This window comes from uncultured Granulicatella sp. (genome assembly GCF_963515095.1).
GTDB lineage: Bacteria > Bacillota > Bacilli > Lactobacillales > Aerococcaceae > Granulicatella.
Window position 1 is genome coordinate 1 of the sequence record NZ_CAUPXD010000008.1, and the last position, 55,252, is coordinate 55,252.

Here is a 55,252-nt window from a genome sequence, read left to right on the forward strand (position 1 = left end):
AGTTTTCCTGTACTAGAAGCCAAAGGGATGGCTTCTAGTACTTGCGCTACTGCGGGAAGTCTATGTGTTGTGCCATTCTTTAATGATAGTACGTTAAATTATTATATGACTTCCCTTAAAGTGGAACTAACTGTGCTACTTTGAGGGAGTTTTTTTATTTTTCCACGATACAGAGACACTTTATTAGAAATTTATGCGATTATGAGTAAATAAAGTGAAAAAGATTAAAAAAATTTGCTTTTATTTTAATTTATGATAGAATGATTTCGACATAAGGAGATGAGAGCTTTATGTGAAATAAGAAATATTTGGAGGAATGAGATGAAGAAAAAGAATTGGTTATATGTAACAACAGCAGCAACAGTATTAGCTTTAGCAGCATGTAGTTCTAATAAAGAAACAATAGCTACTAAAACACCATTAGGGACACAAACAAAGTTCGCAACTGAAGCAGTCAATGATGCAGAAGCTATCAAAGGCGGAACATTAAAATATGCTTTAGTAGCATCTTCAGGCTTTAAAGGTGTATTTATTGATGAATTAGCACAAGACTCACTAGACTCTACGATTAGTGCTCAAATTGATGCAAGTATTTTTGAATATGATGAGAATAGACAGTTAACAAATACTGGTTTAGCAAGTATTGATTATGATGTTGAAGGCAAAACAGTAACTGTTACATTAAATTCTAAAGATTATAAATGGTCAGACGGTCAACCTGTAACAATTGATGACTATATCTTCACTTATCAATCAATTGGTCATAAAGATTACACAGGTTCTCGTTATAATAGTAAATATGAAAATGTAGAAGGAATGAAAGAATTCCATGCAGGGAAAGCAGATTCAGTATCAGGTTTAGAAAAAATTGATGATTATTCTGTGAAAATTCACTTCAAAGAAATGCGTCCTTCTATGAAATTGGCAGGTGGAGCATTAAGTGCGTATATTATGCCAAAACATATTTTCTCTACAATTCCAGTTGCAGAATGGGATAAGAGTGAATATGTTCGTGGAACTAAATTTGTTGGTTTAGGAGCATTTAAGTTAGAATCCATTATTCCAGGTGAATCTGTAACTTTAGTTCCAAATGAACATTACTACAAAGGCCGTGCAAAATTAGATAAAGTAGTGATGGAAATTGTATCTCCAGATAATATTGTTTCAGAAATGAAAGCAGGTAAATATGATATTGCTGAGATGCCAAATGCTCAATATGAATCTTATAAAGATTTAACAAATGTGAACTTAGTAAGTACGTTTAAATCTTCATTTGAATATGTAGCTTTCCATTTAGGAAAATTTGACAAAGCAAGTGGTAAAAACATCACTGATCCAAATGCAAAAATGAGTGACCCAGTATTACGTCAAGCAATTGCTTATGCATTAGATATGGATACAGTAGGTGAAACACTTTACCATGGCTTACAACGTGGAACAAATTCGATTATTATTCCATTCTTCAAAGATGTATATAATGCAGAACAAGAAGGATTTAAATATAATCCAGAAAAAGCAAAACAAATGTTAGAAGAAGCTGGATATAAAGATGTTGATGGTGATGGAATTCGTGAGAATAAAGATGGTTCTCCATTAAGTATTACATTTGCGGCACGTACTCGTGATGATGCAAATGAATCATTAATTCAACAATACTTATTATGGTGGAAAGAAATTGGATTAGATGTTCAATTATATACTGGACGTACCATTGAATCGAATAACTTCTATGAAAAAGTTCAAACAGATGATCCAGAAATTGATATGTTTGCAGCTGGTTGGGGAACAGGTTTCGATCCAAACCCGGCAAACTTATTCGGCGAAACAGCTAAATTTAACTTTGCTCGTTTTGTAAGCGAAAAAGGAAATAGCATCATTAATAACATTAGTTCAACAGAAGCATTTGACGATGCAAAAAATGTTGAATTCTACAAAGAATGGCAACAATACGTTCATGATGAAGCATTTATTTTCCCAACATTAGTAGGGGATTTAGTAACAGCTGTTAATAAGCGTGTGAAATATTATGATACGAAGATTGGAACAAGCAATTCAAAATCAGCATTGTATCAATTAGAAGTAGTATCAGATACTCAAGTTAAATAGTTCAATATAAAGACTTTTCTTATGGATATGCCCGTGAGAAAGGTCTTTTTTTAGTTTAAAATGAGATAAAGTGAAAATAAATTAAAAAAAGATTAAAAATACACTTGCAAAAATTAAAAATTGTGTTATTATAATAACATCTTAAACAAAAAATGAATTTTTGAAGAAGATTTTATTAAGGAGAGATGAAAAATGATGAAGAAAAAATGGTTATGGTTACCAACAGCAGCAGTAGCATTGACGATGGCAGCATGTGGTTCAAAAACAACGACAACAACAACTGCGACAACAGAGGGAGCAGATAAATCAAAATTTGTTTCTGAAATTACTCACGATGGTGAACCAATTAAAGGTGGTACATTAAAATATGCGATTGTTTCATCTTCACCATTAAATGGCGTGTTTATTGATGAATTATCACAAGATAGTACAGACTCAACAGTGGCTGGTATGATTGATGAATCAATGTTTGAATATGATGACAACCGTAAATTAGTTAATTCAGGTTTAGCTTCTATTTCATTTGATGTAGAAGGCAAAACAGCAACGGTTAAATTAAACTCTCAAGACTATAAATGGTCAGATGGAGAAAAAGTAACAATTGATGACTATATCTTTGCTTATGAAGGAGTTGGTCATAAAGATTACACAGGTGTACGTTATGATGGAGATTATAAAAATATTGAAGGAATGGAAGAGTACCACAAAGGTTCAGCTTCAACAATTTCTGGTTTAGAAAAATTAGATGACTACACTGTGAAAATTCATTACAAAGAAATGACACCTTCAATGCAATTAGCTGGTGGTTCAGTAAGTAGTTATATTATGCCTAAACATGTATTCTCTAAAATTCCTGTAGCAGATTGGGAACAAAGTGATGCTGTACGTGGTAAATCTAACGTTGGTCTAGGGGCGTTTACAATTGAATCAATGGTACCAGGTGAATCTGTAACATTAGTAGCAAATCCACACCACTTTAAAGGACGTCCAAATCTTGATAAAGTCGTAATGGAAGTAGTATCTCCTGATAGTATCGTATCAGAGATGAAAGCTGGTAAATATGATATTGCAAGTATGCCATCAGCTCAGTACGATTCATTTAAAGATTTAACAAATGTTACTTTTGTAAGTTCTTTAGAATCAGCTTATGAATATATTGGATTTAAATTAGGTAAATGGGATAAAGATCAAGGTAAAAACGTATTGGCTTCAAATCCAAAAATGGGTGATGTAGCTTTACGTCAAGCGATTGCCTATGCGATTGACCCTGATACAGCAGGTAAAAACTTGTATAATGGATTACAACATGGTACAAACTCAATTATCATCCCATTCTTCAAAGATATTTACAACAAAGATCAAGAAGGTTTCGCTTATAATCCAGAAAAAGCTAAGAAATTATTAGATGATGCTGGCTATAAAGATGTAGATGGCGATGGATTACGTGAAAATAAAGATGGTTCTAAACTTAAAATCAACTTTGCAGCTCGTACTCGTGATGATGCGAATGAATCATTAATTCAACAATATCTATTATGGTGGAAAGAAGTTGGATTGGATGTTCAATTATATACAGGACGTACAATTGAATTGAACAGCTTCTATGATAAAGTTCAAGCGGATGATCCTGAAATTGATATGTTTGCTGCTGGTTGGTCAACTGGTTACGATCCAAATCCAGAAGGATTATTTGGAGAAGCAGCTAAATTCAACTTCGAACGTTATTCAAGTGCTGAAGGAAATGCGATTATTGAGAAAATTTCTTCTAACGAAGCATTCGATAATTCTAAGAATATTCAATTCTATAAAGAATGGCAAAAATATGTACACGATCAAGCGTTCATTTTCCCAACTATTACAGGTGAGAAAGTTACTGCTGTTAACAAACGTGTGAAATACTTCGATACAAAACTTGGATCAAATAATGAAAAATCGTCAATGGTTAAATTGCAATTAACTGCAAACGAACCTGCAAAATAAGCCCACTTTTTTCTCGACTCAGTGAAATACATTGAGTCGAGTTTTTTGTTTAGGGGCGAGCCATGATACTATCTGTTGTAGCTGACGACGCTAGCAGCCTCGCTTTGCGAGTCTCATAGCTAAAATTCGAGCCTTAGGTCTCGAATTTTCGTGCAACTAAAGCCAATATTTGGCTTTGGTTGCTTGAGCTACAACGGATAGTATCATGGCTCTTTTTGTGTTGAGGAATGGGAGTGCGTAGAATTTTTCAAAAGTAGCAAAGGACGCCAGCAAATCTGCGGTTTCATGGCTAAAATTTGAGCCTGAGGTCTCAAATTTTCCTTTTGATAATTGCCAATTCTTGGCTATTACTAATCATGCTACGGGAAAAATTCATGGCTCTTTTTGTGTAGAGGGATGGGGGGCGTAAGATGATACTATCTGTTGTAGTTGACGACGCTAGCAGCCTCGCTTTGCGAGTGTCATATTTGAGCTACAACGGAAAAATTCATTGCTCTTTTTATAAGAGGATTTTGTATGAGATTTTCATAGGAATTAATGAGGAGTTTATTAAAGTTTGGGAAGAAATAATTGTAAGCGGTTGAAACGATGGTTCAGTGTGCTAAAATAATAGTGATAAAAATAAACCAAAAAGGGTGGAAAATCATGAAAAAACAAAGCAAGGCAATCTTATCCTCACTTGCAATAGTTGCTGTTTTAGGAGCTTGTTCTCCGAAAAACTCTACAGATGGGGCGAATGACTCAAACGCAAAGGATAGAACATTTGCAAAGGAAGTTACTCATGAAGGAACACCAATAAAAGGTGGAACATTAAAATATGCCATCGTAAGTGCATCTCCTTTTAATGGACTTTTTATTGATGAATTAGCTTCAGATTCAACAGATTCTGCATTAGCAGGTTATGTTGATGGAACAATGTTTGAATATGACGAAAATCGTAAGCTAGTGAACTCTGGTTTAGCGTCACTTGAATTTGATGTTCCTGGAAAAACAGTGAAGGTAACATTAAATTCAAAAGATTATAAATGGTCTGATGGACAACCAGTTACCATTGATGACTATATCTTTACTTATGAAGGAATTGGAGATAAAGATTATACAGGTATTCGTTATGATGCGAATTATAAAAATATCGAAGGAATGGAAGAGTTTCATAATGGTGAATCGTCTAGTATTTCTGGACTAGAAAAAATTGATGATTATTCAATAAAAATTCATTATAAAGAAATGACTCCATCCATGAAGTTAGCAGGGGGACCAATTAGTCCTTACATTATGCCTAAACATATTTTTTCAACAATTCCTGTAAAAGATTGGGAACAAAGCGATTATGTTCGTGGAACAAAAGTAGTAGGGTTAGGCGCCTTTACCATTGAATCGATTGTTCCTGGGGAATCAGTGACTTATAAAGCAAATGAGTACTATTATAAAGGAAGACCAAAATTAGATAAGGTAGTAGCAGAACTTGTCTCTCCAGATAGTATTGTTTCTGAAATGAAAGCAGGGAAATATGATATTGCTTCAATGCCAAGAGCTCAATTTGATACTTATAAAGATTTAACGAATGTCACTTTATTAGGTAGCGAGGACTCTGCTTATGAATATATAGCATTCCAATTAGGAAAATGGGATGAATCAATTAGTAAAAATGTGATGAATCCAAATGCCAAAATGTCTGATCCAGTTTTACGTCAAGCAATTGCATATGCATTAGATATCGATCAAGCTGGAAAGAGTTTATACAACGGATTACAACGTGGAACGAATTCATTAATTATTCCATTCTTTAAAGATGTATATAATAAAGACCAAGAAGGATTTACTTATAATCCAGAAAAAGCTAAGAAAATGTTAGATGATGCCGGTTATAAAGATGTAGATGGGGATGGATTACGAGAAAATAAAGATGGTTCTAAATTAACGATTAATTTTATTGCTCGTACTCGTGATGATGCAAATGAATCTTTAATTCAACAATATTTATTATGGTGGAAAGAAATTGGATTAAATATTCAATTAGTAAACGGACGTACAATGGAAGTGAATAGTTTCTATGATAAAGTAGAAGCAAACGATCCAGAAATTGATATGTATACTGCAGGATGGAATACAGGATTTGACCCAGATCCAACAGGGTTATATGGGGAAGATGCGAAGTTTAACTTTACACGTTTTGTAAGTAAGGAACAAACAGATATTTTCAATAAAATTAATTCTGAAAGTGCATTCGATGATGCTAAAAATATTGAGTATTATAAAGAATGGCAAAAATATGTGCATGATCAAGCGTATGTATTCCCAACTTTAATTGGGGATCAAATTACTGCTGTAAATAAACGAGTGAAATATTATAGTACGGATATCGCTTCGAATAATCCAAAAAATGCGATTAATGAAATGGAATTAGTTGCAGATACTCCAGTAAAATAGGATATAGAATAGGACTTTTAATAAAGTAGTAAAGGATGCTTGCTACTTTAAGAGTCCTTTTTCTTTTTATCATTATACGAAATAACTATAACTAGAAATAAGAAAAAATTAATTGATGTAAAGTTTCATCAAACAGACTCTTTTTGAAAACATTTTTATGGGAAATATGAGGAAATTATTAAAAATTTCTGTAGAAAATCATAGGAATTTCCAAAGAATCGTGGTAGAATAAACATACGTTATTTTAAAAATGGAATTGTCATACAATTTGCATTTTCAGTTGAAAATACGTATAATATCAATAATGTTTAAAGAATATTATTCATTTGAATGCTGTAGGACAAACATACGATTCAGACAAAGGAGGAATAGAATTTGGCTATCGATAAACCATTATTAGAAATCAACGATTTACATGTTGGATTTCGTATTAAAGATGATTTTTATGATGCAGTTGATGGTGTTTCATTAACATTAGAAAAAAATGAAATTTTAGCAATTGTAGGGGAATCTGGATGTGGTAAATCTACATTAGCAACTACAATTATGGGCTTGCATAATAAATTAAATACAAAAATTACAGGGGACATTATTTATAATGATGTTAACTTAGTGAATTTAAATGAGACTTTATATAATAAAATTCGTGGAAATGACATTGGAATGATTTTCCAAGATCCATTGGCTTCATTAAACCCATTAATGACCATTGGTGCTCAAATTGACGAAGCATTATTATATCATACAGATTTAGATGAAAAACAACGTACAGAACGTGTATTGGAATTACTTGCACAAGTAGGGATTCCAAATCCACAACGTACATTTAAACAATACCCACATGAATTATCAGGTGGGATGCGTCAACGTGTTGTTATTGCGATTGCATTATCATGTAAACCACCAATCATTATCGCTGATGAACCAACAACTGCGCTTGACGTAACGATTCAAGCACAAATCTTAGATTTATTAAATGAAATTCAAGCAGAAACACAATCAGGAATTATTTTAATTACGCACGACCTTGGGGTAGTTGCGGAAACTGCTGACCGTGTAGCTGTGATGTATGCTGGACAATTCGTAGAGATTGCTCCTGTAGAGGAATTATTTACAAATCCTAAACATCCATATACTCGTTCATTATTACAATCAATTCCTCAAGCTGGTTCAGAAGGACAAGAGTTACACGTAATTGAAGGTACAGTTCCTCCATTACCAAGCTTACCACGTACAGGATGCCGTTTTGCTCCTCGTATTCCATGGATTTCTGCAGAAGAACATGAAGAAAATCCAACATTACACGAAGTTGGTCAAGGCCATTTTGTTCGTTGTACATGTTATAAAAATTTCCATTTTGAAGGGGAGGAAGCATAATGGGTTTTGTAAGAATTGAAGATTTAAAAGTTCACTATCCAATTAGAAGTGGCTTCTTCAACCGAGTAACGGATCACGTTTATGCCGTTGATGGTGTTACATTGGAAATTGAAGAAGGAAAAACATATGGACTTGTAGGTGAATCAGGTTCTGGTAAATCAACAATCGGTAAAGCAATTATCGGTTTAGAGCCAGTTACAAGCGGTAAAGTATTATATGAAGGACAAGATGTGACAAATAAAGCACGTCGTCGTACTTCTGATTACAATCGTAATGTACAAATGATTTTCCAAGATTCATTATCAAGTTTTAATCCTAAAAAACGTATTTTAGATATCGTGGCTGAGCCATTACGTAACTTCGACCGTTTATCTCCAGAAGAAGAACGTCGCAAAGTTATCGAATTAATGGAAATCATTGGTTTATCTGAAGAAGCATTATTAAAATACCCTCACCAATTCTCTGGTGGACAACGTCAACGTATTGGGGTAGCTCGTGCATTAGCAAGTAATCCACGTTTAATTATTGCCGATGAACCAGTATCTGCTTTGGACTTATCAGTACAAGCGCAAGTATTAAACTACATGAAACGTATTCAAGATGAATTTAACTTAAGTTATTTATTCATCTCTCATGACCTTGGGGTTGTAAAACACATGTGTGATGAATTATTCATTATGTATCGTGGACGTTTTGTTGAAACAGGAAAAGCAAATGATATTTATGCAGACCCTCAACATATTTATACAAAACGTTTATTATCAGCCATTCCAGTTATTGACCCAGTAAACCGTGAAGCGAACAAACTACGTCGTATTGAAGCTGAGAAATTCTATCAAGAAAATCAAACAATGTACTATGACGAAAATGGTCGTGTATTCGATTTACAACAATTGTCAGATTCGCATTTTGTTGCGTTGAATCCGTCAGCAAAGGGAGGTAACTAGACTATGTGGAAAACTATATTACGTCGTGTGCTACTAATGTTGCCACAAATTTTAATTTTAAGTTTATTAGCATTCTTAATTGCTAAGATGATGCCAGGGGATCCATTTACAGGTTTAATTACTCCTGAAACAGATCCGAACACAATTGAAGCTTTACGTGTGAAAGCTGGTTTCTATGATCCATGGTATATTCAATATGTTCGTTGGATGGGAAAAGCTTTCCAAGGAGACTTTGGACAAAGTTATACTTATAAATATGCTGTTACAAAATTAATTGGTGAACGTATTGGTAATACAGTATGGTTATCATTATTAACATTAATTTTAACGTATTTAATTGCACTTCCTTTAGGGATGGTTGCAGGACGTTATCAAAACTCATGGGCAGATAAGTTAATCGTTGTTTATAACTTCATTACTTATTCGATTCCAACATTCGTATTTGCCTTAATCCTATTATGGTTATTCGGTTATACATTAGGTTGGTTCCCAACTCGTGGTTCGGTAGATTCAGGCGTATCGCCAGGTTCGATTACTTATTTAATTAATCGATTCCACCACTTATTATTACCAGCATTAACAATGGCAATTTTATCAACAACTGGTACAGTTCAATATTTAAGAACTGGGGTAATTGATGCGAAGAGTCAAGACTATGTTCGTACAGCTCGTGCTAAAGGGGTTCCTGAAAAAGTGGTATTTAACCGTCATATTTTTCGTAACTCAATTTTACCAATCGCAGCATTCTTAGGATATGAATTCACAGGTTTAATCGGTGGTTCAGTGTTTATTGAAAATATCTTCTCATATCCAGGAATGGGGAACTTATTCGTAAGTTCAATTTCATCTCGTGACTATTCTGTTATCTTAGCGTTGTTATTACTATTTGGTACAGCAACACTATTAGGAACATTATTATCTGATATTATTATGAGTATCGTTGACCCTAGGGTTCGCGTACAATAGAAAAGGAGGAGTAGCAAATGGCGCAAGATAAAAAAGATGTAACAAAAGAAAGCACCGTATCTACCCCACCTACTGGGTTTCAGGTTATTGTGCGTGAATTTTTAAAAGATAGAATTGCTCTTGCAGCATTAATTATCTTAACTTTAATTTTCTTATTTATTTACATTGGTCCGTTCTTCATTAATGAAGCAACTGCTTTGAAAGTAAATATTTTACAACGTTATAAAGCACCAGGTGTTAACGGTTATTTATTAGGTTCTGATGAAGGTGGTCGTGATGTGTTCGCGATGTTAGTTATCGGGGCTCGTAACTCTGTAACAATTGGTTTCACGATTACAATTTTAACGTGTATTATCGGGATTATCGTTGGTTTAATTTCTGGATACTATGGTAAATGGGTTGATACTACATTAATGCGTATTGTTGATTTCATCATGATTTTACCAACATTAATGATTATCATCGTATTCGTTACAGTTATTCCAAACTATACATTATTCCACTTTATTTTAATTATGACATTGTTCTACTGGGTTGGTTCAGCTCGTTTATTCAGAACTCGTACGTTACAAGAAGCTAGTTTAGATTATGTAAATGCGTCTAAGACTTTAGGTTCAAGTGATTTACAAATTATGTTCCGCGAGATTTTACCTAACATTAGTTCATTAATCATTGTTAACTTAATTTTACGTTTAGCAGGAAATATCGGTATTGAAACTGGTTTAACATACTTAGGTTTCGGTTTACCATATACAACTCCTTCTTTAGGAACATTAATTTCTGCAGCGAAAACGCAAGATATTATTGAAAACAAAATGTGGGTATGGTTACCTGCAACAATTTTAATTTTAGTAATGATGTTATGTATCAACTACATTGGACAAGCGTTCCAACGTGCAGCGGATGCTCGTCAACGTCTAGGTTAATATTACGAATTAGACTTCTTTCATAGCAGTATAGGACGCAAGCTTCCTAGTAACAGTAGCCAAAAATGTGGCTGCTGTTACGCATACTGCTATAAGAAGTCTTTTCTTTTTTTGCGGATATTCATGAGAAGACGTAACGAGATAGACTTCTCTATATAGTAGTAAAGGATGGCATTAAATCTTCGGTTTCATGCGTAATCTACTATGAGAAGTCTTTTTCTTTTACCTTTTTGGTTGTTTAAATTTGTATTTTTTTGTAAAATAGAAGGGCTAATAATTTTAATGGAGGATTTATGAGAGAGAAATTTAAGAAGTATCAACATTTAGTGAAGCCTTATGACATTATTATTGTAATTGCCTTATTTATTTTATCGTTTTTACCAAATGCAATTTTTGCAGTACAACAGATGACAACTTCAACTGAAGAAGCAAAGATTTATGCTGTTGTTACGATTAATGGTGAAGAAGTGCAGCGTTTTGAATTGAAAGAGGATACTCCGAGAGAGGAATTTATTTATTTCCCTAGTGATGAGCAATATAATATTATTGAAGTAGATGGGACTAGAATTAGGGATAAGGAAGATAATAGTCCTGACCAAATTGCCGTTAAAACGGGTTGGATTTCAAGAGTGGGGCAAACGAGTATTTGTTTGCCGCATGGGTTGATGATTGAGATTGTTTCAACGCAGGATCCTACCGAAGAAACGGATACTATCATTCCCCTGTAAACGGAACAGAATTTGACTTCTCTGAAGTAGTAAGGGACGGCAGCAGCCTCGCAAGAGCGAGTCTCATGCCTAAAATTTGAGCCTTAGGTCTCAAATTTTCCAAATACAAGTAGCCAATGCTTGTCTACTTGTATTCTTTCTACAACGAGAAGTCTATTCTGTTTTGACGGATATTTATGAGGGTACGAAGAAAAATTTAGACTTTCCTGTATAGTAGTATAGAACGCCAGTAGCCCCTGTTACGCATACTACTATGGGAAGTCTATTCTTCTTTAACGGATATTTATGGGAGTTCGGATAAAAGTTAGACTTCTTTCATAGTAGCGAAGGACGATAGCTACTAAGAGAAGTCTTTTTTGTTGTTTAATAAATTGTAAAATCTTGTTCTATTATTTGTCAGTTAAATTTATTCATGATACGATAATATTATATTGAAATTAAAGAAATGAGAGAGTTTTATGAATGACAATCAACCTTTAGAACCGCAAAAAATTCCTTCTCGTCATGATAAAATCGAGAACGAAATTGGTTTAAAAGATAAATGGTATAAAAAAATATGGAATCATCCTTGGCTAAAAAGAATTAGAAAATTTTGGAAAAAATTTCATGTAACAAAACTATTTTGTACAATTTTTCTAACTTTCACAGCCTTCTTTTTAGCCTATTTAGTATATGGGGCAAAGACTGCTGATGTTAGTGGTTTAAGAGCGGGGATGATTCAAGAAACCGTTATTTATGATGCGGATTCAAAAGAAGCAGGCGCTTTAAATATCTCGAAAGCAGAATATGTATCAATAGATAATATTTCTACTTCGATGAAAGATGCAGTTATTTCTACAGAAGATAAACGTTTTTATGATCATAAAGGGTTTGATTTGATTGGAATTTTTCGTGCTGTTGCTGGATTAATTCTTCATCGTGGGAATATTGTTGGTGGAGGTAGCACGTTAACACAGCAATTAGCAAAAAATACATTTTTAACATTAGATCAAACATTTTTAAGAAAAGCAAAAGAATTATTTTTAAGTTTTGAAATTGAAAAGCATTATACAAAAGATCAAATACTAGAGATGTATTTGAATAATGCATATTTTGGTAATGGTGCATATGGGATTGAAAATGCTGCTCAACGTTATTTTGGAAAAAGTGCTGCAGATTTATCCATTAGTGAATCAGCAATACTTGCAGGTTCTTTAAAAGCGCCAAGTTATTATAATCCTATTGATCATTATGATGCTACCGTTAAAAGACGAGCTACGGTATTACAATTAATGGTGACAAATGGAAAGATTAGTGAGCAAGATGCTAATATTGCATCAGAATCAGATATTGTTTTAGTAGATAGTTATGTAGCCAATTCAAGATATCGTTATCCTTATTATTTTGATGCAGTGATTAATGAAATTACTCAACAATATGGGATTAAAGAAGAGGATTTATTTAATAAAGGGTATCGCATTTATACTGGATTAAATCAAAAATTACAAGTAGATATGGAAGAAACATTTGGAAATACGCAATTATATCCTGCTTATGATGATGGAACGAAAGCTCAAGCAGCATCTATTGCTATGGAACCTCAAACGGGGAACGTGTTAGCTGTAGTTGGAGGAAGAATTGATGGAGCAGGGAAGCATACTTTTAGAGGATTTAATCGTGCGACTCAAATGAAAGTTCAACCTGGTTCAACGTTTAAACCTTTAGCAGTTTATACTTTAGCTTTAGAAGAAGGGTATGAACCTAATTCAACCTTAGTAGATGAAAAACGTTCGTATGGTCCAGAAAAATATACTCCTGAAAACTGGAATCACCAAAATAAGGGAACTGTAACAATGACTGAGGCATTAAGTTTAAGTTGGAATGCTCCTGCAGTTTGGTTATTGGATCAATTAGGTTTGAAAAAAGGAATTGAAAAAGTTCATCAGTTTGGAATTTCAACAGTTCCAGAGGATGAATATTTAGGAATTGCATTAGGTGGATTAACAAAAGGAGTTTCTCCAATGGAAATGGCATCTGCTTATACAACTTTTGCCAATAAAGGAGTCCGTGCAAAAGGTAGATTTGTGACTAAAATTGTAGATGCTACAGGTGCGGTGATTGTTGATAATACAACTCCTCAAACAAATAAAGTGACGAGTGAAACAGTTGCTGATAAAATGACAAGTATGTTATTAACGGTGTATGCACCGGGTGGTGGTGGAGCAAATGCTGCGCCAGCAGGTTATACGATTGCAGGAAAAACAGGTACAACAGAAACGGTAAATGGAGAAGATGGTGCTAGAGATCAGTGGATGATTGGATATACACCGGATATGGTTGTTGCAACTTGGATGGGGTATGATGATTCTGCCAAATATTCTCTTGCTGTATCAAGTACACATGGTGTGGGACCTTTATTCCAATTAGAAATGTATGGATTATTAAGTACTTATCCAAAAAATACACCATTTGGTGTCGCTCCTGCTGTAACTACTGAGAAAAAAGATTCGTCATTAAATGTAGATGAGTTGATTCAAAAAGCAGAGGAAACTGGTAAACAATTATGGTCAAAAGTCCAAGAATGGACAGGGCAATTATGGAAAAAAATAGGACAATAAAAATTTGTTAGAAAAGTAATAGTAATAAAATGACATTAAACTGTTACATAACTGCTCTATAGTTGACATGAAATTCGTGTATACTAGTTGCAAAGTTTGAATAGGGGGGAAACTATGAAATATAAAAAACTATTTATTGGCTGTCTTACAGCTTTAACACTTTATACAGTTGGTACGTATAGTCAGAATACAACAGCTTTTGCTGAAGAAACAGCTGTAAGTGGAACATATGTATCTGATAGTAAAGAAGCGATTATTAATCGTATTAATGAAATTCGTAAAGAAGCATATGAGGAAGGATTAGTAGATCGTTATGTACCCATTAAATGGTCAACTGCTTTAGAAAAAATTGCAGAAATTCGTTCCGTAGAAGCTTCAGTATTATTAGCACATAGTCGTCCGAATGGAGAAAGTGATCCGTTTAGTATTGTAAAAGATAATGTCCGTAGTTATGGTGAAAACTTAGCTTGGAATCGTTCTGGAGTTCTAGAAGGAATTGAATATTTCTATGGTGAAAAAGCTGCTTATGTTAAATCGAAAGTAAATAACCAACCATTAGAAGTTGGGGAACAAATAGGACATTATTGGAATTTAATTCGTCCAGATTTTACTCATACAGCTTTAGTAGCTTTTCAACAAGATGGAAAAGGAATTATTACTGCACAAGCTTTTACAAATACTGAGTGGTTAAAATCAAATGGATTTGATTCAAATCTTGCTGAAAACTATTTAGGAAGAAATGGTTCTGCTACCGTTAATGTTGAAATGAGTGGTGAAGCTTCAAAAATTTCTACTTCAAAAGGAAATTATCGTAGCTTTAGAACAGCTTTTAAATCTGCAACTTCGAATAAAGTGTTAAATGGTTGGGTAAATCGTCAGTATTATAAAAATGGAGAAAAAGTGATTTCTCAATGGATTTATGATGCGAATTACTCAAGTTGGTTCTATTTAGATGAAAATGGAGAATACCTTGAAAATACTTGGAAAGGTGACTACTATTTAGAAGCTGGCGGTTATATGGCTAGTGGAGAATGGGTCTATGATTCGAATTATCAAAACTGGTTCTACTTACATGGTAATGGAAAATATGCTCGTGACTATTGGCAAGATTCATACTATTTAGGGCAAAATGGGGCATTAGCTCGTGACACATGGGTAGGAAATTATTATGTAGATTCAACTGGAAAATGGAATCCAGAAATGTAATAAAATTAAATGTCAACAAAAGTTAGATAAAAGTCTAATTTTTGTTGACTTTTTTCATTTTTAGCAGTAAAATTCAAATAAAGTTAGATAACTATCTAATTTATTTAGAAAGTGAGGTTGGAATTTTATGGATATCATATTAAATAATGCAAATTTTAGAAAATTATGGTTAAGTAGTACATTTGCGGGAGCAGCGAGTAATATCATTCAATACGCTTTGTCGCTCTATGTATTAGATAAGACAGGGTCTGCAACGGCCTTTGCGAGTATTTTATCGATTATTATTTTTCCTCGAATTTTATTTTCTCCAATTGCAGGTGTGTGGGGAGATAGAGTGGATCGACAAAAAGGTCTCGTATATACAACACTAATGACGGTAATTACATTATTTGCATTTGGAGTGGGTACTTATTTGACAAGTAATTTATCTCTTGTAGCAATTTATGTTTTGGTCATTATTTTAGAATTAGTAGAAGTTTTTCAATCGGGGCCAATGATGAGTGTTTTGCCAGCAATTGTTGAAGAAAATCAATTAGCTCTAGCGAATACTTGGATGCAAGTGGATAATGGAATTGTGAATATTATTACACCATTTGTAGCTGCCTTTATTTATTCGACTTTTTCTATTACAGGTTCTTTGTTCATTTCAGGAAGTATTTTATTTTTGACAATGATTGGTTATGCATTTATGAAAATTCCTGAACGTAAAGTTCAAAAACAAATGGCAGAAGAACAATCCGTTGTGAATAGTTTTTGGACAGATTTCAAAGATGGCATTAAAATTGCGTTCGACATTCCAAATCTTATTATTATTGTATTATTAGCCTTAATTATTAACTTTTTAATGTCTCCTATATTTGGTATTGTAATTACTTACTTTATCAGGGTTACGTTGGAATTTTCAAATACAGAATTTAGTATGTTTCAATCATTTGTAGCAGTAGTGAGTATGATTTCTCCATTAATTGCGTATCGTTTAATCAAAGACAGTAAAGAACCCGTTCACTTATTATTGAAATATACTGGGGGATTTGTCGTTGGATTATTTGTGGTTATGTGTGGAACAATGGCTCGTGATATTTTATCAATGAATCAATGGATGTCGTTAGCTGGTATTCTTGTTGGATTTATCCTTGTTTCTGTTTTAGCAACGTATATTAATATTCAATTATCAACTTTAGGTGCTAAAATGGTTCCAGAAGAATATTTAGGAAGAATTGGGACAACAATGGGGATGTTAGCTACGATTTCTGTTCCAATTGGGCAGTTAGTATTTGGAATGATATTAGATGTTTCTAATGCTACAGTGTGTTTAGTTGTTTCTATTGTGGGGTTAGTGGTATTCTTATTAGTAGCGAATCGAGTGTATCAAGATTCTAGTAAGGAGGCGCAAAATGCAATTTAAACAAGAGCAAATGGAGTTTGTCAATCAGCTGCTGTATCCAATATTAATATTGAAAAAGGATAGAGATGAAGAACGTCCATCCTCACCATTGGAAGAGCAATTAGAAGTTATTGTGGAAGAAATGAGACAGATGAGTGTTCCTTTGGAACCTTATAAAGATAATATTCTTTATTTCTATAAGGATGATGCTTTACGAATGTTTTTTGTCAATGTAAAAAATGTACTCCGTTATCATTCATTTGAAGAGTATGCTAAAGTTTTACATTCGATGGATGAAGGTCAAATTAAGCAACAATTAATGACAACTATTGTGAAGCAAGATGAAGAAGAAGCAAGTGTCGAAGATAAAGTTGTAGAATTATTAGAGAATCAGTTTGCTTTTCTAGATTTCTTAAAAAATCTGCCGATTGATGATACTGTACGTTGGAATTACTTTACGATTATGTCCGGACCTAAAAAGTTTGTCGAAGATTTTATTTTCTTACACGAAACGATTAAGCCTATTTTTGATAAAGTTTATGCAGAATATTTACCGATATTAGAAAAATCTTATCAGGAATTTGAAACCACGATTCATGAACACCCAACAATTTTAGCAGAAGCATTTTCTGGAACAAAACTCATCGAGGAAATTAACTGGGCATCAGATGAAATTTCAGTCATTCCAACCTTATTATTATCGGATTTCTTTTTCCAAGATTCTGAAATTTTAATACTAGGGGCAAAATCATTAGAAGTGATTCAACACGTAATCCAGACTAGATTAGATAAGCAACAAGAACGGATTAATGTCTTCAAAAATTTAGGAGATAAAACAAGGTATCAAATTTTTTGCGAAATTGCAAAGGGTACAAAGAGTGTGAAAGGAATTGCGGAACAATTGGGCATTACTTCGGCAACTGTTTCGTATCATATTAATGAATTAGTCTTATCTAATTTAGTCGTTCATGGTTGGAATAAGAAGGATTGTACGCAGGCAATTCATACGGAATTGATTACAGAAGTGATGAATGGATTAATGGAAGATAGTTTTATGACGAATTCACTAGAGAATGAAAAATAATATGCTATAATAGCAATACAAAAGAATGTATGGAGGGATACACATGAGTGAAGTAAAATTAGTAAAACGTAGTGAAGTCGATCAATCAATTACTTGGGATATGAGTTTATTATATCCAAGTGATGAAGCATATCGTACAACATTAAAAGAAACAGAAGCTCAATTAAAGAGCTTTAAAGAAAAATATGAGGATAAATTGGCAGATTTAGAAGTGTTAACTACAGCTACTGCAGAATACGAAGCGTTATATGAAACATTTTACCGTTTATCTCATTATGCAGAATTACCAATGACTGTTGACCGTTTCAATGATACAGTAGTTGAAAATGCAACTTTATTTGAACAATTAGCTAGTGCATGGGCTTTGAATATGAGTTTCTACGATACTGAAATTGTAGGATTAGACGAAAGTTTATTACGCCAATTTGTGGCAGAAAAACGTCCAGATTTAGCTTACTTTATTGAAAAAATTATTCGTGTCAAAGCTCATACTTTATCAAAAGATGCAGAACAAGTTTTATCAAATATGTCTAGTTTACCAAGCTTCTATCAATTATATGAAGTGACAAAACATGAAGATATGGAATTTGACTCATTTGAAGCTGATGGAAAAACATATGAAAACAGTTTTGTTTTATACGAAAACTTGCATGAAATGGATAATCATACAGAAGTTCGTCGTAATGCAGCGAAAAGTTTCTATAAAACATTAAATCGCTACAAAAATACAGTTGCGAATGAATATATCTCAACGATTAAAAAAGAAAAAATGATTGCAACGATGCGTGGTTATAATAGCGTTATTGATTACTTATTAGATCAACAAGATGGTGATCGTGAATTATACGATCGTCAAATTCGTACATTAATGACGGATTTAGCTCCTCATATTCAACGTTATATTCGTTTATTAGCAAGAGAACATAGCATTCAAGATATGCAATTTGCGGATTGTAAAATTAATTTGGATCCTGATTTTGAAGTGGATATGTCCATTGAAGAATCTAGAGACTATTTGAAGAAAGCTCTTGGAATTTTAGGGGAAGATTATAAAGATATGATTGATGAAAGTTACGACAAACGTTGGACTGACTTCCCTCAAAATATTGGTAAGAGCACAGGTGGATTCTGTGCGACTGTCCCAAAAGTAGCGAGCTATATTTTATTATCATGGACTGGAAAAATGAATGAAGTATTCGTATTAGCTCATGAATTAGGACATGCATACCACTTTAAACGTGTTGGAGAAGAGTTAACAATGTTTAATAATGAATGTTCATTATACTTTGTAGAAGCTCCATCTACTTGTAATGAAGTCATTGTATCAAATTATTTATTGAAAAATAGCACAGATGCTCGTTTCAAACGCTGGGTTATTAGTAATATGATTAGTCGTACTTATTTCCATAATATGGTAACTCACTATTTAGAAGCAGTATTCCAAGATCGTATTTACAAGATGGTAGACAATAATGAAATGTTAAATGCAGATGTGTTATCTAAAGTGAAACGTGAAGTAATGGAAGAATTCTTCGGAGATAGTCTTGTAGTGAATGAAGGGGCAGAGTTAACTTGGATGCGTCAACCTCACTATTATATGGGATTATATCCATATACTTATTCTGCTGGTTTAACAATTGGTACAGCTATTGCGAATAAGATTGAGGAAGATCCTTCTCAAGCGCAAGTTTGGAAAGATACATTAGCATTAGGTGGTAGCCTTTCTGCAAAAGACTTAGCACGTCATGCTGGATGTGATGTTTCAACAGAACAACCACTAAAAGAAGCCATTGCTTACGTAGGAAAATTAGTGGATCAATTATACGAATTGACAGATGAGTTAAAATAGGACTTATCTTTGGTAGCATAACAATAGAAATGACTTTTCTCAAATAGCAAAGGACGCAAGCAGCCTCGCAAAAGCGAGTCTCATTGCTAAAAAGCGAGCCTAGGGTCTCGCTTTTTCCTGTAATATCAGCCAGTTTGGCTGATATTACCAATGCTATAGAGAAAAGTCATTTCTATTTTTTTGTATTTTATAAGGAAAATTCGAGACCAAGGCTCGAATTTAAGCAATGAGACACTGAAGGTGGCTGCTTGCGGCCTATATAACTATTGACAAACCTATAAATTAATTAATTTATTATTTCGTACGAATGCTAACTTCTCCATACGATAATGCGTGCAAACTCTTATCCTCTTTTTCGATAATTAAATGTCCATTTTCATCAATGTCTTTTGTATAAGCATGATAAACTTGGGTTCCTTCGATAACTTTGATGGATTTTCCAATTACATTAGAATGTTCTTTATAAGACTCGATAAAGTCTCTCTTAGAAAGATTTTGATAATAAAATGTCCATTTTTCTAAAAATTGAGCAATAAAATGATTACGATTGAAAGAAGAATTATCATATTCTGTTTTAGAAGAAAACATGCTACCTACAATAGAGTGTAATTCTTCCGGAAAGGACTGGGGATTTTCAATAAGATTGATTCCCATTCCAACAATAAGTGCTTGAACTTGTTGAGACTCAAAATCACTAATGATCTCTGTCAAAATTCCACCAACTTTTTTATCTTGATAGAATAAATCATTTACCCATTTGATATTTAGAGATTTTCCCGTTAATTCTTCTAGTGTTTCAACACAGGCTACTGCTGTTGCACAAGTAATGAGAGATAAGTCTTCCAATGCTATAGTAGGGAATAAACAAAGGCTAATGTATAAACCTGTTTTAGATGGAGAAACAAATTTTCTTCCTAAACGACCTCTACCAGCAGTTTGTTCTTCACTTATAAAGATTGCAGGAGTAGTGGAGTTATGATTTGCATACAATTTTGCTAAATCATTCGTTGAAGTAGTACTTTCCATTGTTTGAATAACCCAATCGATTGGATGATGCTGTTGAATAAGTTCTTGGGTGATTTGTTGTTCAGATAAAACATCATTGTTCTGAGATAATGTATATCCTTTATTTGTAGAAGATTCAATAGAGTATCCTTCTTTTTTTAGCGATTGGATAGCTTTCCAGATTGAAGTTCGTGATTTATTTAAAGCTAGTGCCATTATTTCTCCAGAAATTGGTTCACCAGTATGTTCTTGAAGATAGAGTAAAACAGCCTCTTTTGTTTTCATAAAAAATCCCCCTTTATTTGATTCAAATTGTATAAAGATTAGAAGGGATTGTCAACTTAACATAGATAAACGGGTGACAATTTTCGAGAAAGTTTTAAGTATGCCTTTTTGTAAAGGCATGGTATAATGGAAGAGAAGATGTTATGAGAGGATTTGAATCAATGAGAAAATTAGTCATTAATGGAGGAAAACCACTAACTGGAGAAGTAACCATTAGCGGTGCTAAAAATAGTACAGTAGCTTTAATTCCAGCTGCTATTTTAGCATCAGAACCAGTTGTATTAGAAGGTGTTCCAGATATTCAAGATGTAGCCGCATTAATTGAAATTTTGAAAGATTTTAATGTTCATACTACTTTTGAAGAAGGAGTATTGACCATTGATCCAACGAATATGTTATCCATTCCAATGCCAAGTGGAAAAATTCAAAGTATGAGAGCTTCGTATTATTTTATGGGTGCGACTCTTGCAAAATTTGGTGAAGGAGTTGTTGGACTTCCAGGAGGATGTTTCTTAGGACCAAGACCGATTGACCAACATATTAAAGGGTTCAAAGCATTAGGAGCGGATGTTCGTAATGAAATGGGAGCCATTTATTTATCAACAAACGGACAAGGATTAACAGGAACTCGTATTTATATGGACGTTGTATCTGTAGGAGCAACAATTAATATTTTATTAGCAGCTGTTCGTGCAAAAGGTAAAACGATTATTGAAAATGCTGCAAGAGAACCGGAAATTATTGATGTCGTGAATCTATTAAATAAAATGGGCGCTAATATTAAAGGTGCTGGTACAAGCGTTATTCGTATTGAAGGTGTGGAAGCATTACACGGATGCCGTCATACGATTATTCCAGATAGAATTGAAGCAGGAACGTATTTATCGATTGCAGCAGCAGTGGGCGAAGGAGTTACTGTAAAAAATGTAATCTTCGAACATATTGAAGGATTTTTAGCAAAAATGGAAGAAATGGGCGTTAAAATGACCATTGGTGAGGAAGATATTCATGTTTTCCCATCTAAAGAATTAAAAGCAGTCAGTATTAAAACTCTGCCTTATCCAGGTTTTGCAACAGATTTACAACAACCGATTACGCCATTATTAATGAAAGCAATAGGAGAAGCTAAAATTATCGATACGATTTATCCAAAACGTGTCAATCATATTCCTGAATTAAATCGTATGGGTGCTAAAGGTCGAGTTGAAAATGATGTGATTTCGATAAATGGTCCAACTCCTTTAACGGGATGTGAAGTTGCTGCTAGTGACTTACGTGCAGGGGCAGCGTTAGTAATCGCTGGTTTAATGGCTAAAGGAACAACAAAAATTAGTAATATTGAACATATTTTAAGAGGGTATTCACATATTGTAGAAAATCTACAGCAATTAGGTGCTGATATCCAAATGATTGAAGAGGATTAAAATGTCAGAAACAATTGAAACAGTAACTTTACCAGTCTTGCAACAAAAGACTTTAAAAGAAATGTATGCTTTTGCCAAGCATTATAAAATTCCTTATTATGGGCAAATGAATAAAAAAGAATTAGCTCTAGCGATTATGAGAGCTCAAGAAGAAGCAACAGGATTCTTCCAAGTAGAAGGAGTATTAGATATTAATAATGCGGAAGGATTTGGCTTTCTTCGTCCAATTAATTATTCTACTAGTCAGGAAGATATTTATATTTCCTCTTCTCAAATTCGTAGATTTGCCTTGAGAAATGGAGATTTAGTTTCAGGACCTGCTCGTCCTCCACGTACGGGTGAAAAGTTTAACGGTTTGATGCAAGTTGGTGCAGTAAATGGGAAAGACCCTGAAGAAGCAAAAGAAAGGGACCATTTTCCAGGATTAACGCCATTGTATCCTGAAGAACAAATCAAATTAGAAACGACAACGGGTAGAATTGCTTCAAGAATGTTGGATTTAATTTGTCCAATTGGGTTTGGACAACGTGGTTTAATCGTAGCGCCTCCGAAGGCTGGTAAAACAAGTTTATTAAAAGAAATTGCAAATGGGATTACAACAAACTATCCTGATGCAGAATTAATTATTTTATTAATTGATGAACGACCAGAAGAAGTGACGGATATTGAGAGAACTGTAGATGCTGAGGTTGTATTTTCAACTTTTGATCAAACACCGGAACATCATATTAAAGTGAGTGAATTAGTGTTAGAGCGTGCATTGCGTTTAGTAGAAGATGGTCGTGATGTCATTGTCTTATTAGATAGTATTACACGTTTAGCTCGTGCGTATAATTTAACGATTCCACCTTCTGGTCGTACACTAAGTGGGGGAATTGATCCAGCTGCTTTTTATCGTCCTAAGAGATTTTTTGGTTCTGCAAGAAATATTGAAGATGGTGGAAGTTTAACGATTTTAGCAACGGCTTTAATTGAAACGGGAAGCCGTATGGATGATGTCATTTATGAGGAGTTTAAAGGAACTGGGAATGCAGAAGTGCATTTATCTCGTGAATTGGCAGAAAGAAGGGTGTTTCCAGCGATTGATGTGAAGCGTTCAGGTACTCGTAAAGAGGAAATTTTACTGGATTCTCATGTTTTAGAAGCTGTGTGGAAGGTTCGTAACACGATGAAGGGTGACGGACTAGAAACAAGCGAGCAAATCGTGAAACAATTAAGAGAAACGAAGAGTAACAAAGACTTTATAAAGCGTATTGAATTATTGTAAAAATTATTCGAAAGACTTTTCTAAAAATAGCATTGGACGCCAGCAGACCTATCGGTCTCATGGCTAAAAATTGAGCCTAGGGTCTCAATTTTTCCAGTAATATCAGCCTTTTCGGCTGATATTACTCCTGCTATGGAGAAAAGTCTTTCTCATTGTGATGTGAATTTATGAGAGTCCGTAAAAAAATGATTGTTTTATAGCACTAGTAAAGATCCATACGTCACTCACATAAAAGAGAGTGAATAGAAAGAAAAAATATTTTTACCGTAGCAGTAATATAAGCCACGAGGGTAGTGGCTTATATTACGGGAAAATTTGAGACCAAGGCTCAAATTTTAGCCATGAGATTCGCAAAAGCGAAGCTGCTGGCGTCCCAGTTACAGTAAAAATGTTTTTTCTTCCTATTCACGAGTAAAAAGGTTTTACTTTAATCCTTCCCATTCTGCGAAAATTGGGTTAAATAATCTTTCATAAATTCGTGTCGCCCTTTTGCAATTTCACGAGCTTCAGGAGTATGTAAAGTGTCAGATAAAGTTAATAATTTTTCATAAAAATGTCCAATGGCAGTGTCTTCAAGATCATGAGCTTTTTCTAACACATCTAGAGGTTCTCCTGTATAAATCGGACGTTGGTACGCACCTGAATAAACAAAAGTACGAGCAATGGCAATTGCACCAATCGCATCGAGTCGATCCGCATCTTGAACAATTTTATCCTCAATTGTAATAGGTTGAAGAGGATTTTTCCCATTACGAAACCCAACTGCATCAATGGAGAAGAGAATCTTTTTAATTAAATCTTCTGACAATCCATGTTGTACTAATAAATCTCTCACTTCCAGTTTAGCTTCTTCAACATTAGAAACAATTTTGTGATCATATCGATCATGAAGTAGAGCAGCTAACTCAATTTGTAGATGATTTGCTTCAGGATAATGTTCAGCGATTTTTTTGGCGTTTTTCCATACTCTCTCAATATGATACCAATCATGCCCAGTAGTTTCCTGAGTGAAAAATTTTTTCATTTCATTTTGAATCTCAATAATGATTTCTTTTTGGTTCATTCTTTTTCCCTTTCCTATATCGAATAAAAAGACTTTTGGAATTCCCAAAAGTCTTTTTCATCTATTAATGTAACACTTTGTTTAAAAAATCTTGTGTACGACTGTGTTGAGGATTTTTGAAGATTTGTTCCGGTGTACCGTCTTCCACGACATAACCGCCATCCATGAAAATAACACGGTCACTTACTTCACGGGCAAATCCCATTTCGTGAGTTACAACAACCATTGTCATCCCATCTTTTGCTAATTGTTGCATTACTTCTAATACATCCCCAACCATTTCAGGGTCAAGAGCAGAAGTAGGTTCATCGAATAATAACATTTTTGGTTTCATCGCTAAAGCACGAGCAATGGCTACACGTTGTTTTTGTCCACCGGATAAAGTTTTTGGATAAACATCTGCTTTATCTTCTAGGCCAACCATTCCCAATAATTCTAAGGCATGTTTATCTGCATCTTCTTTTGATTCACGTCCTAATTCAACAGGAGCTAATGTAATATTCTCTTTAATTGTTAAATGAGGGAATAAGTTAAAGTGTTGGAATACCATTCCAATTTCTTGACGTACAAAGTTTAAATCTGTATTTTTATCGGTTAAATCATATCCATCAACAATAACTTTTCCTGCTGTTGTTTTTTCTAGACGATTTAAGCAACGTAAAAATGTTGATTTACCTGATCCAGAAGGACCGATAATACAAACTACTTGTCCTTCTTCGATTTCTAAATCAATCGATTTTAAGACTTCTAATTCACCGTAATTTTTTTTAAGGCCTTTTACTTCGATAATTGCCATCTTATGCCTTCCTTTCTAAACGTGCTGAAATTTTTGTTAATAGAGTAATAACGATTAAGTACATCATACCAACAATAAACCACATTGAACTTGATTGTAAGTTTCTTGCAATAATTATTTTACCAGTTTGTGTCAATTCTACAAGTCCTATGATTGATAAAATTGAAGTATCTTTCAATGTGATCACAAATTGGTTAATAAATGATGGAACCATTAAACGAATTGCTTGCGGTAAAATAATTTTTTGCATTGATTTGTAATAAGGTAATCCTAAACTCATTGCGGCTTCGCTTTGTCCTTTATCGATAGCATTAATACCACCACGAACTATTTCAGCGATATAAGCAGCAGCATTTAATCCTAATGTTGTAATAGCTGCAACTGTTGCATCTAAACGAAGGTTGAATGCTTGAGGAATTCCAAAATAAATGAAGAATGTTAAAACAATTAGTGGAATCCCACGCATAAAGTCAATGTAGATAGTTGCAATAGCTTCTAAAATAGAAATACGGCTAGTTCTCATTAGTCCTAAAAGAACACCAATCACTGTTGCAATTGCAAGAGAAACAAATGTAATCCAAATGGTATTCCATAATCCATTTAAAAGAGTTGGAGCATTCGTTTTTAATAATCCTAATAAACTTGTATCTTCAGTAGAAGTAGTTGTTGAATCATCTGTTCCAATGTATTTATTAATGATTTTATCGTACTCACCGTTAGATTTTAAAGTAGCTAATCCACGGTTGAAAGCTTCAATAAATTCAGTATTTTGATTTTTTAAGACGGCAACTCCATATTGGGTAACTTGTTCTTTATAAGAAGTTAGTGTCATCGGTAAGTGATTGCTACGAATTGCATAACCTAATACTGGATAATCTTCAAAAGCAGCCACACTATTTCCACTGACTACATCTTGATACATATTTGCTGAATCTTCAAATGTTGAAATAGTAAATCCATATTTTTCTTGAATAGAAGAAGCGAAACTTGCTCCTTGTGTACCGATTTTTACCGCGACGTTTTTACCGCGAAGTTCTTCGTAAGTGCTAATATTGCTTGAAGTACTTGCTGCCATTCCGATACCACTATCAAAGTATGAATCTGTGAAGTCGAATTTTTGTTTTCTTTCATCTGTTATACTCATTCCTGCGATAACCGCATCTACTTGTCCAGCTTCTAAAGCTTGAACAGCAGCGTTAAATCCTAGAGCTTTAATTTCAATTTCAAAATTTTCTTCTTTTGCAATAGCTTTGATTAAATCCATATCAATTCCAACATAATTACCAGAAGTATCTTGGAATTCAAATGGGGCAAAAGTTGTGTCTGTTGCAATGGTATATTTTTTTGTTGCAGCTTCAATTGGAGTAGAAAGAAGGAAAAATAAAATTCCTAATAAGCTAATCCAGAAGCTCTTTTTCTTAATGTTCGTATGTATTTTCATAAAGACCTCCAAGTTGTTAAAAATTAATGTGAGTTAATTTTACTAGATTTTAATGTAAAAAACAAAAAACAGTTCTCATGTCATGTTACATTTTATGACATGAGAACTGCTGTTGAGTCAATCTTTCTTTAAATGATGATTGAGTTCACTTAAAAGATTAATCATTATATCAAGTTTTTGTTCCATTCGATGAAGTAGATAAATACTCATCGCAATTGGAAATCCCATATTACTAATTAAAGCAATGAGTGGTTGAAGAAAATCTGCTTCCATAAAATCACCTCCTCTTACTATTAAAAAGAAGTATTTATAAAAAAATTACCCCCAAAAAAGGAGGTAATGACTTACTGTTGTTCATCTAAACATTTTTGAATAGCTTTTGCAACGCCACCATGCTTATTATCATCTGTTTGGTATTTAGCAATGTGCATAGCTTCTTGATTAGCATTTCCCATAGCGACACTATAACCAGCAAGTTTTAACATAGATACATCATTTGAATTGTCGCCAATCGCAAAAACTTCATCCATTGAAATCCCTAAAGTGTTTGCATAGTATTGAAGGGCAATTCCTTTTTGGGCATCTTTATGAGTTACTTCAATATTTGTTTTAAAAGAAGAAGTAACAACTAGATTAGGAAGTTCTTGTTCAACATAAGATTTAATTTCCATTAATGAATCTTCAGATTCGTAATTGGAAGTTAAGACTTTATAAATTTTAATCGTTGGGTTCTCTAAAACTTCCTCGATATTAGAAACATCTGTTGCATCAAAAAGTTTTTTTAATTTATTAAGTTCAGCTTCAAATTCTTCAGGAGTAAGCTCTGGATGATTTTCTTTAAAAGTAGCCACTCTTTTTGCAAATTTTTCTGCGAAGTGTAAAGAGAATAATCCTTTTGAAGTCATCATATCCCAATTGTTATGATATTTCTCAATTACTTGAATAAGTTTTCGTGTATCTTCATGAGAAAGTGTGACTTCTTTTAAAATGGTACCATCTTCTTGATAAATAACGGCTCCATTTAATCCAATGACAGGGCATTGAATATTTGCAGGTTCTAAGCAAAGGGAAGCTTGGTAGAAATCTCTTCCTGAGCAAATGACAAAGGGAAAATTCTTTTCCTGTAAATAATGAACCATTTTGATATTGTCCGGATGAATTGTAGAATGATCTTGTAAAATCGTCCCATCCATATCACTAGCAAATAATCGAATCATACGTTCACCTTTTTTGCTTCTTCTATATGTTGACGAAGCGTTGATAGATGTGCTTGAATTCTTTTAATACGAGGTTGGCTCATATGCTTAAAATTTTGTACATCTTCCATTATTTCTTCAGATAGTTCTTTTACTTGTGGAATAATTCGATATTGTAATTGTTGAGTTCCTTTTTGAAGAACAGGAATTCCATTACTTAAAGTAGAAATATCCTCAGATAAGCTGACGATATTGTCATATAACTGTTCACGGTTTTTCTTACCATTTTGTTTTGTTGTGAGTAAGGCAATCGTTCCACCGACAATACTTCCAAAAAGTAATCCTTTTACGAATTTTTTCATTTATTTTCTTCTCCAAATTTCTAAGTAAATTTTATCATGTGATCGACCATCGAATTTTTTCTTTTTAACGATTGTAGTCTGATTAAAAGGTAAATCTAATTTCTTATCACTTGGGTATACACGAGTCCATTTATAAAAATAAAAATCTACCTTGCCTTTATAATCGTCAAGTTGAATTTCTTCGTTTTCAATAAAAACAAAATCATTTTCTTTTGCGCCAGAAAGATCGAATTTTGCTAATGACTGGATAGAAACATCTGTACCTTCAAATAATTCTTTAGAATAATCAGATACGTATAAAGTTCCGTTTTCCTGTTTAACTTTGTTCACGATATTTTCAACTAAAAAAGCATCTCTTGATTGACGACGATGATTAAAAAGAACACCATTATCTTTATCTAATATATAAATGACTTTCATGGTTTATCCCTCTACATGTTTAGCAATATTTTGTGCGATACTTGCTAATTCTTCATGAGAATAGTCGTGAGTTTCCCATTTTAATCCAAAACCTTCTTCGTGTTTGTAACGAGGAATTAAATGGATATGAGAGTGGAAGACACTTTGGAAAGCAACTTCTCCATTATTGTTTAAAATATTAACTCCTTTTACTTCAGGGTTCATTGCTTTTAAAGCACGAGCGATTTTTGGAATTCTGCTAAATACGGCTGCAGCTAATTCTTCATCATACTCAAAAATATCTTTTACGTGTTTTTTTGGAACGACTAATGTATGACCAGGTGTTACTTGTCCTAGGTCTAAAAAGGCAATGACTACCTCATCTTCGTAGACAATGTGTGCCGGAATTTCTTTAGAAATAATTTTATCAAAAATGCAATCTGACATAATAAAAACCTCCTTGATGTGTATAGTCAAATCGTACCACGTGTAGTAGTGGAATGCAATGAAATCGCGAAGTTTTTCTTTGAATGAAAGTTTCTAGGAACTAGAATGAATTTTTGATATAATAATGCTAAATTGTGTAGGATTGGAGAAAGTTATGACATTAAAAGTAGATCATATAACAGCTGGTTATACTCAAGTTCCTGTTATTAAAAACATTTCTTTTGAAGTAAAATCAGGAGAAATTTGTGGACTTATTGGGTTAAATGGGGCAGGAAAGAGTACAACAATTAAATGTATTACAAATTTTATTCAACCATTTTCGGGAGAAATTTCGATTCAAGGGCATACGGTAGCAGAAAGTGTTCGAGATTATCGTAAATTAATTGCAGTTATTCCGGAGACACCAGTATTATATGAAGAATTAACCTTTAGAGAACATATCGAATTAACAGCGCGTGCGTATCAACAAGATACACCAGAAACAATGCATCGTGCGATGGAATTAGTAGAGCAGTTTCGTTTGACAAAACAATTAGATTGGTTCCCAGCTTATTTTTCAAAGGGAATGAAGCAAAAAGTACTCATTGTTTGTGCCTTAATGTTAGACGTTCCATTATATGTGGTCGATGAACCATTTTTAGGATTAGATCCATTAGGAATTCGTACATTATTAAATGTTTTAAAAGAGAAAAAAGAATCAGGTGCTGCAATCTTAATGTCTACGCATGTGCTAGATACTGCAGAAAAATATTGTGATCGTTTCATTGTTTTACATGATGGAGTGGTTCAAGCACAAGGAGATTTAGAAACGCTTAAAGGCGAAGTTAAAATTGATGAAACTTCATTAGAAGACGTGTATTTTGCATTAACAACGAATACAGGTGATCATCATGAATAGTGAACAATTGTGGGGAAGTCGTTTTAAGACTTATCAGAAAAAAGTAATGAAATATGCTAAATATATGATGAATGATCATTTTATGATTGTGTTCTTTTTCTTATTTGGTTTTCTATTGTTTCAATATTCAACATGGTTAAAAACGATTCGTATTTTAGAATGGCCGCTAATATTATTTGTCAGTTTATTATTAGCTGTTTTTCCATTATTTGGTGAAATTGCTACTTATGTAGAAGAGGCTGATTTACACTTTTTAAGTGTAATTGGTGAAGATTTTAAGCCTTATTTTAAACGTGCTATTCGTTATAGTTGGATTTTTCCATTAGTGATGAATTTTATTGCAACGATTTTTGTGTTGCCGATTTTTATGCAAGCATATGGGAACGGAATGATTCCATTTATTGCCATTTTTGTAACGCTATTATCACTAAAAGGATTCCATTTTATGATTCAAAAATCTGTGTTGGAAGGAAAATTGCCGAAAAATTCTTATTATAACCTAGCACTCTATTTAGTAAATAGTATTTGTTTACTTGGAATTCTTTCTTTTATTCCAAAAGTGTTTTCTTTATCGATGACACAAGTCTTGGCAGTTCTTGCATTTGAACTTTATCGTTTTGCGTCTGCTAAACCGGTACATTTTAAGTGGAATGAAATGATTCAAAGCGAACAAGCACGTCAACAAAGAATTTTCCGAGTGATTGCTTTATTTGTAGATGTTCCATTTTTAAAGAAACATCAAGCAAAACGTAATCAATCATTAGATATTTTTGTTAAACGCCTAACACCGAATCGGATTCATCCGTATCGTTATTTATTAGTTCGAACAGCATTAAGAAGTTCCAATTATGTTACGGTATTCCTTCAAATGATTGTAGCAACAGTTTTATTATCATTTGTTAGTTCCGTTTGGTATTGGATAATGGCAATTCAATCGATAATGATAGTAGTCATTTGTTTCCAATTTGCTTCCTTATATAAACATCCAAAAGCGCATTCTATTTATATTCATTCTTTATATAATCCAAAGGAAATGATGGATGATTTTATTGGAGTTGTTTTACAATTAGTCATTGGAGCAAGTACCATAATTAGCTTATTAACAGTTTTAGTTTCGAGAAATGTTTTTGTACTATCTGGACTTGTATGGTATCCACTATTATCAGCAGTATTCTTATATGGTTATTTAAAACCACGTTTAAATCGAAAAAAGAAAAGACGTTAAAAAAATAGATTTGCTGTGAAGCTTGACGGAACCATTGGGACAGCATACAATGAAAGATAACGAATAAACTCAAGAAATGGTCGGTAGGGATAGAAATATGGAACAAAATATGGATGCCGGATGGGATTTACATCCAATTGGAGGAGATACCGGACAAGCCTATATGGCAGTGAGAGCGCAGGAGAGAGTCTTTTTAAAAAGAAATTCTTCTCCATTTTTAGCTGCATTATCAGGCGAGGGAATTGCCCCTAAATTAATATGGACCAAAAGGGCTGGAAATGGAGATGTTTTAACAGCTCAAGAATGGTTAAATGGTCGATCCTTAACAACTGAAGAAATGAATTCGATGGAAGTGATTGATTTATTAAAAGAAATCCATCAATCTCCTAATTTACTATTAATGCTTCAAAAAATTCAAGGCGAAGAATATACCGCTCAGCATTTCATTGAAGATTATTTAGAAAATTTGCAGTCAGGTTTACAAAGTCATCGTTTCTTATCAGAAGTGTTAAATTATTTAAAAGAAACATTACCGCTTGTATTAGAAGCAGGAAAAACAGTTTGTCATGGAGATTTAGATCGTCGTAATTTTTTATTGGCAAATGATAAATTATATTTAATTGATTGGGAAATGGTTCGTTTAGCAGATCCTGTATCGGATTTAACGATGATTTTAACTCAATACATTCCAGTTCATCAATGGGGTGAATGGCTAGATGCCTATGGTTTAAACTTATCAACGAATATTTACCAACGAATTGAATGGTATGCACTAATGAATTGTTTAAACTTTATTAAGAAAAGTCATTTTGAAGGTCGTTATTATGAAATGAATGAAAAGATTTTAGTTGTAAAATCAATTTATAATCATCGTTTGATGAAAGAAGAGGAGTATTAAATTGCGTTTAAGAAATAAACCGTGGGCTAAAGATACATTATTAGCTCATCCAGATATGGTGATTCAAAATCCAGAAGAATGGAAAGGACGCTGGAAAGAGCGTTTTGGGAATGATCATCCAATTCATATTGAAATCGGTTCAGGAAAAGGTCAATTTGTCAGTGAAATGGCTAAGAAAAATCCAGATATTAATTATATTGGAATTGAAATTCAAACAAGTGTGATTGTCGTTGCATTAGAAAAGGCACTAGCTGCCCAAGTTCCAAACTTACAATTATTACATATTGATGGTGGAACGGTGACAGATTATTTTGAAGATGGTGAAGTGGATCGAATTTATTTGAATTTCTCTGATCCGTGGCCTAAAAAACGTCATGCTAAAAGACGCTTGACTCATGAAGATTTTCTAAAAGCATATGAACAAGTATTACCACTAGAGGGAGAAATTCATTTTAAAACAGATAATCGAGGCTTATTTGAATATAGTTTAGCTTCGTTCTCTCAATTTGGAATGATTTTAAAACAAGTGTGGTTAGATTTACACCAAGTAGAGTTTGAAGGCAATGTGATGACTGAATATGAAGAAAAGTTTTCTGCTAAAGGACATCCAATTTACCGAGTGGAAGCAATTTTTCCAAAAGAACGTCATCCCTATGAAGTGAAATAGAGGAGTGAGTAAAATGTCAAAAAATCAATCATCTTTTAAAGCAGGATTTTTCTTTGCAACTGGAGCTTTTCTAGGGGCATGGCTTATTTCTAAATTTTATGAAAAGAAGCTAGTCAATGGGGATGTTATTGTAGGGAATGTTCGTCGTTTGTTTACTGTTGTAGGTACGATTGAAGGTTCATGGATTGAAATGGAACCCGTATACATTGAACAAGAAGATTTTAGTGGCTATGTATATTATGGTGGCATTACTCGTAAAGAACAAGAAGAATTGGTGCAATATGAATTTTTTGCAGATGCCAAAACTGGTGCAGTTCTAGATTTATATAAAATAGCGTCAGCCTAAAAAGAGAATATTCTCATACAAAGAGTGACGTTAAAAGGAGCTCTGAAAGGACTGGGAACGGGACATTCGAGCTTTTTATTCTTATGGAGGCAAGAACAATGGAAAAGAAAACAGAAAGTTTAATTAAAACTTTAACAGAATTACAATCAACAAGTGGACATGAAAAAAATGTTCGAGAATTTATGAGAAAAGAATTGGAACCGTTAGTCGATCGCATCGAGCAAGATGGTTTAGGTGGGATTTTTGGGGTTCGTGACCATAAAGATGCCAATGCACCTAAAATTATGATTGCAGCACATATGGACGAAGTTGGATTTATGGTAACCAATATTACTGCAACAGGTTTATTAAAAGTAAGCCCGTTAGGTGGATGGAATCCATATGTCGTTTCTGCGCAACGATTTACATTGCAAACTCGTAAAGGAGATTATCCTGTAATTTCTAGCTCTGTTCCTCCACATTTATTACGTGCGGCTGGCGGGCAACAAGCAACGGTCAAAGTAACAGATATTTTATTTGATGCTGGATTCACTTCAAAGGACGAAGCAGAAGAATACGGAGTTCGTCCTGGAGATACAATTGTACCGTTAGTGGAAACAATTTGGACAGCGAATAAAAAACGAATGATTGCAAAATCATGGGATAATCGTTATGGTTGTACGGTAGTTTTAGAAGCTTTACGTGAATTGAAAAATGAAGCATTACCAAACACATTAATTGCTGGGGCAAATGTTCAAGAAGAAGTTGGACTACGTGGTACAGGACCAAGTGTTACAAAATTCAATCCGGATTTATTCTTTGCGGTAGATTGTTCTGCGGCAGATGATTTAACAGGTTCAAAAGATACATTTGGACATTTAGATCAAGGATTTTTATTAAGAATTTTAGATCCAGGTTTAATTACATTACCGCGTATGAAGGAATTTTTAGAAGATACTGCTTTAACTCACAATATTCCATTCCAATACTTTGTTTCTCAAGGTGGAACAGATGCCGGAAAAGCTCACTTAATGAATCAAGGAGTTCCAAGTACGGTGATTGGGGTATGTGCTCGTTATATTCATACGCATCAAACAATGTTTTCGATTAAAGACTATGAAGCAGCACGTGAAATGGTTATCCAAACAATTCGTGCTTTAGATCGTAGTACAGTTGATACAATTTTAGATGGAAGAACAAATTAATTTGAAAAATAAATTTAAGGAGATTATTATGTGGTTAAGTTTTTATAATCAAGAAGGTATTTCAGATACATTATTACTAACATCAGGAGCGGCAAGTCGTTATGATGTTGCAATTGAAACAAAAAATGGAGTAACACGTGTATTCGATGAAAAAACAAATACAGTGATTGGTTACAATATTGCAGGAATTTCAAATCATATCCGTTTTGAAAAAGCGGGACAACAATTTTTATCAGAGGAAGAACAAGCAACTGTGAAAGCATTAATCCAAGAAGCTGGATTTGATGGTGAAGCATTAGATTTATCTCCAAAAGATACTTTAGTTGTTGGATACGTTGAAACTTGTGTTCCTCATGAAGACTCAGATCATTTACATGTAACACAAACACGTGTTAGCCAAGATACTGTATTACAAATTGTTTGTGGAGCTCCAAATGTTAAAGCAGGACAAAAAGTTGTAGTAGCTATTCCAGGAACTGTAATGCCAAATGGAAGTATTATTTGGTCAGGAGAATTACGTGGGGTAGAAAGTCATGGAATGTTATGTTCTGCTCGTGAATTAGGCTTAGAAAATGCGCCTGCTAAAAAAGGGATTTTAGTGTTAAATGATGATGCTGTTATTGGAGAGCCGTTTAAAGGTTAAAAAATCGAAGAGGAGTGGTATTATTGTCAGATAACCATCGTTCGATCAGAGAGATTAGTAATCAATATTTACCAAATAAACAAAGTTCCAAAAGAAAATGGGTAGATTTTCCAAATTATTTACACCCAAAAGAAGAAATTTCTTTTGAAACAAATCAAGACAGGGAACAGGAAACAATTGTGGAACATTATTTGCCTTTTTCAAAACAACAGAAATCTGCTTTGGAAGAAAAAGATGCTCCTCAAACAAGAGATGGAATTTTCCAATCCTTTAAAGAAAGTAGTCAAAGAGGGAATAATCGGGAGAAATGGCGTAGTTTTTTACAAGAAAAGCCAACTCGAACTCGTTTTACTCCTTCAACTGTTCCATCCATTTTAAAAGGGATGACACCACCTTCTCAAATAAAAAAACAAATTCCTTATGAAGTATTAGAAGAAAATTTGAGAGTGAATACTGAGGAATTATTAATTTTTTCAAGTGAAGAAACACCTTTGGTTAAAGTGGAAGAAGTGGAAGTATCGCAAAAAGTAGTGGAGAAATCCTCGAAAAAAGTAACAAAACTTCAATCAGATCTTCCAACGACACAAATAGTGCAAGAAACATTATTAAATCATTTACCTGATACGCAAGCGATGGAAGTTTTAGCTCCTGAATTGCAACCTTTACCAGGAAAACAAAGAAGAGCAATGAATCGTTCATTATCATGGATTATGGAACAAGAACAAGGAAAAGATACATTACCATATAGTAAATAGTAAACATAGGAAGTGGAATTTATCATGGATAAAAGTAAAATTTATCATTTTACGGGTATAAAAGGCTCAGGAATGAGTGCGTTAGCTTTAGTATTACATGGAGAAGGATATTCTGTTCAAGGTTCTGACTTGGAGAATTATTTCTTTACTCAAAAAGGTTTAGAAGATGCGGGAATCAAAATGTTTCCGTTTTGTGCAGATAATATTCAAGAAGGACAAGTTGTTATTGCTGGAAATGCTTTTCCAGATAGTCACGAAGAATTAGTAGCAGCACGTGAAAAAGGGATTGAAGTAATTCGTTATCATAAATTTTTAGGTGAATTATTAAAAGGATACCAAAGTGTTGCAATAACAGGTTCGCATGGGAAAACAAGTACAACAGGATTATTAGCTCATGTTTTAAGTGCAATGGAACCAACGAGTTATTTAATTGGTGATGGTACAGGACATGGAGTAGAAGCATCTGAATACTTTGTATTAGAAGCGTGTGAATATAAACGTCATTTTATGGCTTATAAACCAGATTATGCCATTATGACAAATATCGATTTTGATCATCCTGATTATTATACAGATATTGACGATGTTCAAAGCGCTTTTGAATCATTTGGTCGTCAAGTGAAAAAAGGAATTATTGCTTGTGGGGATGATGAAAGACTACGTGAGTTAGATGTAACAACGCCAATTACTTATTATGGAATTACTAAAGAAAACGATGTTGTAGCTGAAAATATCGAAAAAGATACAGAAGGTAGCCATTTTGATGTTTATATTCATGGTAAATTTTATGGTAAATTTGATATTCCAACATTTGGAACGCATAATATTTTAAATGCGTTGGCTATTGTGACATTCTATTACTTAAATGATTTTAATCCAGAAGAGTTAGCAGCTAATTTAAAAACGTTTGGTGGAGTAAAACGTCGTTTCTCTGAGAAAAAAATTAAAGAAATTACAGTGATTGATGATTATGCACACCATCCTTCTGAAATTCGTGCAACATTAGATGCTGCAAGACAAAAATATCCAACAAAGAAAATTGTTGCTGTATTCCAACCACATACATTTACGAGAACAATTGCTTTATTAGATGAATTTGCCCAAGCATTATCATTAGCGGATGATGTCTATTTATGTGATATTTTTGCCTCTGTTCGTGAAAAATCTGGAAAAGTCTCGATTGAAGATTTAGCAGCGCTAGTTGAAGGTGGAGCAACCGTTTTAAAAATTGAAAATGTTTCACCATTATTGGTCTATAAAGATGCCGTTATTGTCTTTATGGGAGCAGGAGATGTACAAAAATTCGAGTTTGCTTATGAACAATTGTTAAGTAGTACTTCTCCAACACAAAATTAATTATGAAAATTTAATGAAAATGGTTGACATCATATTTTCATTTTGTTACAATGACTTTACAAATTAAATAAATGGTTATTGAACTTGAGGCGCGGATGACAAAAGTACGTGATTACGGAAAGGGGATTTCGCCGAAATGTAGCAAGGCTATGTTGGGGGCTGGTCATAATAGGTCAGTCACTGTCACACTCTCTGCCCAGACCAGTGTGAAGTGCAATCAATTACCGGGCAAAAGCAGTTTATGCTAATTTTTTCTGTACACTTTTTTAGGATAAGAGTCTGTTCAGGGGAGATTGCGAACCTTTTGTTCGTAGTCTCTCTTTTTTATTTGAGTCCTGAAGTTTATAGCCAAGAGGAGAGGATTTTTATGAAAAAAAATTTATTAAAAGGATTATTAACTGTAGCAATCGGTTTAGGCTTAGCAGCATGTGGAAGTAAATCATCAAGCAACCAATTAGTTGTTGGGATGGAAGCGGGATATCCTCCATTTAACTGGACACAACAAACAGATGCTAATGGCGGAGTGAAAATCCAAGGAACAAATGATTATGCTGGTGGATATGACGTTGAAATTGCAAAACGTGTCGCTAAAAAATTAAATAAAGAATTAGTTGTTGTAAAAACTGAGTGGGATGGCTTAACACCAGGCGTTGTTTCTGGTAAACTAGATGCAATCATAGCTGGTATGAGTCCAACTGCTGAAAGAAAAGAAGCGATTGATTTTTCAGATAACTATTACAAATCACAATTAGTAATGATTGTTAAAAAAGGTAGCAAATTTGAACAGGCTAAAACATTAGCTGATTTCTCAGGTGCTAAAGTAACTGGACAATTAAACACTTTCCACTATAGTGTGATTGACCAAATTCCTGGAGTTGCGAAACAACCTGCAATGGATAACTTCCCTGCAATGCGTGTAGCATTACAAGCTGGAACAATTGATGCATATGTTTCTGAATTACCAGAAGGTGTTTCTGCTCAAGCAGCAAATTCAGATTTTGTGATGATTAAATTAACAGATGGATTCCAAGCAAGTGATGAAGATACAGATACAGCTGTTGGATTGAAAAAAAATAGCCCATTAAAAGATGCTATCAACAAAGCTTTATCAGAAATTTCTGATGCTGAACGTCAACAAATTATGGATGAAGCAATCAAAAATCAACCTGCAGCTAACTAACATATTTTAATAAACTAGAAGGGGAAACCCTTCTAGATACATAATTAAAAAAAGAAAGAGGACAAAAGATGAATATTGAATGGATTATCAAAATTATACAAGATAATTGGCCAATGTTTCTAAATGGAGCTTGGGTAACCTTATATATTTCTATTATTGGGACAATTATTGGAACAGGAATCGGATTGTTAATTGGATTAGTAAAAACTATTCCAATGCCAGAAAAAGGGTCAAAAAGAATTACTTTAAAAATTGCTAATGCGATTTTAACAGCTTATACAGAGTTTTTCAGAGGGACACCGATGATTGTACAAGCAATGGTTATTTATTATGGATCAGCGTTAGCGTTTGGGATTGATATGGATCGTACGTTTGCTGCGATTTTCATTGTATCGATTAACACTGGTGCTTATATGTCTGAAATTGTTCGTGGAGGAATTATTTCTATCGACAAAGGACAATTTGAAGCCGCTCAAGCCATTGGGATGACACACACTCAAACAATGATGAATGTTGTGTTCCCGCAAGTCATTCGTAATATTTTACCAGCAACAGGTAATGAGTTTGTCATTAACATTAAAGATACTTCAGTATTGAACGTAATCTCTGTTTCAGAATTATACTTTGCAACAAAAACAGTTGCAGGAGCAAACTTCCGTTACTTTGAAACATTCTTTGTCACTTTGATTTTATACTTTATTATGACAACAGTTTTAACACAAATTTTACGTTATATTGAACGTAGAATGGATGGCCCAGATAACTATGAAATTATTCATTCAGATCCATTAAATTCTAATTCAATGGCATCTGTATACGAAAAAACGAAAGGGAAAGGATAAGAATCATGAGTCAAGAAGTAGTAACGATTAAACATTTAAATAAAGTATTCGGGACTCATGAAGTCCTAAAAGATATTTCATTTTCAGTACAAGCTGGAGAAGTAGTAACGATTATTGGTTCTTCTGGTTCGGGAAAATCAACATTGTTACGTTGTGTGAACTTATTAGAAAAACCAACTTCTGGTGAAATTTTATATAACGGAAAAAATATTTTAGACGAAGATACAAATATTTATGAATATCGTACGCATTTAGGAATGGTTTTCCAACAATTTAATTTATTTAACAACTTAAATGTATTAGAAAACTGTACAGTGGGTCCTATCAAAGTGTTGAAAAAATCAAAAGAAGAAGCTGAGGAAATTGCAAAAGGCTTCTTAGAAAAAGTTGGAATGAGGGCGTACTTAAATGCTCGTCCTCGTCAATTATCAGGTGGACAAAAACAACGTGTAGCAATTGCTAGATCTTTATCAATGCAACCTGATGTATTATTATTTGACGAACCGACTTCTGCATTAGACCCAGAGATGGTAAATGAAGTTTTAGAGACAATGAAGAGTTTAGCTCATACTGGATTAACAATGATTATTGTGACACACGAAATGGAATTTGCTAGAGACGTCAGTGACCGTGTTATCTTTATGGATAAAGGAGTTATTGCTGAAGAGGGAACTGCAGAGCAAATCTTTACAAATCCGCAAAAAGAAAGAACCAAAGAGTTCTTAATGCGTGTATTGTCGTAAATTGACTTTTCTGATAGTAGTAAAGGACGGCAGCAGTTATCGAAAGATATCTGCTGCCGAACTATTTTAGATAGACTAGAATGGAGAATTTTTTCGTTTAATAGCTCCTGTTGGACAGTGAGTATAGGCTTCTTTAAAAGTTTCTATTTCTTGTTCAGGAATGGGGAGGCTTCCGGTATTGTTATCTTGTTTAATAAAGGCTATCCCATCAGTATCGTACTCAAAAAGATTGCTGGCTTTTAATTGGCAAATACCGCATGCAATACAACTCTCACAATCGACTTTTCCATAAATGGGTTGTATTTTTTTTGAATTCATATGAGAGCCTCCATTTCTAATAGTTATTTATGCTTATTGTAAGTTTCTCATATTTTTTAAAAATTTTCAAAATATTTAAAAAAGCGATGACAATACTAAAAAATATGCTAAAATACAATGTAGAGAAGGAAAAGATTGCATATTATAGATGAAATATGCTATAGTTTTATATGAGAAAAGTCTAATGACGACAGTGGTTGAATTTAGGAGGATTTTTAATGACTGATAATTTTAATAATGAAAGAAACCAAAAAGATGAGCAACCATGGGATCGCCAATTTGGTGAAGATACACAAAAAGCGCGTCAGTATTCACGTAGTGCTCGTAATGCTAATGGTAAAGCATCAGCTCCATTATTAAGTGTGTTATTATTTGTATTTATTGTAGTAGTGGTATCTCCATTATTATTTATGATGTGGTTCTATTGGTCAAGTTCCAAAGCTGAGGTTAAACCACGTACAGCAGATGAAGTAATGTTGACAAAAGTAGTAGAAACAACTACTGCAGAAACAACTACAGTTGAAACAACAGCTTCTACAACAAATGCAAATACTACAACTTCATCATCATCAGCTTCAAGACAACAACAAAATAATCAAAGAGAACAGAATACGCCTGAAACACCTACTACTCAAAATGGTGCATATGGAAGTTATACTGTTCAGGCTGGTGAAACATTATATAGAATTGCAGTGAATCATGGAATGGACGTTGATACATTAAAATCGATTAATGGATTAACAACAAATAATATTTCACCAGGAATGCAATTAAAAGTATTACAACCAAGACAATAACAGCTAAAGGCTGGGCAGCAAGTCCAGCCTTTTAGGTTGTTATAGGAAAAAGTTAAAAATTTAAAGGAGATATATGTTATGCAAGTTGCAATTGATGGGCCTGCTTCATCTGGGAAAAGTACTATTTCAAAATTAATTGCGAAAGAAAATCACTTTTTATATTTAGATACAGGTGCGATGTATCGTGTAGTGACATTAGCAGTTTTACGTAACCATATTTCATTAGAAGACCATGATGCTATTAATGAGTTAGTTCAAAATATTGAAATTCGTTTTACAATGAAAGATGGAAAGCAAAGTGTATTTATGAACGGGGAAGATGTAACAGATGAGATTAGAAGTGTGGAAGTGACTAAAAATGTTTCTGCAGTTTCTGCACTAAAAGAAGTTCGTACTAGATTAGTTTATTTACAACAGGAAATTGCGGAAAATCATTCGATCATTATGGATGGAAGAGACATTGGCACAGTTGTACTTCCTCAAGCAGACATTAAAATTTTTCTTGTAGCAAGTGTAGAAGAACGTGCAAAACGTCGATATATTGAAAATCAAGAAAAAGGCATTGAGATGTCTTATGAGGAATTGGTGGAAGATATTCGACGTCGTGATTATATTGATTCTACTCGCAAAGAATCTCCACTAAAAAAAGCAGATGATGCTATAGAGATTGATACAACTACAATGACGATTGATGATGTTGTAAAAACGGTGACTGCATTAATTCAAAAGAACCAATAGTATAGCTGTTTTCAAAGGAAATTACTAGAATTGTGAAAGAAATAGTGATATGATGTAAAAAGGAGAAAAAATAAATTTTTAGGATTATTTTTTCGTTCGAATGAATGGTTGCGTAATAGGAGGAAGTCAAATGTCAGAATTACAAACAATGCAAGATGTACTTGATATTGTTAAAGATATCCAAGTTGGAGACTTAGTTCAAGGAGAAGTACTTGTTTTACAAGATAAACAAGCTATCGTTGGTATTATTGGTGGAGGTGTTGAAGGTGTCATTCCTTTTAATGAATTATCAGCAACTCCATTTGAAAAAATTGAAGATGTTGTAAAAGTGGGAGATATATTAGATTTAGTAGTTATTAAACCGATTAAAGATAAAGAAAATGGTAGTTTCTTACTTTCAAAACGTCGTGTAGATGCTCGTAAAGTTTGGGAAGAACTTCAAGCTAAAGCAGATAATCATGAACAAGTAGAAGGAACTGTTAAAGATGTTGTAAAAGGTGGATTAGTAGTAGATGCTGGTGTTCGTGCATTTGTTCCAGCTTCAATGATTTCTGACCACTTTGTTTCAGATTTGAAACAATTTAAGGGACAAACATTAGTATTTGATATCGTTGAAATTTTACCAGCGGATAATCGTTTAATTTTATCTCGTAAAGAAATCGTAGCGAATGAAAAAGCAGCTAAACGTGCTTCTGCTTTAGAAGCTGTTTATGAAGGAGCCGTTGTTACAGGTAAAGTTGCTCGTTTAACAAACTTTGGTGCTTTCATTGATTTAGGTGGAATTGATGGATTAGTTCATGTTTCTGAAATTTCTCATGAACATGTATCAAAACCAAGTGATTTCTTAGCAGTCGGACAAACTGTAGAAGCTAAAGTAATCGGATTAGATGCTGAAAAAGGTCGTGTTTCTCTATCTATTAAAGAAACAGTTGCTGGACCTTGGGATAATATTACTGAACGTGCAGCAGTTGATTCTACATTAGTTGGTACTGTTAAACGTTTCGCAGCATTTGGTGCATTTGTTGAATTATTCCCTGGAGTAGAAGGATTAGTTCACATTTCTCAAATTGCTCATAAACATATCGCAACTCCTCAAGAAGTTCTTCAAGTAGGACAAGAAGTAACTGTTAAAGTTTTAGATGTAAATGAAGCTGAAAAACGTATTTCATTAAGTATTAAAGCTTTAGAAGAAGCTCCAGTTGTTGAAAAACCTGAAGTTGAAGAAGTTGTAGAAGAAGAATATGTATTACCTGAAGAAGATGTGACATTTTCATTAGCAGATCGCTTAGGTGAACAATTATCTGAATTAGTTGTTGAAGACTAATAGAAAATATTAAATTTGGGTGAGGTTGGGAAAAACTCCCAGCCTCATTTTTTGAGAAAGGAGGAATTTTGATGTCAACACCAGTTATTGCGATTGTAGGTCGTCCAAACGTTGGGAAGTCTACAATTTTCAACCGAGTTGTTGGTGAAAGAATTTCAATTGTAGAAGATATTGCTGGAGTAACGAGAGATAGAATTTATTCTGAAGGTGAATGGTTAGGACATCAATTTCATATTATTGATACAGGTGGTATTGATATTACTGATGAACCATTTATGTCTAATATTCGTATGCAAGCTGAAATTGCAATGGAAGAAGCAGATGTCATTATTTTCTTAACAAGTGTTAAAGAAGGTGTAACATCAACAGATGAGCATATTGCTAAAATGCTTTATCGTACGAATAAACCCGTATTATTAGCTGTAAATAAGGTAGATAATCCAGAATTACGATCCGATATTTTTGATTTTTATGCATTAGGTTTTGGAGAGCCATTTCCAATTTCAGGAAGTCATGGGTTAGGGCTTGGAGATTTATTAGATGCAGCTGTAAAAGCATTTCCTGAACATGATGATCAAGAAGATGATACAGATGTGATTCGTTTTAGCTTTATCGGTCGTCCAAATGTAGGAAAATCTAGTTTAGTGAATGCAATGTTAGGAGAAGAACGTGTTATTGTATCGAATGTTGCAGGAACAACTCGTGATGCCATTGATACAAGCTTTACAGATGAAGAAGGTACCATCTTTAAAATGATTGATACAGCTGGTATTCGTAAAAAAGGACGTGTTTTCGAATCTACTGAGAAATACAGTGTTTTACGTGCATTAAGAGCAATTGAACGTAGTGACATTGTTTGTGTTGTCTTGAATGCGGAAGAAGGAATTCAAGAACAAGATAAGAAAATCGCAGGTTATGCTCATGAAGCAGGTAAAGGTGTTATCATTTTAGTGAATAAATGGGATACTTTAGAAAAAGATAATTCTACGTTTAAAGAATTCGAACAAAATATTCGTAAAGAATTCTTATACTTATCTTATGCACCAATTTTATTCGTTTCAGCTAAAACAAAACAAAGATTGGTCAGAATTGCACCATTATTAAAAGAAATTCATGAAGTTCGTTCTAAACGTATTTCATCATCGATTCTAAATGATGTATTGATGGATGCTATTGCAATGAATCCGACTCCTACAGATAAAGGAAATCGATTGAAGATTTACTATATGACACAAGTGGCGATTCAACCACCAACATTTGTTGTTTTTGTAAATGATGTAGAATTAATGCACTTTTCATACGAACGTTTCTTAGAAAATCGAATTCGTGCTGCCTTTGGATTTGAAGGAACACCAATTCATATGATTGTTCGTCAAAGAAAATGATAAAATCCTAGTATTATTCGTTGAAAGTCCGCCAATCAAATGGTATACTTGTTTAGAAATCATCAGTAAGGTTTCCAGAGTTATTGGACCACTCAATAACTACTGAATTATTTTCTTGTGTGATGGAGGTGAATCTAACATGGCAAATAAAGCAGAATTAGTAGATCGCGTAGCTAAAAAAACGCAATTAACAAAGAAAGATGTTTCAGCAGTAGTTGATGCATTATTCGAAACTATTCAAGAAGCATTACAAGCAGGTGAAAAAGTACAAGTTATCGGTTTTGGTAACTTTGAAGTACGTGAACGTGCTGCTCGTAAAGGACGTAACCCTCAATCAGGTGAAGAAATCCAAATCGAAGCAAGCAAAGTTCCTGCATTCAAAGCAGGTAAAGCTTTGAAAGATGCTGTAAAAAACTAATCAGTTTATTATGATATTTTCATAGAAACTATTTCATAAAGGTGCTATATTAGAGTTAAATCAATATAGCATCTTTTTTGTTGTCTATAGAAATGGAGAAATTATGAAATCAATCGTTGAACAAATTCAAAATGCATTAGAAGAACAAGAGTTAGAAAAAGTATATTCACTTTTTCATCAATTTATGGAAGAAGTGACAGAGGATAAAATTGAAGAATTAATCGATTTAGCTGCGTTTAGTGCAAGTAGTGGATTTTTTGATGAAGCAAGACAGTCGTATTTATTGTTAACTCAATTTGAACCTGAAGAATCTGCTTGGACTATTTTATTAGCAGAAATTTTAGTCAATCAAGGGGAATATGATCAAGCATTATCTGTTTTATATGATATTCCTGAAGATAACCCGAATTATCCCAGTGTTTTAGTGATTTTATCAGAGTTATATAAGGCGCAAGGATATTATGATGTTTCTGAAAGAAAACTATTATTGGCAAAAGAATTAGCTCCTGAAGAAGCCATCTTAGATTTTTATCTTGGAACTTTATTGTTTGAATCTGGTTCAATGGATAGAAGTGTGCAGTATTTAGAAAGATTTTTAAAAAATTCCACTGAAGAAACTGGAGAAGAAAATAGAGCTAGAGAATTATTAGTGGAAGCCTCTTTGGAAATTGGAAATGACGAACCTTTACAAGAACTAGTATCTGATGAAGGATTAGTATCAGCTTCGAATGAATTATTAATCAGTATTGCAAAACATGATGTCCAAGAAGGGAATTATGATCATGCAAAAAAATTATATCAAGAAATCTTATCTCGTGATGAAGAGCACTATGAAGCCTTACTAGGATTAAGTCATATTCAAATGTATAAACATGAGTATTTAAAAGCGATTATGAGCTTATCTAAAATGACAGAAACTTATCCATATGAGAAAGATCCATTCTTTAGTTTAGGTGTGAGTTATTTATCCATTGGGCAAATGGAAAAAGGACAAGAAGCGTTAAAACAAGCTTATGAATTATCTCCTGAATCATTTGAAATTATGCAAGCTTATACAGAAATATTATTATATCAAGAAGAGTTTGAAGAAGTTCAAGATATTTTAGCAAGGGAAATAGAAGAAGGTTTAGAAAATGGGCAAATTTTCTATTTAATGGCAAGAGCCAAAGAAGGTCTGGAGGAATTTGACGAAGCACTAGAATTTTATCAAAAAGCTAGTGTTGAATTAGAAGATTCAGTAGAGTTTATTATTGATTATGTAAGATTCCTTCGAGAGGAAGGTAGAGTTGCTGAAGCGAAAGAATGGTTAGAACATGGTCAAAATCTTGAACCATTAAATGAAGATTTACAAGAATTGCAGCAATATTTTGAAGCATAAGGAGTGAAAAAGATGTTTCAGCCAAGTTTAGAAGATAAGAAAAATTTTATTTCATGGTTTGTATCGAATCAAGCTTTAAAAAGAAGAGAAGCGCTATGGATTTTAAATTATTTATTGAATCATGAATTATTACTAAAACAAATTCATTTTGTGGAAAAAGTAGATTGTACACCAAAAGGGATGTGGTTTTCGACAGATAAAGTGCCTGATGAATCTTTTTATTTTTATAAAGCAGGAACACGTTTTAATAATCCGGAACAAGCATTCCATGATATTCGTTTGAATTGGAAAGAAGAATGCTATATTGAAATGGAATTCGAAGATGCTTACTTAACTATGGTAAAATTTGGTATACTAGAGAAGAATCCTTTTTATGAAGAGGAAAGCTCTTCAGATGAAGAAGTTCATCAAGCATTAGCAGAAATTCAAACTAGCGTATTAAAACAAGAAATTTTAACGCAAATTGATCAAGCGTTAGAAAGTGGCAATCAAGAGTTATTTATAAAATTAACAGCAAAATTAAAAGAACTAGAAAAATAAGAGAAAGAGAGGCGAGTGAATGTCTATTCAAAAAGAACCATTATTTTTAGAAGCATTACCTGTGATGCAACAATTGGTGGATGCTGGATATGAAGCTTATTTTGTTGGTGGTTCCGTAAGAGATATGCTCCTTCATAAGCCTATTTCAGATGTAGATATCGCCACAAGTGCTACTCCACAAGAAGTTAAAGAAATTTTTCCTCATACAGTAGATGTAGGGATTGAACATGGAACAGTTATGGTTATCTATCATAAAGAAGGTTATGAAGTTACAACTTTTCGAACAGAAGAAGGTTATGAAGATTTTAGACATCCGGATAAAGTGACCTTTGTTCGCTCGCTAGAAGAAGATTTAAAACGACGTGATTTCACGATTAATGCATTAGCGATTGGAATTGATGACCAATTGATGGATTTTTTCGATGGTATTGGGGATTTAGAACGTCAATGTATTCGTTGTGTCGGTGATGCAAAAGAACGTTTTAACGAAGATGCATTACGAATGTTTCGTGCAGTGCGTTTTGTCGGTCAGTTAGGATTTCAAGTTGAAGAGGAAACGAAAAAAGCGATTTCTCTTTTAAAAATGAATTTATCTAAAGTTGCAGTTGAACGAATGAAAGTGGAATTTGAAAAGATGATTCAAAGTTCTTATCGCAATGAAGCGATGCAATTATTTGTTGAAACGGGTTTATATCAAGCCTGTCCATTATTTGATGGAAAAGGTGAAATTCTTTTAAAATTAGCAGAATTTCCTATAAAAGAAATGAGCGTTTTACAAGCTTGGATTTTATTCGTAGATGAATTGAAATTGAGTGATAAGGAAGTGACTCATTTATTAAAATCATGGAAATCATCTAATGAACAAATTCGAGATGTACTAGTGGGTTACAGAACTTATCGCGCACGAAAAGAAGAAGAATGGAATTTCTTTTTAGCATATGATTGTCCTTATGAAGTTGCCTGTGAGGTGGAGCAATTATTGATTATTCAAGATAAAAGTAGTTCCATGGAAGGCTTAGAAGCAACGTATCATTCTTTACCTATTCGTTCGATGAATGATATTCATTTAAATGGGCATGATATTATTCGTATTTTAAAGTTAGATAAAAAAGGTCCTATTATTGGGCAAGTATTAAAGACGGTTGAAAAAATGATTTTAGAAAAAAGTATTTCCAATGATGCTGAAGTGTTGGAAACGTATGTTTTATCTCACTTTGGAGGAAAGAGTGTATAATCGTTGAAAATCTTCAAGTTCAATGGTAAAATTCGAAGAGTAAAGAATAAAAAAGTGTTTTCACTGATCATAACGGTGAGAACATGCATAAAAAAGGAGAGACTTTTATGAAAAAAGTAATGTCAGGATTACGTTTTGTATTCCGTAACGGAGAAACTTGGACGATTAACCGTCGTTTAATTGGAGATTTATGGATTAAACAAGTTACAACATCGTTTGGTCGTATTAATGGAAGTGAATTCCAAGAAATTCATCCATGTGAATCATTACGTATTGAAGTGTTTCCTGAAGCAGACCACGTAATGTCTGAAGACATTAACTTAGGTGGATTAGAGTTAGGAATGTTCGAGCGTGTTAAAAAATATAGCGATATCGAATTAATGGATATTTTATATTTAGATAGCGATCATCCAAAATCAGATGTAATTGTTTCAACTGATCGTGTATACTTCCCTTATAGTCCAGTGGATGAAGATGGTAATGATAATAAATACCAAAGTTCAGCTATTGGAACGCATGGTCACTTATACATTGTAATTGACCCAGAAAAAACTGTGGAAGATATTTACCCAGAGATTTAATTTTGAAGGACTTTTCTTTTGTAGTAATGGACGGAAGCAGCCACCTGCGGTGTCTCATTCCTAAAATTCGAGCCTAGGTCTCGAATTTTCCAGTACTACGGTGAAAAGTCCTTCTCCATTTTTATGTAAGGATATGAAGGGACGTATTAGAATAAGACTCTTTGATATAGTAGTAAAGGACGCCAGCAGCTTCGTGAAGCGAATCTCATGGTTAGAATACTACTATAAGAAGTCCTTCTTTTTTATTGCTAAATGAAAGGGATAGGCTATAATATGATTAAGGAGGCGTATTTATGAATGATTTTACAGAAGTAACCGTACAAAAAGAAGTGAAATACCAAGGTGGTATTTTTACAGTTGAACACCATTTAGTATCACTTCCAAATGGTAAACAATCAACGAGAGATATTGTTTTACATAATGGAGCAGTAGCAGTTCTTGTTGTTCATGAAGGGAAAATTTTATTAGTTCGTCAATATCGTAAAGCCATTGAAGCTCATACATTAGAAATTCCTGCAGGTAAATTAGACCACGATGGAGAAAGCCCATTAGAAGCAGCCGAAAGAGAGTTAGAAGAAGAGGCACAATTAAGTGCAAATGAATGGAAAAAAGTAGTTGATTTAGTACCAACTCCTGGATATTGTAATGAAAAAATTCATTTGTATGAAGCTAAGGGAATTCATCATTTAGAGAATGCTGCGCCATTAGATGAAGATGAATTTGTTTCCATTGAGTGGATTCCAGTGGAAGAAGTGATTCAAAAAATCCATCATGGAGAAATTACTGATGCAAAAACTATTATCGCTGTTCAATATGCAGCATTGCATCAATAGGAGAAAATATGTCGAAAGAACCATTATTAACACGAAAAGCTTTGAGAGAACATGTAGTAGAGCAAAAAAGGTCTCAAAATAGTGAAGAGATTGAATGGAATGATTCACCAGTTCCTAAAAAGCCTTTTTTAGAAAGATATAATCGCTTTTTAACGATTTGGATGATTGCGATGATTGTATTGATTATTGTAGCAATCGGAGTTCAAATCTTTTTATAAAATGATGGAAATATTAGATTCTAATTTAGAATATGATTTAAGGCTAGACAATTCATAAGAGCTTTGATAAAATAACACATATATTTAAAGACATTGATGGAAAAGGGTTATAGAAAATTTCATTATTAGGGAGAAAGGTCAGCGACTGAAAGCCTTTCATGAAAATCTACAACTTTTCACTTCCGAAGTCGCCATTGGGATTCGATAGATGAATAATGGATCGGTTCGTTACCGTTAATAACGCCGAGTGCCTGCAATGCAGGAATGAGGGTGGTACCGCGATAAATTTCGTCCCTTACAATTTTTAGGAATTGTAAGGGACTTTTTGTTTATTAAAATGATTTATAGGAGGAAACAAAATGAATTTAGCAGAAATGAAACAACAATTTGATGCGATTCGTCAAGATGTATTAGCTGCATTAGAAACTGTTCAAACGTTAAAAGAAGTTGAACAAATTCGTGTGCAACAATTAGGAAAAAAAGGACCTATTACTGAAGTTCTAAAAAATATTAAAAATATCGTTCCAGAAGAACGTCCACAAGTAGGAGCTTTAGCCAACGAATTACGTAGTGTAATTGAAGAAAAAATTGCTAGCATTAAAGCAGACTTAGAAGCAAAAGCATTAGTAGAATCTTTACGTAAAGAAACAATCGATGTTACTATGCCAGGTCGTCCAATGACTGTAGGTACAAAACACGTATTAAGTTACGTTAGTGATGAAGTGGAAGATTTCTTCATTGGATTAGGATACCAAGTAGTAGAAGGTCCAGAAGTAGAATCAGATCATTATAACTTTGAAATGATGAACTTACCAAAAGATCATCCTGCTCGTGATATGCAAGATACATTTTATATTACACCTGAGTATTTATTACGTACGCAAACTTCACCAGTTCAAGCAAGAACAATGGAAAAACATGATTTTTCTAAAGGACCATTAAAAATGATTAGTCCAGGGCGTGTATTTAGACGTGATAATGATGATGCAACTCACTCACATCAATTCTATCAAATTGAAGGATTAGTAATTGATAAACATATTACAATGGCAGACTTAAAAGGAACATTAGCTGCATTTGCCAAAGAATTATTTGGTCAAGAACGTGAAGTTCGCCTACGTCCAAGTTACTTCCCATTTACGGAGCCTTCTTTAGAAGTAGATATTAGCTGTTTCAAATGTGGCGGACAAGGTTGTTCGATTTGTAAAGGAACAGGTTGGATTGAAATTTTAGGTTCTGGAATGGTTCACCCGAATGTATTAGAAGCTGCTGGAGTGGATTCAAGCGTTTATGGTGGATTTGCCTTTGGATTAGGACAAGACCGTATTGCAATGTTGAAATATGGAATCGAAGATATTCGTTCGCTTTATACGAATGATGTTCGTTTCTTAAATCAATTTACGAAGTAAGGAGAAGAGAATATGAAATTATCGTATGAATGGTTAAATGAATATTTAGATTTAAGTTCAATTACTCCTCAAGAATTAGGGGAAAAAATGTCACGTACTGGGATTGAAGTAGATAGTGTATCCGTTCCAGGGGAAGGACTAAGTGGATTAGTCGTAGGTCGTGCATTAGAAGTAGTAGATCATCCAGATTCAGATCATCTTCATGTGGTTACAGTGGATGTTGCTGGGGAAGAATCTTTACAAATTGTCTGTGGTGCACCAAATATTGCTAAAGGACAAAAAATTATTGTAGCGACTCATGGAGCACGTATTGCTGGTGGCCATAAAATTAAACGTGGAAAATTAAGAGGAGTAGAGTCTCAAGGGATGATTTGTTCTCTTCAAGAATTAGGGCTTCCTTCTTCATTAGTGCCAAAAGAATATGAACAAGGTATTTACGTATTTGAAGATGATGCCATTGAAGTTGGAATGGATGCTGTTAAAGCTTTAGCGTTAGATAGTGCGATTGTGGAATTAGATATTACAGCTAATCGTGCAGATGCTTTAAGTATGAGAGGTTCTGTTCATGAAATTGGTGCCATTTATAATTTAGAAAATACATTAACACCAGATGAATTTTTAGAAGGTGGTTCGTCTTCATTAAATCCATGGATGACAGTATCGGTTGAAGATGAAGTAGACGCTCCAGCTTATCACTTACAAATTATTAAAAATGTTACTGTAAAACCAAGTCCTCAATGGATGCAAAATCGATTGATTGCAGCAGGCGTTCGTCCAATTAATAATATCGTAGACGTAACGAATTATATTTTAATGGAATATGGGCAACCGCTACATGCATTTGACTATGATCGTTTAAATTCTAAACAAATTCATGTTCGTCGTGCAAAAGATGGTGAAACATTAGTAACTTTAGATGGTGTTGAACGTACATTAAGTAATGAAATTGTTATTACAGATGGAGAAAAACCAGTTGCATTAGCTGGGGTAATGGGTGGATTAGATTCAGAAATTATTGAAACTACAACGACTGTTGCATTAGAATCAGCATTATTTGAGCCAAAAGCGATTCGTTTAGCTTCTCAAAAATATAATTTAAGAAGTGAATCAAGTAGCCGTTTTGAAAAAGGAATTAATAAAGCGACAATTTTACAAGCTGGTAAGAGAGCTGCAGCATTAATTGCTGAATTAGGGGATGGTGAAGTAGTTGAAGGAGTTGCTTCTGCACAATCACTAACATTAGAGTTACCAGTTGTTTCTATTTCACTTGAACGCTTAAATCATGTTTTAGGAACTAGCCTTACAACTGAAGAAGTATTGCAAGTATTTAAACAATTAGCTTATCCTACAAAAGAAGTAGAAGGAGTATTCCATGTGACAGTTCCTGCTTGGAGATTTGATATTTCGATTGAAGCAGATTTAGTGGAAGAAGTAGGACGTATTTATGGATATGATAAAATTCCTTCTACATTACCAACAACTGCAAGTACACAAGGTAGATTAAATGAGAAACAACGTTTTGTACGTTGGACTCGTCAATTTATGCAAGGAGCAGGTTTATCACAAGCGTATTCTTATGCATTAACAACTCCTGAAAAATCTCATTGGTTTACAGTAGAAGAAAGACCAAGTATTCGTTTAGACTTACCAATGAGTGAAGATAGAAGTGAATTAAGACAATCTATGTTACCAAGTTTATTGGAAGCATTACAATATAATGTCGCTCGTTCACAACAAAATGTTCGTTTATTTGAAGTAGGGAAAGTATTCTCGATTGGTAAAAATGGTTCTGAAGATTTCCAAGAAAGAGAAGTGATTGGAGCTGCAGTAACAGGAGAATGGGGACATGCTTCATGGCAATCACCAGCACAACCTGTTGATTTCTTCGCATTAAAAGGAATATTAGAAGCTTACTTTGCAGAATTGAACTGTAGTGATCGTATTCGTTTTGTTGCAACAGATGCGATTGGGCAATTACATCCAGGTCAAACAGCTTATATTTATCTAGACGAAGAATTAATTGGATTTATTGGAAAAATTCATCCAGTGATTCAAAAGGAATTAGATTTATCTGATACATTTGTATTTGAATTATTAGTGGAACCTTTATTAGCAGAAGGATTAAAAGAACGTGTGATTCAATCTGTACCAAAATTCCCATCAATGACACGTGATATTGCGTTATTAGTTCCTGTAACAATGGCGAATGCAACATTAGAAGCGGTCATTAAAGAACAGGCTGGTCAATATGTACAATCAGTTACTTTATTCGACGTGTATAAAGGCGAACATGTACAAGAAGGTTACCAATCATTAGCTTATTCGATTCGTTTCTTAAATAAAGAAGCTACTTTACAAGAGGAAGAAATTAAACAAGCAATGGATCGTATTCAAACAGCCTTAGTTGCATTAGAGGATGTAACCATTCGTTAAGATGCTACGGAATAAAAGAATTTCCTTACGTAGTAAGGTCGCCAGCAGCCTCGCTTTGCGAGTCTCATGGCTAAACTTTGAGCCTAGGTCTCAAAGTTTCCCTGCAAAAAAGCCAGAATTATCTGGCTTTTTTCTTTTACTACGAAGACAATTCTTTTATTCCTCCGCTTGAAAGTAAAAAAAATAAATTTTTTTGAATAAAAAATATTTTTCGTCCTTTTTTTCGTATATAAAGAGTGAAATATAATTTCAAAAAATAGAGAGAGGACGAAATAATATGAAGGACCGAATATAATGAAATAATCACAAAATATACTCTATACAAGGTTAATTAAATGAAAATTTAAAGTATTTAAAAACTTGCTTTTGTGCGTTGTTTTAAATATAATAAAGCACAAAAGGAAGTGATAGCAGTGAATGAATATAAAATAAGAGAATTAATAAAACAGAACAAGGGAATCATAACGGCAAAGGAACTAACAGATAATAAAATTGATTCATGGTATCTTACGAATTTGGTGAAAAAAGGAGAGCTAGAAAGAGTAACAAGAGGTGTTTATTTTGATCCGAATTTTGATAATTATGATGAACTTTATTTCTTTCAACTTCAAAATAAGGCTTGCATTTATTCCTATCAAACAGCACTGTATTTGCATAGATTAACAGATAGACTGCCATTTTCTAACGAAGTAACAGTAAAGCAAGGTTACAATGCATGGCGTATTAAAAATTCGGTTATTGTTCATCAAGTGAAAAAAGAATGGTATGAGCTAGGTAAAGCTGAAATTAAAACGGATATGGGAAATATTGTGTGTGTGTATGATATGGAGAGGACGATTTGCGATTTAGTAAGAGATAGAAAAAATCAGGATCCAGAGATATTTTCAAAAGCTTGGAATCTATATATTAAGAATGATTCTAAAGATATATGGAAATTAAGAAAATATGCTCATATTTTAGGAATATCAAAAAAAATAGAGGACATACTTGAGGTGATTGTATATGAATAAAGAAAGTATCACTCAAAAATTAAGGAATAAAGCAAAGGAACTTGATTTAAATTATAATTTGGTATTAAGTAAATTTTTCTTTGATGAATTTTTAAAGTTAATTTCTATTAGTATACATAGAGAAAATTTTATGCTTAAAGGTGGTATGTTATTAACTTATTCTTTAGGTGTTCAAAACAGATCTACACAAGATATTGATTTTTTAGTTAAGGGATTTCCTATAGAAACCGTAAAATTGAAAAAAATTTTAGAGGAAATATTGGGAGATACTAACAAAAAAGATATATGGTTTGAAATAAATGGTACTGCCGAGGAGATTAGAGCGGAAGACGAATACGGTGGCATTAGATTTCATCTGATTGGGCACTTAGCAAATATTAGAATTCCATTCAGTATTGATATTGCTACGGGAGATCCGATTTATCCTTTACCAAGGTTAGAAAGATATAGCACAATTTTAGGTGATAATATTGAATTGAATATGTATCCATTGGAAACAGTGTTATCAGAAAAACTTCAAACAATACTTACACGAGCAGAAAATAATAGTAGAAGTAAAGATTTTTATGATATTTATGCTGCCGAATTGTAAAATGAAGTGCAACAAAAAACATAACTATCTGATATACTTAAG

General features: G+C 33.5%; 50 protein-coding genes, 1 pseudogene and 1 riboswitch. Of the genes and pseudogenes, 41 read left to right on the plus strand and 10 right to left on the minus strand.

Annotated elements, in window-relative coordinates; all coding sequences use genetic code 11:
• Positions 1-321 precede the first annotated feature (321 nt).
• From RWL86_RS03155 to pepF, 13 genes are all read left to right on the plus strand, one after another.
• Positions 322-2,106, plus strand: a complete 1,785-nt coding sequence (locus RWL86_RS03155) for an oligopeptide ABC transporter substrate-binding protein (protein ID WP_314077135.1) — start codon at positions 322-324, stop codon at positions 2,104-2,106.
• A 192-nt stretch (positions 2,107-2,298) separates the two neighbouring features.
• Positions 2,299-4,086 carry an oligopeptide ABC transporter substrate-binding protein gene (locus RWL86_RS03160; protein WP_314077136.1) on the plus strand — a complete coding sequence of 596 codons (1,788 nt, stop codon included), beginning with the start codon at positions 2,299-2,301 and terminating at the stop codon, positions 4,084-4,086.
• Between the two features lie 645 nt (positions 4,087-4,731).
• Positions 4,732-6,516, plus strand: coding sequence for an oligopeptide ABC transporter substrate-binding protein (locus RWL86_RS03165; RefSeq protein WP_314077137.1), 1,785 nt, complete (start codon positions 4,732-4,734; stop codon positions 6,514-6,516).
• 375 nt (positions 6,517-6,891) lie between these two features.
• On the plus strand, positions 6,892-7,893 hold the full coding sequence (locus RWL86_RS03170) for an ABC transporter ATP-binding protein (protein WP_314077138.1): 1,002 nt from the start codon (positions 6,892-6,894) through the stop codon (positions 7,891-7,893).
• Positions 7,893-8,840, plus strand: coding sequence for an ATP-binding cassette domain-containing protein (locus RWL86_RS03175; protein WP_006702280.1), 948 nt, complete (start codon positions 7,893-7,895; stop codon positions 8,838-8,840). The genes RWL86_RS03170 and RWL86_RS03175 overlap by 1 nt, the downstream gene beginning before the upstream one ends.
• 3 nt (positions 8,841-8,843) lie before the next feature.
• Complete coding sequence (gene opp4B / locus RWL86_RS03180) at positions 8,844-9,806, plus strand: oligopeptide ABC transporter permease (protein ID WP_314077139.1); 963 nt, start codon at positions 8,844-8,846, stop codon at positions 9,804-9,806.
• Between the two features lie 17 nt (positions 9,807-9,823).
• Positions 9,824-10,732 (plus strand): ABC transporter permease, encoded by a 909-nt coding sequence (locus RWL86_RS03185; RefSeq protein WP_314077140.1) that lies wholly within the window; start codon positions 9,824-9,826, stop codon positions 10,730-10,732.
• Between the two features lie 293 nt (positions 10,733-11,025).
• Entirely contained in the window at positions 11,026-11,460 is a 435-nt protein-coding gene (locus tag RWL86_RS03190; RefSeq protein WP_314077141.1) for a NusG domain II-containing protein, read from the plus strand.
• A 458-nt stretch (positions 11,461-11,918) separates the two neighbouring features.
• Positions 11,919-14,057, plus strand: a complete 2,139-nt coding sequence (locus RWL86_RS03195) for a PBP1A family penicillin-binding protein (RefSeq protein ID WP_314077142.1) — start codon at positions 11,919-11,921, stop codon at positions 14,055-14,057.
• Between the two features lie 114 nt (positions 14,058-14,171).
• Positions 14,172-15,263 (plus strand): hypothetical protein, encoded by a 1,092-nt coding sequence (locus tag RWL86_RS03200; protein ID WP_314077143.1) that lies wholly within the window; start codon positions 14,172-14,174, stop codon positions 15,261-15,263.
• Positions 15,264-15,390: 127 nt separating this feature from the next.
• Positions 15,391-16,668, plus strand: a complete 1,278-nt coding sequence (locus RWL86_RS03205; RefSeq protein ID WP_314077144.1) for an MFS transporter — start codon at positions 15,391-15,393, stop codon at positions 16,666-16,668.
• Positions 16,658-17,731, plus strand: a complete 1,074-nt coding sequence (locus RWL86_RS03210) for a winged helix-turn-helix domain-containing protein (RefSeq protein WP_314077145.1) — start codon at positions 16,658-16,660, stop codon at positions 17,729-17,731. Before RWL86_RS03205 ends, RWL86_RS03210 begins: the two co-directional genes overlap by 11 nt.
• 43 nt (positions 17,732-17,774) lie before the next feature.
• Positions 17,775-19,580, plus strand: a complete 1,806-nt coding sequence (pepF, locus tag RWL86_RS03215) for an oligoendopeptidase F (protein ID WP_314077146.1) — start codon at positions 17,775-17,777, stop codon at positions 19,578-19,580.
• A gap of 294 nt (positions 19,581-19,874) precedes the next feature.
• Here the strand turns inward: pepF and RWL86_RS03220 are convergent, their stop codons facing one another.
• A complete protein-coding gene (locus RWL86_RS03220; protein WP_314077147.1) occupies positions 19,875-20,870 on the minus strand; it encodes a biotin--[acetyl-CoA-carboxylase] ligase in 996 nt (331 codons plus the stop codon).
• 161 nt (positions 20,871-21,031) lie between these two features.
• On the opposite strand from RWL86_RS03220, the gene RWL86_RS03225 reads away from it, so the two are divergent.
• Together RWL86_RS03225 and rho are read left to right on the plus strand one after the other, a co-directional pair.
• Positions 21,032-22,294, plus strand: coding sequence for a UDP-N-acetylglucosamine 1-carboxyvinyltransferase (locus RWL86_RS03225; protein WP_314077180.1), 1,263 nt, complete (start codon positions 21,032-21,034; stop codon positions 22,292-22,294).
• A gap of 1 nt (position 22,295) precedes the next feature.
• The gene (gene rho, locus RWL86_RS03230; RefSeq protein WP_314077148.1) at positions 22,296-23,561 is read left to right on the plus strand and encodes a transcription termination factor Rho; all 1,266 of its coding nucleotides are present in this window, start codon (positions 22,296-22,298) and stop codon (positions 23,559-23,561) included.
• Positions 23,562-23,988: 427 nt separating this feature from the next.
• On the opposite strand, the gene RWL86_RS03235 is transcribed toward rho, so the two are convergent.
• From RWL86_RS03235 to RWL86_RS03270, 8 genes are all read right to left on the minus strand, one after another.
• Positions 23,989-24,624, minus strand: coding sequence for an HD domain-containing protein (locus RWL86_RS03235; RefSeq protein ID WP_314077149.1), 636 nt, complete (start codon positions 24,622-24,624; stop codon positions 23,989-23,991).
• Positions 24,625-24,688: 64 nt separating this feature from the next.
• Positions 24,689-25,420: an amino acid ABC transporter ATP-binding protein gene (locus tag RWL86_RS03240; protein WP_314077150.1), complete on the minus strand. Its 732-nt coding sequence runs from the start codon at positions 25,418-25,420 to the stop codon at positions 24,689-24,691.
• Between the two features lies 1 nt (position 25,421).
• Positions 25,422-26,861, minus strand: a complete 1,440-nt coding sequence (locus tag RWL86_RS03245) for an amino acid ABC transporter substrate-binding protein/permease (protein ID WP_314077151.1) — start codon at positions 26,859-26,861, stop codon at positions 25,422-25,424.
• A gap of 117 nt (positions 26,862-26,978) precedes the next feature.
• Entirely contained in the window at positions 26,979-27,134 is a 156-nt protein-coding gene (locus tag RWL86_RS03250) for a YvrJ family protein (RefSeq protein WP_314077152.1), read from the minus strand.
• A 71-nt stretch (positions 27,135-27,205) separates the two neighbouring features.
• Complete coding sequence (locus RWL86_RS03255) at positions 27,206-28,078, minus strand: Cof-type HAD-IIB family hydrolase (RefSeq protein WP_314077153.1); 873 nt, start codon at positions 28,076-28,078, stop codon at positions 27,206-27,208.
• Complete coding sequence (locus tag RWL86_RS03260; protein ID WP_314077154.1) at positions 28,075-28,419, minus strand: YtxH domain-containing protein; 345 nt, start codon at positions 28,417-28,419, stop codon at positions 28,075-28,077. The genes RWL86_RS03255 and RWL86_RS03260 overlap by 4 nt, the downstream gene beginning before the upstream one ends.
• Complete coding sequence (locus RWL86_RS03265; RefSeq protein ID WP_314077155.1) at positions 28,420-28,839, minus strand: hypothetical protein; 420 nt, start codon at positions 28,837-28,839, stop codon at positions 28,420-28,422.
• Positions 28,840-28,842: 3 nt separating this feature from the next.
• On the minus strand, positions 28,843-29,265 hold the full coding sequence (locus tag RWL86_RS03270) for an HIT family protein (RefSeq protein WP_314077156.1): 423 nt from the start codon (positions 29,263-29,265) through the stop codon (positions 28,843-28,845).
• A gap of 154 nt (positions 29,266-29,419) precedes the next feature.
• Between RWL86_RS03270 and RWL86_RS03275 the strand changes: the two genes are divergently transcribed.
• The 11 genes and pseudogenes from RWL86_RS03275 (at position 29,420) to RWL86_RS03325 (ending at position 40,002) form a co-directional block, all read left to right on the plus strand.
• The gene (locus RWL86_RS03275; protein ID WP_314077157.1) at positions 29,420-30,163 is read left to right on the plus strand and encodes an ABC transporter ATP-binding protein; all 744 of its coding nucleotides are present in this window, start codon (positions 29,420-29,422) and stop codon (positions 30,161-30,163) included.
• The gene (locus tag RWL86_RS03280) at positions 30,156-31,388 is read left to right on the plus strand and encodes an ABC transporter permease (protein ID WP_314077158.1); all 1,233 of its coding nucleotides are present in this window, start codon (positions 30,156-30,158) and stop codon (positions 31,386-31,388) included. The genes RWL86_RS03275 and RWL86_RS03280 overlap by 8 nt, the downstream gene beginning before the upstream one ends.
• A 97-nt stretch (positions 31,389-31,485) precedes the next feature.
• Entirely contained in the window at positions 31,486-32,286 is an 801-nt protein-coding gene (locus tag RWL86_RS03285; protein ID WP_314077159.1) for a phosphotransferase family protein, read from the plus strand.
• A gap of 1 nt (position 32,287) precedes the next feature.
• The gene (gene trmB, locus RWL86_RS03290) at positions 32,288-32,953 is read left to right on the plus strand and encodes a tRNA (guanosine(46)-N7)-methyltransferase TrmB (RefSeq protein ID WP_314077160.1); all 666 of its coding nucleotides are present in this window, start codon (positions 32,288-32,290) and stop codon (positions 32,951-32,953) included.
• A gap of 13 nt (positions 32,954-32,966) precedes the next feature.
• Positions 32,967-33,299, plus strand: a complete 333-nt coding sequence (locus tag RWL86_RS03295) for a PepSY domain-containing protein (protein WP_314077161.1) — start codon at positions 32,967-32,969, stop codon at positions 33,297-33,299.
• Between the two features lie 98 nt (positions 33,300-33,397).
• Positions 33,398-34,483, plus strand: a complete 1,086-nt coding sequence (gene pepA / locus RWL86_RS03300; protein WP_314077162.1) for a glutamyl aminopeptidase — start codon at positions 33,398-33,400, stop codon at positions 34,481-34,483.
• A gap of 28 nt (positions 34,484-34,511) precedes the next feature.
• Complete coding sequence (gene ytpR / locus RWL86_RS03305; protein WP_314077163.1) at positions 34,512-35,126, plus strand: YtpR family tRNA-binding protein; 615 nt, start codon at positions 34,512-34,514, stop codon at positions 35,124-35,126.
• A 23-nt stretch (positions 35,127-35,149) separates the two neighbouring features.
• On the plus strand, positions 35,150-35,881 hold the full coding sequence (locus tag RWL86_RS03310; RefSeq protein WP_314077164.1) for a hypothetical protein: 732 nt from the start codon (positions 35,150-35,152) through the stop codon (positions 35,879-35,881).
• A 24-nt stretch (positions 35,882-35,905) separates the two neighbouring features.
• Positions 35,906-37,237 (plus strand): UDP-N-acetylmuramate--L-alanine ligase, encoded by a 1,332-nt coding sequence (gene murC, locus RWL86_RS03315; protein WP_314077165.1) that lies wholly within the window; start codon positions 35,906-35,908, stop codon positions 37,235-37,237.
• 76 nt (positions 37,238-37,313) lie between these two features.
• A riboswitch (Lysine riboswitch) is annotated at positions 37,314-37,461 on the plus strand.
• Positions 37,462-37,604: 143 nt separating this feature from the next.
• Positions 37,605-39,259, plus strand: a pseudogene (locus RWL86_RS03320) (ABC transporter permease subunit).
• A 5-nt stretch (positions 39,260-39,264) separates the two neighbouring features.
• Positions 39,265-40,002: an amino acid ABC transporter ATP-binding protein gene (locus RWL86_RS03325; protein WP_314077166.1), complete on the plus strand. Its 738-nt coding sequence runs from the start codon at positions 39,265-39,267 to the stop codon at positions 40,000-40,002.
• Positions 40,003-40,077: 75 nt separating this feature from the next.
• On the opposite strand, the gene RWL86_RS03330 is transcribed toward RWL86_RS03325, so the two are convergent.
• A complete protein-coding gene (locus tag RWL86_RS03330; RefSeq protein ID WP_314077167.1) occupies positions 40,078-40,320 on the minus strand; it encodes a ferredoxin in 243 nt (80 codons plus the stop codon).
• Positions 40,321-40,538: 218 nt separating this feature from the next.
• Between RWL86_RS03330 and RWL86_RS03335 the strand changes: the two genes are divergently transcribed.
• The 15 genes from RWL86_RS03335 to RWL86_RS03405 all read left to right on the plus strand — a co-directional run bounded on the left by RWL86_RS03335 (position 40,539) and on the right by RWL86_RS03405 (position 55,210).
• Positions 40,539-41,117: an SAG1386/EF1546 family surface-associated protein gene (locus RWL86_RS03335; protein ID WP_314077168.1), complete on the plus strand. Its 579-nt coding sequence runs from the start codon at positions 40,539-40,541 to the stop codon at positions 41,115-41,117.
• Positions 41,118-41,195: 78 nt separating this feature from the next.
• Positions 41,196-41,855 (plus strand): (d)CMP kinase, encoded by a 660-nt coding sequence (gene cmk / locus RWL86_RS03340; RefSeq protein ID WP_314077169.1) that lies wholly within the window; start codon positions 41,196-41,198, stop codon positions 41,853-41,855.
• Positions 41,856-41,985: 130 nt separating this feature from the next.
• Entirely contained in the window at positions 41,986-43,179 is a 1,194-nt protein-coding gene (gene rpsA / locus RWL86_RS03345; RefSeq protein ID WP_314077170.1) for a 30S ribosomal protein S1, read from the plus strand.
• 71 nt (positions 43,180-43,250) lie between these two features.
• Positions 43,251-44,564, plus strand: coding sequence for a ribosome biogenesis GTPase Der (der, locus tag RWL86_RS03350; RefSeq protein ID WP_314077171.1), 1,314 nt, complete (start codon positions 43,251-43,253; stop codon positions 44,562-44,564).
• A gap of 139 nt (positions 44,565-44,703) precedes the next feature.
• Complete coding sequence (locus RWL86_RS03355) at positions 44,704-44,982, plus strand: HU family DNA-binding protein (RefSeq protein ID WP_227931641.1); 279 nt, start codon at positions 44,704-44,706, stop codon at positions 44,980-44,982.
• A 103-nt stretch (positions 44,983-45,085) separates the two neighbouring features.
• Positions 45,086-46,360: a tetratricopeptide repeat protein gene (locus RWL86_RS03360; RefSeq protein WP_314077172.1), complete on the plus strand. Its 1,275-nt coding sequence runs from the start codon at positions 45,086-45,088 to the stop codon at positions 46,358-46,360.
• A 12-nt stretch (positions 46,361-46,372) separates the two neighbouring features.
• Entirely contained in the window at positions 46,373-46,900 is a 528-nt protein-coding gene (locus RWL86_RS03365; protein ID WP_314077173.1) for a YpiB family protein, read from the plus strand.
• Between the two features lie 19 nt (positions 46,901-46,919).
• Entirely contained in the window at positions 46,920-48,134 is a 1,215-nt protein-coding gene (locus RWL86_RS03370) for a CCA tRNA nucleotidyltransferase (protein WP_314077174.1), read from the plus strand.
• Positions 48,135-48,241: 107 nt separating this feature from the next.
• Positions 48,242-48,715, plus strand: a complete 474-nt coding sequence (locus RWL86_RS03375; protein ID WP_227931637.1) for a hypothetical protein — start codon at positions 48,242-48,244, stop codon at positions 48,713-48,715.
• Positions 48,716-49,008: 293 nt separating this feature from the next.
• Complete coding sequence (locus RWL86_RS03380; RefSeq protein WP_314077175.1) at positions 49,009-49,548, plus strand: NUDIX hydrolase; 540 nt, start codon at positions 49,009-49,011, stop codon at positions 49,546-49,548.
• 8 nt (positions 49,549-49,556) lie between these two features.
• Positions 49,557-49,766: a hypothetical protein gene (locus RWL86_RS03385; protein WP_006702989.1), complete on the plus strand. Its 210-nt coding sequence runs from the start codon at positions 49,557-49,559 to the stop codon at positions 49,764-49,766.
• 359 nt (positions 49,767-50,125) lie between these two features.
• Positions 50,126-51,175 (plus strand): phenylalanine--tRNA ligase subunit alpha, encoded by a 1,050-nt coding sequence (pheS, locus tag RWL86_RS03390; RefSeq protein WP_314077176.1) that lies wholly within the window; start codon positions 50,126-50,128, stop codon positions 51,173-51,175.
• Positions 51,176-51,187: 12 nt separating this feature from the next.
• Complete coding sequence (pheT, locus tag RWL86_RS03395) at positions 51,188-53,608, plus strand: phenylalanine--tRNA ligase subunit beta (RefSeq protein ID WP_314077177.1); 2,421 nt, start codon at positions 51,188-51,190, stop codon at positions 53,606-53,608.
• A 413-nt stretch (positions 53,609-54,021) separates the two neighbouring features.
• Entirely contained in the window at positions 54,022-54,618 is a 597-nt protein-coding gene (locus RWL86_RS03400; RefSeq protein WP_314077178.1) for a type IV toxin-antitoxin system AbiEi family antitoxin domain-containing protein, read from the plus strand.
• A complete protein-coding gene (locus RWL86_RS03405) occupies positions 54,611-55,210 on the plus strand; it encodes a nucleotidyl transferase AbiEii/AbiGii toxin family protein (RefSeq protein ID WP_314077179.1) in 600 nt (199 codons plus the stop codon). Before RWL86_RS03400 ends, RWL86_RS03405 begins: the two co-directional genes overlap by 8 nt.
• The last annotated feature ends 42 nt before the right edge of the window (positions 55,211-55,252 follow it).

Bases quoted from the DNA above. Each gene is read 5' to 3' on its own strand.
- RWL86_RS03155 (WP_314077135.1), top strand. From the start codon at position 322: ATGAAGAAAAAGAATTGGTTATATGTAACAACAGCAGCAACAGTATTA.
- RWL86_RS03160 (WP_314077136.1), top strand. From the start codon at position 2,299: ATGATGAAGAAAAAATGGTTATGGTTACCAACAGCAGCAGTAGCATTG.
- RWL86_RS03165 (WP_314077137.1), top strand. From the start codon at position 4,732: ATGAAAAAACAAAGCAAGGCAATCTTATCCTCACTTGCAATAGTTGCT.
- RWL86_RS03175 (WP_006702280.1), top strand. From the start codon at position 7,893: ATGGGTTTTGTAAGAATTGAAGATTTAAAAGTTCACTATCCAATTAGA.
- opp4B (WP_314077139.1), top strand. From the start codon at position 8,844: ATGTGGAAAACTATATTACGTCGTGTGCTACTAATGTTGCCACAAATT.
- RWL86_RS03185 (WP_314077140.1), top strand. From the start codon at position 9,824: ATGGCGCAAGATAAAAAAGATGTAACAAAAGAAAGCACCGTATCTACC.
- RWL86_RS03190 (WP_314077141.1), top strand. From the start codon at position 11,026: ATGAGAGAGAAATTTAAGAAGTATCAACATTTAGTGAAGCCTTATGAC.
- RWL86_RS03195 (WP_314077142.1), top strand. From the start codon at position 11,919: ATGAATGACAATCAACCTTTAGAACCGCAAAAAATTCCTTCTCGTCAT.
- RWL86_RS03200 (WP_314077143.1), top strand. From the start codon at position 14,172: ATGAAATATAAAAAACTATTTATTGGCTGTCTTACAGCTTTAACACTT.
- RWL86_RS03205 (WP_314077144.1), top strand. From the start codon at position 15,391: ATGGATATCATATTAAATAATGCAAATTTTAGAAAATTATGGTTAAGT.
- RWL86_RS03210 (WP_314077145.1), top strand. From the start codon at position 16,658: ATGCAATTTAAACAAGAGCAAATGGAGTTTGTCAATCAGCTGCTGTAT.
- pepF (WP_314077146.1), top strand. From the start codon at position 17,775: ATGAGTGAAGTAAAATTAGTAAAACGTAGTGAAGTCGATCAATCAATT.
- RWL86_RS03220 (WP_314077147.1), bottom strand. From the start codon at position 20,870: ATGAAAACAAAAGAGGCTGTTTTACTCTATCTTCAAGAACATACTGGT.
- RWL86_RS03225 (WP_314077180.1), top strand. From the start codon at position 21,032: ATGAGAAAATTAGTCATTAATGGAGGAAAACCACTAACTGGAGAAGTA.
- rho (WP_314077148.1), top strand. From the start codon at position 22,296: ATGTCAGAAACAATTGAAACAGTAACTTTACCAGTCTTGCAACAAAAG.
- RWL86_RS03235 (WP_314077149.1), bottom strand. From the start codon at position 24,624: ATGAACCAAAAAGAAATCATTATTGAGATTCAAAATGAAATGAAAAAA.
- RWL86_RS03240 (WP_314077150.1), bottom strand. From the start codon at position 25,420: ATGGCAATTATCGAAGTAAAAGGCCTTAAAAAAAATTACGGTGAATTA.
- RWL86_RS03245 (WP_314077151.1), bottom strand. From the start codon at position 26,861: ATGAAAATACATACGAACATTAAGAAAAAGAGCTTCTGGATTAGCTTA.
- RWL86_RS03250 (WP_314077152.1), bottom strand. From the start codon at position 27,134: ATGGAAGCAGATTTTCTTCAACCACTCATTGCTTTAATTAGTAATATG.
- RWL86_RS03255 (WP_314077153.1), bottom strand. From the start codon at position 28,078: ATGATTCGATTATTTGCTAGTGATATGGATGGGACGATTTTACAAGAT.
- RWL86_RS03260 (WP_314077154.1), bottom strand. From the start codon at position 28,419: ATGAAAAAATTCGTAAAAGGATTACTTTTTGGAAGTATTGTCGGTGGA.
- RWL86_RS03265 (WP_314077155.1), bottom strand. From the start codon at position 28,839: ATGAAAGTCATTTATATATTAGATAAAGATAATGGTGTTCTTTTTAAT.
- RWL86_RS03270 (WP_314077156.1), bottom strand. From the start codon at position 29,265: ATGTCAGATTGCATTTTTGATAAAATTATTTCTAAAGAAATTCCGGCA.
- RWL86_RS03275 (WP_314077157.1), top strand. From the start codon at position 29,420: ATGACATTAAAAGTAGATCATATAACAGCTGGTTATACTCAAGTTCCT.
- RWL86_RS03280 (WP_314077158.1), top strand. From the start codon at position 30,156: ATGAATAGTGAACAATTGTGGGGAAGTCGTTTTAAGACTTATCAGAAA.
- RWL86_RS03285 (WP_314077159.1), top strand. From the start codon at position 31,486: ATGGAACAAAATATGGATGCCGGATGGGATTTACATCCAATTGGAGGA.
- RWL86_RS03295 (WP_314077161.1), top strand. From the start codon at position 32,967: ATGTCAAAAAATCAATCATCTTTTAAAGCAGGATTTTTCTTTGCAACT.
- pepA (WP_314077162.1), top strand. From the start codon at position 33,398: ATGGAAAAGAAAACAGAAAGTTTAATTAAAACTTTAACAGAATTACAA.
- ytpR (WP_314077163.1), top strand. From the start codon at position 34,512: ATGTGGTTAAGTTTTTATAATCAAGAAGGTATTTCAGATACATTATTA.
- murC (WP_314077165.1), top strand. From the start codon at position 35,906: ATGGATAAAAGTAAAATTTATCATTTTACGGGTATAAAAGGCTCAGGA.
- RWL86_RS03325 (WP_314077166.1), top strand. From the start codon at position 39,265: ATGAGTCAAGAAGTAGTAACGATTAAACATTTAAATAAAGTATTCGGG.
- RWL86_RS03330 (WP_314077167.1), bottom strand. From the start codon at position 40,320: ATGAATTCAAAAAAAATACAACCCATTTATGGAAAAGTCGATTGTGAG.
- RWL86_RS03335 (WP_314077168.1), top strand. From the start codon at position 40,539: ATGACTGATAATTTTAATAATGAAAGAAACCAAAAAGATGAGCAACCA.
- cmk (WP_314077169.1), top strand. From the start codon at position 41,196: ATGCAAGTTGCAATTGATGGGCCTGCTTCATCTGGGAAAAGTACTATT.
- rpsA (WP_314077170.1), top strand. From the start codon at position 41,986: ATGTCAGAATTACAAACAATGCAAGATGTACTTGATATTGTTAAAGAT.
- der (WP_314077171.1), top strand. From the start codon at position 43,251: ATGTCAACACCAGTTATTGCGATTGTAGGTCGTCCAAACGTTGGGAAG.
- RWL86_RS03355 (WP_227931641.1), top strand. From the start codon at position 44,704: ATGGCAAATAAAGCAGAATTAGTAGATCGCGTAGCTAAAAAAACGCAA.
- RWL86_RS03360 (WP_314077172.1), top strand. From the start codon at position 45,086: ATGAAATCAATCGTTGAACAAATTCAAAATGCATTAGAAGAACAAGAG.
- RWL86_RS03365 (WP_314077173.1), top strand. From the start codon at position 46,373: ATGTTTCAGCCAAGTTTAGAAGATAAGAAAAATTTTATTTCATGGTTT.
- RWL86_RS03370 (WP_314077174.1), top strand. From the start codon at position 46,920: ATGTCTATTCAAAAAGAACCATTATTTTTAGAAGCATTACCTGTGATG.
- RWL86_RS03375 (WP_227931637.1), top strand. From the start codon at position 48,242: ATGAAAAAAGTAATGTCAGGATTACGTTTTGTATTCCGTAACGGAGAA.
- RWL86_RS03380 (WP_314077175.1), top strand. From the start codon at position 49,009: ATGAATGATTTTACAGAAGTAACCGTACAAAAAGAAGTGAAATACCAA.
- RWL86_RS03385 (WP_006702989.1), top strand. From the start codon at position 49,557: ATGTCGAAAGAACCATTATTAACACGAAAAGCTTTGAGAGAACATGTA.
- pheS (WP_314077176.1), top strand. From the start codon at position 50,126: ATGAATTTAGCAGAAATGAAACAACAATTTGATGCGATTCGTCAAGAT.
- pheT (WP_314077177.1), top strand. From the start codon at position 51,188: ATGAAATTATCGTATGAATGGTTAAATGAATATTTAGATTTAAGTTCA.
- RWL86_RS03405 (WP_314077179.1), top strand. From the start codon at position 54,611: ATGAATAAAGAAAGTATCACTCAAAAATTAAGGAATAAAGCAAAGGAA.